This window comes from Candidatus Parakkermansia intestinigallinarum (genome assembly GCF_944389695.1).
Taxonomy (GTDB): domain Bacteria; phylum Verrucomicrobiota; class Verrucomicrobiia; order Verrucomicrobiales; family Akkermansiaceae; genus Akkermansia; species Akkermansia intestinigallinarum.
On sequence record NZ_CALXNG010000019.1, the window covers coordinates 1 to 44957 of the forward strand.

At 62.5% G+C, this 44957-nt stretch carries 36 protein-coding genes and 1 tRNA gene; 8 read left to right on the forward strand and 29 right to left on the reverse strand.

All coding sequences use genetic code 11. The features are described 5' to 3' along the window. Window positions 1-592 precede the first annotated feature (592 nt). A complete protein-coding gene (gene galB, locus AC6UAL_RS06445; RefSeq protein ID WP_500682553.1) occupies window positions 593-3538 on the forward strand; it encodes a beta-galactosidase GalB in 2946 nt (981 codons plus the stop codon). A gap of 313 nt (window positions 3539-3851) precedes the next feature. Here galB and AC6UAL_RS06450 read toward each other — a convergent pair whose 3' ends face one another. The 15 genes from AC6UAL_RS06450 to AC6UAL_RS06520 form a co-directional block, all read right to left on the reverse strand. Continuing rightward, the gene (locus AC6UAL_RS06450; RefSeq protein WP_500682554.1) at window positions 3852-4124 is read right to left on the reverse strand and encodes an HU family DNA-binding protein; all 273 of its coding nucleotides are present in this window, start codon (window positions 4122-4124) and stop codon (window positions 3852-3854) included. 96 nt (window positions 4125-4220) lie between these two features. After that, window positions 4221-5036: a metallophosphoesterase gene (locus AC6UAL_RS06455; protein ID WP_500682555.1), complete on the reverse strand. Its 816-nt coding sequence runs from the start codon at window positions 5034-5036 to the stop codon at window positions 4221-4223. Further along, a complete protein-coding gene (rlmB, locus tag AC6UAL_RS06460) occupies window positions 5033-5653 on the reverse strand; it encodes a 23S rRNA (guanosine(2251)-2'-O)-methyltransferase RlmB (RefSeq protein WP_500682556.1) in 621 nt (206 codons plus the stop codon). The genes AC6UAL_RS06455 and rlmB overlap by 4 nt, the downstream gene beginning before the upstream one ends. A 116-nt stretch (window positions 5654-5769) precedes the next feature. After that, on the reverse strand, window positions 5770-6585 hold the full coding sequence (locus AC6UAL_RS06465; RefSeq protein WP_500682557.1) for a tRNA threonylcarbamoyladenosine dehydratase: 816 nt from the start codon (window positions 6583-6585) through the stop codon (window positions 5770-5772). Beyond that, window positions 6582-7376 (reverse strand): TIGR00282 family metallophosphoesterase, encoded by a 795-nt coding sequence (locus AC6UAL_RS06470; RefSeq protein WP_500682558.1) that lies wholly within the window; start codon window positions 7374-7376, stop codon window positions 6582-6584. The genes AC6UAL_RS06465 and AC6UAL_RS06470 overlap by 4 nt, the downstream gene beginning before the upstream one ends. Next, the gene (locus tag AC6UAL_RS06475) at window positions 7376-7867 is read right to left on the reverse strand and encodes a universal stress protein (RefSeq protein ID WP_500682559.1); all 492 of its coding nucleotides are present in this window, start codon (window positions 7865-7867) and stop codon (window positions 7376-7378) included. Before AC6UAL_RS06475 ends, AC6UAL_RS06470 begins: the two co-directional genes overlap by 1 nt. A gap of 95 nt (window positions 7868-7962) precedes the next feature. After that, window positions 7963-8790: a hypothetical protein gene (locus AC6UAL_RS06480; RefSeq protein ID WP_500682560.1), complete on the reverse strand. Its 828-nt coding sequence runs from the start codon at window positions 8788-8790 to the stop codon at window positions 7963-7965. A 42-nt stretch (window positions 8791-8832) separates the two neighbouring features. Then, the gene (locus AC6UAL_RS06485; RefSeq protein WP_500682561.1) at window positions 8833-9504 is read right to left on the reverse strand and encodes a hypothetical protein; all 672 of its coding nucleotides are present in this window, start codon (window positions 9502-9504) and stop codon (window positions 8833-8835) included. A gap of 38 nt (window positions 9505-9542) precedes the next feature. After that, the gene (locus AC6UAL_RS06490) at window positions 9543-10649 is read right to left on the reverse strand and encodes an enolase C-terminal domain-like protein (protein WP_500682562.1); all 1107 of its coding nucleotides are present in this window, start codon (window positions 10647-10649) and stop codon (window positions 9543-9545) included. 36 nt (window positions 10650-10685) lie between these two features. Beyond that, the gene (gene menB, locus AC6UAL_RS06495) at window positions 10686-11504 is read right to left on the reverse strand and encodes a 1,4-dihydroxy-2-naphthoyl-CoA synthase (RefSeq protein ID WP_500682563.1); all 819 of its coding nucleotides are present in this window, start codon (window positions 11502-11504) and stop codon (window positions 10686-10688) included. 132 nt (window positions 11505-11636) lie between these two features. Beyond that, entirely contained in the window at window positions 11637-13316 is a 1680-nt protein-coding gene (gene menD / locus AC6UAL_RS06500; RefSeq protein ID WP_500682564.1) for a 2-succinyl-5-enolpyruvyl-6-hydroxy-3-cyclohexene-1-carboxylic-acid synthase, read from the reverse strand. A gap of 93 nt (window positions 13317-13409) precedes the next feature. After that, window positions 13410-14051 (reverse strand): FKBP-type peptidyl-prolyl cis-trans isomerase, encoded by a 642-nt coding sequence (locus AC6UAL_RS06505; RefSeq protein ID WP_500682565.1) that lies wholly within the window; start codon window positions 14049-14051, stop codon window positions 13410-13412. Between the two features lie 218 nt (window positions 14052-14269). Further along, window positions 14270-15556, reverse strand: coding sequence for an FKBP-type peptidyl-prolyl cis-trans isomerase N-terminal domain-containing protein (locus tag AC6UAL_RS06510; RefSeq protein WP_500682566.1), 1287 nt, complete (start codon window positions 15554-15556; stop codon window positions 14270-14272). Window positions 15557-15624: 68 nt separating this feature from the next. After that, entirely contained in the window at window positions 15625-16146 is a 522-nt protein-coding gene (locus tag AC6UAL_RS06515; RefSeq protein ID WP_500682567.1) for a hypothetical protein, read from the reverse strand. A 66-nt stretch (window positions 16147-16212) separates the two neighbouring features. Further along, a complete protein-coding gene (locus AC6UAL_RS06520) occupies window positions 16213-16956 on the reverse strand; it encodes a L,D-transpeptidase family protein (protein ID WP_500682568.1) in 744 nt (247 codons plus the stop codon). Between the two features lie 247 nt (window positions 16957-17203). Here AC6UAL_RS06520 and AC6UAL_RS06525 point away from each other — a divergent pair, with 247 nt between their 5' ends. Then, window positions 17204-20758, forward strand: coding sequence for a DEAD/DEAH box helicase (locus AC6UAL_RS06525; protein ID WP_500682569.1), 3555 nt, complete (start codon window positions 17204-17206; stop codon window positions 20756-20758). A gap of 408 nt (window positions 20759-21166) precedes the next feature. Here AC6UAL_RS06525 and AC6UAL_RS06530 read toward each other — a convergent pair whose 3' ends face one another. From AC6UAL_RS06530 to AC6UAL_RS06580, 11 genes are all read right to left on the reverse strand, one after another. After that, window positions 21167-21754, reverse strand: a complete 588-nt coding sequence (locus AC6UAL_RS06530) for a hypothetical protein (RefSeq protein WP_500682570.1) — start codon at window positions 21752-21754, stop codon at window positions 21167-21169. A 242-nt stretch (window positions 21755-21996) separates the two neighbouring features. Then, on the reverse strand, window positions 21997-23391 hold the full coding sequence (locus tag AC6UAL_RS06535) for a cation diffusion facilitator family transporter (RefSeq protein WP_500682571.1): 1395 nt from the start codon (window positions 23389-23391) through the stop codon (window positions 21997-21999). 56 nt (window positions 23392-23447) lie between these two features. Next, window positions 23448-27023, reverse strand: coding sequence for an ATP-binding cassette domain-containing protein (locus AC6UAL_RS06540; RefSeq protein ID WP_500682572.1), 3576 nt, complete (start codon window positions 27021-27023; stop codon window positions 23448-23450). A 24-nt stretch (window positions 27024-27047) separates the two neighbouring features. After that, the gene (locus tag AC6UAL_RS06545; protein WP_500682573.1) at window positions 27048-27398 is read right to left on the reverse strand and encodes a YkgJ family cysteine cluster protein; all 351 of its coding nucleotides are present in this window, start codon (window positions 27396-27398) and stop codon (window positions 27048-27050) included. 37 nt (window positions 27399-27435) lie between these two features. Next, window positions 27436-28071, reverse strand: coding sequence for a tRNA (adenosine(37)-N6)-threonylcarbamoyltransferase complex dimerization subunit type 1 TsaB (tsaB, locus tag AC6UAL_RS06550; RefSeq protein WP_500682574.1), 636 nt, complete (start codon window positions 28069-28071; stop codon window positions 27436-27438). Further along, window positions 28068-28925, reverse strand: a complete 858-nt coding sequence (locus AC6UAL_RS06555; RefSeq protein WP_500682575.1) for a 50S ribosomal protein L11 methyltransferase — start codon at window positions 28923-28925, stop codon at window positions 28068-28070. The genes tsaB and AC6UAL_RS06555 overlap by 4 nt, the downstream gene beginning before the upstream one ends. 26 nt (window positions 28926-28951) lie before the next feature. Continuing rightward, window positions 28952-31105, reverse strand: a complete 2154-nt coding sequence (locus AC6UAL_RS06560; RefSeq protein ID WP_500682576.1) for an alpha-L-fucosidase — start codon at window positions 31103-31105, stop codon at window positions 28952-28954. 76 nt (window positions 31106-31181) lie between these two features. Next, window positions 31182-33452, reverse strand: coding sequence for a hypothetical protein (locus AC6UAL_RS06565; protein ID WP_500682577.1), 2271 nt, complete (start codon window positions 33450-33452; stop codon window positions 31182-31184). A 34-nt stretch (window positions 33453-33486) separates the two neighbouring features. Then, window positions 33487-35013, reverse strand: coding sequence for a DUF7088 domain-containing protein (locus AC6UAL_RS06570; RefSeq protein WP_500682578.1), 1527 nt, complete (start codon window positions 35011-35013; stop codon window positions 33487-33489). A gap of 66 nt (window positions 35014-35079) precedes the next feature. Next, window positions 35080-35982 carry an ABC transporter permease gene (locus AC6UAL_RS06575; RefSeq protein WP_500682579.1) on the reverse strand — a complete coding sequence of 301 codons (903 nt, stop codon included), beginning with the start codon at window positions 35980-35982 and terminating at the stop codon, window positions 35080-35082. A 67-nt stretch (window positions 35983-36049) separates the two neighbouring features. Further along, the gene (locus AC6UAL_RS06580; RefSeq protein WP_500682580.1) at window positions 36050-36991 is read right to left on the reverse strand and encodes an ABC transporter ATP-binding protein; all 942 of its coding nucleotides are present in this window, start codon (window positions 36989-36991) and stop codon (window positions 36050-36052) included. A 450-nt stretch (window positions 36992-37441) separates the two neighbouring features. Between AC6UAL_RS06580 and AC6UAL_RS06585 the strand changes: the two genes are divergently transcribed. From AC6UAL_RS06585 to AC6UAL_RS06600, 4 genes are read left to right on the forward strand one after another with little or no spacing between them, the layout of a single operon-like run. Next, window positions 37442-37849 (forward strand): OsmC family protein, encoded by a 408-nt coding sequence (locus AC6UAL_RS06585; protein ID WP_500682581.1) that lies wholly within the window; start codon window positions 37442-37444, stop codon window positions 37847-37849. A gap of 8 nt (window positions 37850-37857) precedes the next feature. Next, window positions 37858-38334 carry a hypothetical protein gene (locus AC6UAL_RS06590; protein WP_500682582.1) on the forward strand — a complete coding sequence of 159 codons (477 nt, stop codon included), beginning with the start codon at window positions 37858-37860 and terminating at the stop codon, window positions 38332-38334. Window positions 38335-38362: 28 nt separating this feature from the next. Then, window positions 38363-38863, forward strand: a complete 501-nt coding sequence (locus AC6UAL_RS06595) for a hypothetical protein (RefSeq protein ID WP_500682583.1) — start codon at window positions 38363-38365, stop codon at window positions 38861-38863. Between the two features lie 24 nt (window positions 38864-38887). Then, a complete protein-coding gene (locus AC6UAL_RS06600) occupies window positions 38888-39616 on the forward strand; it encodes a TlyA family RNA methyltransferase (protein ID WP_500682584.1) in 729 nt (242 codons plus the stop codon). Between the two features lie 127 nt (window positions 39617-39743). Here AC6UAL_RS06600 and AC6UAL_RS06605 read toward each other — a convergent pair whose 3' ends face one another. Together AC6UAL_RS06605 and AC6UAL_RS06610 are read right to left on the reverse strand one after the other, a co-directional pair. Further along, complete coding sequence (locus tag AC6UAL_RS06605) at window positions 39744-40925, reverse strand: iron-containing alcohol dehydrogenase (protein WP_500682585.1); 1182 nt, start codon at window positions 40923-40925, stop codon at window positions 39744-39746. 58 nt (window positions 40926-40983) lie between these two features. Then, complete coding sequence (locus AC6UAL_RS06610; protein ID WP_500682586.1) at window positions 40984-41595, reverse strand: flavodoxin; 612 nt, start codon at window positions 41593-41595, stop codon at window positions 40984-40986. 454 nt (window positions 41596-42049) lie between these two features. On the opposite strand from AC6UAL_RS06610, the gene AC6UAL_RS06615 reads away from it, so the two are divergent. Further along, entirely contained in the window at window positions 42050-43168 is a 1119-nt protein-coding gene (locus tag AC6UAL_RS06615) for a DUF3592 domain-containing protein (RefSeq protein WP_500682587.1), read from the forward strand. A 169-nt stretch (window positions 43169-43337) separates the two neighbouring features. Here AC6UAL_RS06615 and AC6UAL_RS06620 read toward each other — a convergent pair whose 3' ends face one another. Next, window positions 43338-43856: a pyridoxamine 5'-phosphate oxidase family protein gene (locus tag AC6UAL_RS06620; RefSeq protein ID WP_500682588.1), complete on the reverse strand. Its 519-nt coding sequence runs from the start codon at window positions 43854-43856 to the stop codon at window positions 43338-43340. Between the two features lie 816 nt (window positions 43857-44672). On the opposite strand from AC6UAL_RS06620, the gene AC6UAL_RS06625 reads away from it, so the two are divergent. Further along, a tRNA-Ile gene (locus tag AC6UAL_RS06625) sits at window positions 44673-44745 on the forward strand. Window positions 44746-44957: the final 212 nt, after the last annotated feature.

Below are 44957 nucleotides of genomic sequence, written 5' to 3' on the forward strand. Positions count from 1 at the left end.
CTCAGAGTGAGGGTAAATAACGATATCGTGGCGCCGCTGGGGTGAATAACGGTTTCAACAAAACTGCTCGAGACCCTGAAGAGCCCCATTCTTGCGTCGCCACACGGTAATCGGTGGAGAATCCTTGCGAAAACCGCCCGACAATTCATGAGTCGTGCCGTCCTCGCTTGCTCGTTCACGCCCGGCAGCGGCCTTCTTCGTCTTAAACTGGGGCACATCCGGGCACAAACCAATATCCTCAACCCGGGCCACTCCCATGACAGAGCCGTCTGCCATCGCGGCAAAAGCCCCGTCCACCAGTCCGGCTTAGCTCCCGTGTCATTTTCGGAGCAGGCGGTCGCCGGTGAGTCGGTTGGTGCGGGGGCGCGGCGGCTGTGCGGCGCTCCCGTCCGGCGCGATCGCGCGGGTGTTTGATGCAGCGTGCGTTGGGGCGGCGTTTCTCTCCGGAGGGCTCTTTCGGTGCGTTTTATTTTGACGCAATGCAATGCGGGCAATTCACGGAGTGGTGTCACGTTTTTCTCTTGCCTTGCGCCGCCAATTCCGCTAGAGTAGTCCGGAACGGGGTTGCAGAACCCCACCATCCAGAACCCACATGAACTCCAAATACCTCCTCACTCTGATTGCGCTGGGTATGGCCACGGCCTATGCCGGCGACCGCCGGACTTTCGACTTTGACTGGCAATTCAAGTACTTCGGGAAGTTTGATCCGACCGAAGCCGGTACGCCCGTCGCCGCGGACAGTGCCCAGCCGAATAATCCGGCCGCTCACGCCATCGACGGCAAGATGGATACGCGCTGGTGCGCTGCTGACAAGAATCCGGGTCACATGCTGCTCATTCGCCTCGACGATGCGCGTGTTAAGTCGCTTGAGATTTTCTGGGAGAATGACCGCGTTAAGGAGCCGGTTATTACCTGCATGACCTCCGCGGGTAAGATGTTCACTAAGTCGCTCGGTGAGGTGAAGTCTGCGAAGTGCGTTGTCGATCTCGGCGGCAAGAAGCTTTCCGAGGTTCAGATTAAGGTGAACGGTACGACGCAGCAGGCTTGGGCGAGTATTCGCGAGGTGGTGCTCAGGGATGCCAACGGCAAGGTGATCAAGCCTAAGGCGGCTGCTCGCTCGCTTTCTCCCGCCAGTCCGGACTATGTGGCCAAGGGTTTCAAGAAGGTGCAGCTGCCGCACGACTGGGCCATTGAGAGCCCCTTCCTCAAGGATGAGCCCAATGAGACCGGCAAGCTGCCTTGGAACGGCTACGGCTGGTATCGCAAGACTTTCGAGGTCCCAGCCGATTTTGATGCCGACAAGGTGCGCTATTATCTCGATTTCGACGGTGTGATGGCCTGCCCGAAGGTGTACGTCAACGGCAAGCTGGCCGGTGAGTGGGCCTACGGCTATGCGTCGTTCCGGGTTGATATCACCCCCTTCCTCAAGGCGGGTGAGAATCTCGTGGCGGTTGAGGCGAGCAATAAGCCGCTCTCGACGCGCTGGTACCCGGGTGCGGGTATTTATCGCCACGTGTGGCTGGAGAAGACGGATCCCGTCCACATCGGTCACTGGGGTGTTTATGTGACGACTCCTGAGGTTTCCGCTGATGCCGCCAAGGTGCTGATTAAGACGACGGTTGACAACACGAGCTCGAAGCCGGCCAAGGTGACGGTGCAGCAGAGTATCGGCAAGCTGAGCTCCGAGCCGGTGACGGTTGAGCTGGCGGCCGGCGAGTCTCGCGAGGTGGAGCAGGAGGTGACGGTCAGCAATCCGAAGCTCTGGAGCTGTGAGAGTCCCGATCTCTACAGTGTCAAGACGGTTGTTTCGCGCGACGGTGAGACGATCGACACGAAGGACACGAGCTTCGGCATTCGCCATATCGAGTGGCGCCCCGAGGGCTTCTTCCTCAACGGTAAGAGAGTGCAGCTCAACGGTGTCTGCGAGCACCACGACTTGGGGCCGCTGGGGGCGGCTTTCCACGAGCGTGCTTACGAGCGCAAGATTGAGAAGCTCAAGGCGATGGGCTGCAATTCGATCCGCATGACGCACAACCCGCCCGCGCCCGAGGTGCTCGATCTCTGCGACAAGCACGGCATTCTTGTCATCGACGAGCTCTTCGATATCTGGAAGCATCAGAAGTACGACAAGGTGAATGGTTATCACGTCTTCTGGCCGAAGTGGTGGAAGAAGGATGTGCGCAATTTCGTGATGCGCGATCGCAACCACCCCTGCATTATTGCTTGGAGCGGCGGCAATGAGATTACGGAGATTACGTCGCCGGACGGTGCCGGTATTTCGCGCGATTTGCGTGCCGAGTTCCGCAAGTATGACGTGACGCGTCCTTATACCGTCGGCGTGAATGCCTACAACGGCGCCTACAACGGCTTCGGTGAGACGCTCGATGTGTTCGGCTACAACTACAAGCCGGCCAACTACAAGGAGTTCATCAACAAGCGCCCGAATCAGCCGATTTACGGTTCGGAGACGGCCTCCTGCGTGGCGACGCGAGACACCTATTTCTTCCCGGAGCCGCAGAACTTCTGGAAGATCGGCTCGGGCGCGAGTCTTTTCCAGGTGAGCGCCTACGGTCTCTACGCTCCGGGCTGGGCTTATTGCCCGGACGCCGAGTTCACTTCGCATGATCAGAATCCGAATGTGGCCGGTGAGTACGTCTGGACGGGTTTTGACTACATCGGTGAGCCGACGCCCTACAACCAGGATGCTTCGAACATCGGCAATTTCCAAGGGGCCTCCGAGGAGGAGAAAGCCAAGGCTATGGCCGAGCTCAAGGCGATGGGCAACAAGGCTCCGAGCCGCAGTTCGTACTTCGGTATTATCGACTTGGCCGGCTTCCCGAAGGATACCTATTACCTCTACCAGAGCCGCTGGGCTCCGGAGGTGAAGCAGGCGCACATTCTGCCGCATTGGAACTGGCCGGATCGCGTGGGCAAGAAGACGCCGGTGATGGTGTTCTCTTCCGGCGATGAGGCGGAGCTCTTCCTCAACGGCAAGAGTCAGGGCGTGCGCAAGAAGGGCGAGGGCGGGACCTTCGGCCAGGCGGGCATGAAGATCTCCAAGAACGGTCACCGCTTCTCTTGGGAGGATGTGGTCTACGAGCCCGGTGAGCTCAAGGTTGTCGTCAAGAAGGACGGCAAGCCTTGGGCGACGGCGACGCGCGTGACGACGGGCAAGGCCGTGAAGGTTCAGGCGGCGGTTGATCGCAGCAAGATTGCCGGTGATGCACGCGATCTGGCCTTCATCGAGCTGGCTCTCGTCGATGCCAAGGGCAACGTTGTGCCGACGGATTCCCGCAAGGTGAGCTTCTCGATTGAGGGGCCGGCGGATCTGGTGGGCTTCTGCAACGGCAATCCGGTTGACCAGACTTGCATGCAGGATACCAACCAGAGATTCTTCAACGGCCGCATTGTGGCCGTGGTGCGCGGTGAGCGCGGCAAGAGCGGCACGGCGACGGTGACGATTAAGGCGAAGGGCTTGCCTGAGGTTCAGGTGCCGGTGGCGGTTCTCAAGCCCACGCGCGAGCAGTTGCGCAAGTAAGGCTGCGCTTCCTGCGTTTATTCATCTGCGCCCCCGGCTCTCGAATGAGCCGGGGGCGTTTTGATTGTATGCTCGTGCTTGGAGGCATCGAGCTTTCAATTTGCGGATGTCGGCGTGCGGGCAGACTCCCGGGGGTGATTCCTGCGGGGAGTTTTAGCGACGGCTGCACTCCTGTCTTGCTTGCGGGCAGGAGCGGATGGGGGGGAGGCGCGCAAGATAGGTTCGGCTCGGACGAGGCGTCCGGCCATAAAAAAGCAGCGCCCGCCGATTGAGGGGGGCGCTGCTTTTGAGGTCTTGGAGAAGATGTCTTCGCTCAGGCTTCGCTCTTGAGGGAGGAAGAGGGCTTGAAGGAGACGTATTTGCAGGCGGGAATCTGCACAGGCTCCTTCGTGCGGGGGTTGAGGCCGGTGCGAGCGGGGCGCGTCTTGGTCTCAAAGGTGCCGAAGCCGACGAGCTGGACTTTCTCCGTGGCAACGGCCTTGGTGATAGCCTTGAGGGTGGCGTTGAGGGCATCAGCCGCGCACTTCTTGGTGGCATCTTCACCGAGCTCCTGCTGGATGAGGTCGATCAGTTGTGTTTTGTTCATAAGTCAGAGAGATTAAGGTTAACTGCAGGGGAAATTTAGCATACTACCGTCGCCTGCGCAAGGTGAAAAATGACTTTGAGGCTTAATTTTGCGTCATTACTGAGTGGCGCGTCGGTAGCTGATGACGCGGCCGTTTCTCACATCGACGAGATAGGGGCGGGCATGCCGAAAACAGGCTCCGGTGTTATATATGTTGAGCCGGCCGTAGTTCCAGTGACCGGAGCGGTGAAAGTGCCCCGTGATGAGGATGCGGCAGTCGGGCAGGAAGCGCTCGGCAAATTCACGAGCTCTTTTGCCGCAGGTTGTCCATGCCCGAATGATGTTCCAAGGGCGCGACGGGGGCCAGAAGCAGTGCATGAAGCCGCGCAGCCAGCGGTTGCGGATGCCGTCGCGCCGCATGATGGGTGTGGTGGCGAGGCTGACGGCTCTCGAGAGTTCGAGGCGCTCGGTGAGGTCGCTTTCGAGCTTGGGGTATTGAGCGATGAGGCGGCGACAGGCGTCGCGGTTGCGGAGGTATTCCCAGCTCCACGGGGCGACTTCTTTGAAGAGGGCGTGGCCGTGCATGGCGACGACTTCGCCGCCGTAGAAGCGGGCAAGCAGGGGGCGTACGTCGGGGTCGTGGTTGCCGGAGAGTTCGATGAGCCGGACGCCCATGCGGGCGCAGAGGGCGCGAAAGTCTTCCCTGAGTTCGAGGGCTCGTTGCCGCCAAGGGCAATTCCGCGTTTCGGCCAAGTCTCCGGCGACGACGAGGACGTCCGCCCCGCTGATGATCGGAGCCAAGGCGGCTACGGATTTCACTTCGCTGCGCTCGTGGCCGAGATGCAGATCCGAGATGAAGCGCAGCAGCGCCCCGGGCGGAACGTCCGGGGTGATGACGGCGTCGCTGCCGGGTTCTGGTGTCTGATTGCTCACGATGCGTCGTGTTCGCCGGCGCTCTCGCGCTGCCGGAGGGCTTCGTAGAGGCAGACGCCGGTGGCGACGGAGACGTTGAGGCAGGGCACGCTGCCGTGCATGGGGATGCGGACGAGGAAGTCGCAGTTCTCTTCCGTGAGCCGCCGCATGCCGTCACCCTCCGCTCCCATGACGATGGCGATGCCGCCGCGCAGGTCGGTCTCGTAGAGTGAGCGGTCGCCGTGGTCGGATGTGCCGACGAGCCAGAGCCCTGCTTCTTTGAGGGCTTTCATGGTGCGGGCGAGGTTGGTGACTTGCACGAAGGGGACTTTTTCCGCCGCGCCGACGGAGACGCGCAGGACGGTCTCGGTGATGCCGACGGATTTGTCTTTGGGCGCAATGACGGCGGCGACTCCGGCTCCGTCTGCGGTGCGGAGGATGGCGCCGAGGTTGTGCGGGTCTTGGATGCAGTCGAGCACGAGGTAGAGCCCCTGCGGTTGTCGGCTGAGGATGTCTGCCAAGGCGCCTTCGTCGAGCGATTTGACGACGGTGCGCGTGGGCGTTTTCTCAAAGCGGCTTTCGCTGCGGGCGGTGTGCTTGTTCGGGCGGGCTGTTCTGTCCTTGCCGTTGGGGTTCATGCCGAGGGGGAATAGAGGGGGACGGGGTGCGAGAGGTGCGAGAGGTGTGAGAGGTGCGAGAGGTGCGAGAGGTGCGAGAGGTGTGAGAGGTGCGAGAGGTGCGGGGGAGGGCTCTGTCAGGGCTTGGGTGTGCAGGTGCTGCAGGCCGAGCTGCTCAGGGAGTCGGGGCAGAGGATGTTGAGGGCGAGGCCGGCCATCATCAGGCCGAAGCTTCCGGTGATGTGCGCGGCGGATCCGAAGCCGGCATGGCAGCTGATGCGGCCGACGTGGCCTGCTTCACGCTCGAGGCTGACGCTGCCGTCGCAGCGGGCGAAGCGGGGTTTTTCGCTCGAGTAGACGCAGGGAATGCCGATTTCGGGGCAGCGGTCGTAGAGGGGAAAGTCATATTGCTGCCTGAGGATTTTTCGCAGTTGGGAGAGCATGTTGTCTCCGCAGGTGCGGGCGAGGTCGGCGACGGCGATTCGGGACGGATCAATGCGCCCGCCGGCGCCGCCGCAGGTGACGATGGGCACGCCGCGCGTCCGGCATTCGGCGATGAGGTGACACTTCGATTTCATCGAGTCGATGGCGTCGATGACGACGTCGGGCTTCTCGTCGAAAAGCCGTTCGGGGTGCCCGGGGGTGTAGAAGGCTTGGATGGGTATCGTGCGGACGGCGGGGTTGATGAGGCGAAGGCGCTCGGCCATGACGTCGACTTTCGGGCGCCCGTACTGACCTTCCAGAGCGTGGATTTGGCGGTTGGTGTTGGTCAGGCAGATGTCATCGAGATCGAGCAGGATGATGGTGCCCACGCCGCTGCGGGCCAGCGCTTCCGCAGCCCAGGAGCCGACGCCGCCGATGCCGACGACGGCGGCGCGTGAGTGCGCGATTTTGTCGGCGCCTTCTTCGCTGTAGAGGCGGGCGATGCCGCCGAATCTCTCGCGGTCCGTCATTTTTCGTAAATGCGGTTGAGGGGGGTGATCTCAAGGGCTTTCCCCGTTGTTTCGTCGATGCTGATGACGGCTCCGCTCAGGCGGGTCGGCCAGCTCGCGACGGGGAATTTTCTCGGCATGCAGGTGACGAAGCTGTTGACGACGGGCTCGACGCTGCGGCCAATGACGCTGTCCAGCGGCCCGCACATGCCCGCATCAGTCAGGTAGGCCGTGCCGCCCGGCAGAAGGCAGGCGTCGTTGGTTTGCACGTGCGTGTGTGTGCCGAGGACGGCGGAAACTTTCCCGTCGAGGAAGCGGCCCATGGCGATTTTCTCGCTCGTTGTTTCGGCGTGAAAGTCAACGACAATGGCCTGCGCTCCGGACGTCAGGCGCAGGGACTCCACCGCGGATTCGGCACACGAAAAGGGGTTTTCAACTCCCGTCTTCATAAAGGTGCGCCCTTGAAGGCAGAGCACACCCAAGCTTCCCGCGGGGGTGGCAATCACGCAGCTCCCGCAGCCCGGGGCGTTGCTTTGGTGGTTGTAGGGGCGCAGGACGGTGGGCAGTTCGTCGATTCGCGCGGCCAGTTCCGCTTGGTCCCATACGTGATCCCCCAGTGTAATGACATCGACGCCGTTGATGAAGAAATCGTGCGCGATGGCAGGCGTGATGCCGCGCCCGCCTGCCGCATTTTCTCCGTTGACGACGACGGCGTCGATGCTGTATTCCGATTTGAGCTCCGGCAAGGCCCGATAGAGGGTGAGCCTCCCGGGCTCTCCCACGACGTCTCCCACGAACAAGACCTTCATCATCAGACCTGTTTGGCTTTCGAGCCGCAGGGAACGACGGTGACGGGAATCTTGGCGGCGCGGACGAGTTTTTCAGCGGTGTTGCCGAGCAAAATGGAGGTGAGCAGGGAATGGTGACGGTTGCCGATCACCAGCACGTCGATGTGGTGTCTCTCGCAGAAGTCGTGCACGCACTCCACGATGTCATCGGCTTCTTCCGCCTTGCCGTAGATCGGGATGTCCCACTGCCGGCCGATGTCTTCCGCCATCTTCTTGGCGCGCTTGTCGGCCATCTCAAGCACCGTGTTGCAGTCGGACACGTCGGGCATGGAGACGGCAGAGAAGCCCCCGAGCAGGTCGCCGGAGGGGATGCTGCCGGCGGCGTCTATCATGCAGGGCTCTACGGCGTGGAGAAGGTACATCTTGCCGCCGCACTGCCTTACCAGATTGGCCGTGAAGTCGAGTACGGGTTTGCCTTCGTCAGAGAAATCTGTCGCTGCGAGAATTCTTACCATAGGGGTATTCTACCACGCTCTGCGGTGGCAATCCAGAAAAAAAGGCCGAACGGAGGGGGAGAAATGCAAGTTTTGCGCCTCCGCAGCGCTCGGTTTCAGGGTTTGGCGCGGCTGCCGCTGATGCTGACGGGGTTGCCGCCGGCCGAGGGGGTGAGGCGGCGGGTTTGAAGGCGCGTCGGTGTCGTCGGCTCGACGTCGCTTTCGTCCTCGGGCAGGATGTTCGCGGGCAGGGCATCGGAGCTGCTGCTCCCGGTGTCGGATTCGCGGCTCTCCTCAGCGGGATCAACGTGGTAGAGCTCGGGCGGGGGGATTTCTTCGCCGTTGATGTACTGTTTCTCGCGGATGCTGCCGTCGTCGGCCACTTCGTATTTGATGGTGCTGGTGTTTTGTTTGAAGACGGAGTTCGGCGTCGCCGTTGCCTGAGACCCGCCTTCGGATCCGGCGGCCGGTTGGTTGGCCGAGCTGTTCAGCGGCCGGAAGCGCGCGCAGACGAGGCGCTCGCCGTAGTCGGACGGGTCGAGCATGAAGAGGCGGTCGAGCCTCATGACGGCCAGCTGCCCGGGGCGAAGAGCCACCAAGCCCTGCATGATGCTCGCGGGCTGGCCGGGAACGTCGTTTCGCAGCAGGATGCTGAAGGTTTCGCCGACCTGCATGGCGTTGAGCTTGGCGTGGGGGCTTATCGGTTCATGGGCGAGTGCTTCGACGATCTCAAAGCGGGCGACGTAGTCGCCGCGGTCGGTCGAGGTGATGTCCAGAAAGACGGCTCGGACGGTGTCGGAGGCCAGCAGGTCGCAGTTGCCGACCTGCTGCACGGCCGACGGGAGCGGCGCGGGGTAGGCCGGTTGCTGGGCGGCGAGCGGAGCCGAGCCGATGAGGCTGAGCGCGACGAGGGAGGTCAGGTGTCGGGCGGAGGCGCTGAACATGATACCGAGAGGGAAGGAGGCGGGAGGGGACGTGAGGCGCAATCAAAAGCCGTCGCCTTCGGGGAGCAGCGGGCGATCGGGGGCAATCGGTTGCGGATTCCCGGTTTCGATGATGGTGTCATCACCGCCGGACGGTGCGGGAAGGGAGGGCGTGCGGTCGCTCCGATCATTGGGTGTTTTCCCGCCGACGGAGGGCAGGCCGGGTGTCTCTGTCTCCGGCAGCCCGGAGGTGGAGGGCTGCCCGGCGGACGAGGGAGGCTGTGCGCCCGTTGCCGCAGCTCCCGGGCGAATCGGGGCGATGCGCGTGCAGACGATTTGGTTGCCGTAGTAGTCATCGACGAAGAGGAAGACGTGGTCGATGAGCATGACGGCTTCTTCGCCGGGTTGCATGGAGGCGATGACGTTCAACACGCTGCCGGGCTGCCCCGGGCGACCGGAGTCGGCGTCGATATCGAGGGTCTGACCGTAGCGCAGGGGCCTGTTGGCATAGCGGTTGTATGCTTTGTAGGCCAGGGTGGTTGAGACGGTGAAGCGGTAGTAGTGGCGGCCGTCGATGTCGACGGGGCCGACGTAGACGGCACGCAGGGTCGTGGAGGCCATGAGGTCGCAGTTGCCGACGCGGGCGTCGGCCGGAGCCTGATCGTCAAACTCGGCAAGGGCGGGGTTGAGGCAGGCGAGGCTCGTGAGGAGAGCGAGGAGGCAGAGTTTCTTCATCGTGTCGGGGGATGGGTTGCTTGGTGTCCCCGCGTTTTCTATACCACAGACGCGCGGGGTTTTCCAGTATAAATTTTCCAGTGCAGGCGGTGCCCGCGAAGCTCGATGTCGCGGAGGGTGTCGTCGGTGAAGAGTTTGCCGGTTCCGAGGCCGTGGAGGCGCTCGGGTGCGGTCAGTCCGCACCATTGCGTCAGGAGGCTGTGGCCGATGTGGCTCTCGAGGGCCGAGTTGATCCACCATGAGATGCCGCGCTCGTCCGCGAGGCGCGCCCACTGCGCGGCTCCGCTCAGGCCGCCGTGCAGCGAGGGTTTGATGACGAGGGCCTGAGGGTGGATGAGGTCGAGCAGTTGTTCGCGCTCGGGCCGGGTGGTCGCGGCGATGAGCTCTTCGTCGAGGGCGATGGGCAGGGGCGAGCAGCGGCAGAGGGCGGACATGTCCTGCCGACGGCCGGGGGCGATGGGTTGCTCGATGCAGGCAACGCCGATGGCGGCGAGCTCGTGCAGCACGGGCAGGGCGACCGCCGGGCTGAAGGCTCCGTTGGCGTCGACGCGAATCTCGATGTCGGTGATCTCGGCGCGGATGTCCCGCAGCATGGCCAGCTCGTCAGCGAGAGGCAGGGCGCCGATTTTGAGTTTGAGGCAGCGCGCTCCCGCCCGCGCGCCCTCGCGCATGGCGGCGAGCATGGCGGGGGCCTTATCCATCCAGATGAGGTGATGGATGTCGATGTCTTGCTCTTGGCGCGTGAAGGGGGTGTCCCAGAGGGCGGCAGTGGGGCTGAGAAGGCTCAGCAGGGCGCCTTCGATGCCGAAGCGGAGGGCGGGGGTGCTGCTGAATTGCTCCGGCCGGAGGGCTTGCTGTGCTTCTACGGTGCGCAGGGCGGCTTCGAGCTTGGCGTCGTCAAGTGTGTCGGCTTCGGGGGAGAGGCCGGGCATGAGGCTGCATTCGCCGAGGCTCTCGCGCTCCCCGCTCTGCGCGCGGATGAGGATGACGGGGCGCTCGATGAGCTCTCCGCGCGAGGTTCGGGCGGGGCGGCGGAAGTGCAGCAAGCGCTTCTCAGCCTGCAGCCGGAAGGGCGGCAGGTGGCTGAGGGATTCACGCAGGGCGCTTTCGGCGGCGGCTGCCTTGGATATCTCGGTTGCGAGCAAGAGAGTTGCGGGCGAGAGCGGGTGAGGGGGATGGGCTCAGGGCAGGTTCGGATAGGAGGAGAAGTCCGGCGGTCTCTTCTCGAGGAAGGCGCGGGAGCCCTCATGCGCTTCGTCGCAGAAGTAGTAGAGCATGGTGGCGTCGCCGGCCAGCTCCTGAATGCCGGCCTGGCCGTCGAGCTCGGCGTTGAGGCCGGCTTTGATGAGGCGCAGGGCGATGGGGGAGAGCTGCATGATTTCTTCGGCCCACTGCACGTATTCGTCCTCCAGCTGCTCGAGGGGGACGACTTTGTTGACGAGGCCCATGTCGAGGGCTTCCTGTGCGCTGTACTTGCGGCAGAGGAACCATATTTCTCGCGTTTTTTTCTGCCCGATGCAACGCGCCATGTAGGAGGAGCCGAAGCCGGCATCGAAGCTGCCGACGCGCGGTCCGGTTTGCCCGAAGACGGCGTTTTGGGAGGCGATGCTCAGGTCGCAGACGACGTGCAGGACGTGGCCGCCGCCGATGGCGAAGCCGTTGACGGCGGCGATGACGGGTTTGGGCAGGGAGCGGATCTGTTTCTGCACGTCGAGCACGGAGAGGCGCGGCACGCCGTCGCGGTCGAGGTAGCCGCCGCGGCCCTTGACGTGCATGTCGCCGCCGGAGCAGAAGGCGACGTCGCCGGCTCCGGTGAGGACGACGACGCGCACGGAGGCCATTTCCCGCGCGAGGCGCAGGGCGTCGCTCATTTCTGCCGTTGTCAGGGGGGTGAAGGCGTTGCGGTAGCGTTCGCGGTTGATGGTGATGCGGGCGATGCCGCCGTATTGCTCGAAGAGGATTTCTTCGTACTGCTTGATGGGAAGCCAATCGCGTTTCATGGTGGATGAGGGGATGCGGATGGGTGGATGTGGGGGTGACTTGTGCGGTGGCGGCGGGGGACCGGGGGGCTGGGGGAGCGAGGGGGCTGCGGCAGAGGGGGGATGGGGAAAGGCGTGCGCGGGAGGGAGGCTTCAGCCGAGGAGTCTCGCCGACTCGGCGGCATCTCGGGCGGCGTCGGTGAAGGCTTCGAGCAGGACGGGGCCGTCGCTTTCCCGCTCCATGAGCCCGGCTATGGCTTCGGCGCTTTCTCCGGCTTGCCGCAGTTCTCGGTATCGGCAGCCGCAGCTGACTGCCCAGCCTTTCGCTCGGCTGCGGCAGATGCCGCTGACGAGGGGATTGCTCGGGCCGGGCAGGGTGGCGAAGATGCCGCCTCCGCCGTTGTTGAGCAGCAGGATGCGCAGAGAGGACGGCAGCTCGGGCAGCCCGAGGGCGTTCATGTCGTAAAAGAAGCTCAGGTCTCCGATAACAAGCAGTTGCAACCCTCGGGCTTCGGGGCTCAGGGCGTAGCCGAGGGCGGTGGAGAGGCTGCCTTCTATGCCGTTGGTGCCGCGGTTGCATTCAACTTGCACGCCGTCGGGCAAGTCGAAGAGCTGGGCGAATCGCACGGCTGAGCTGTTGGCCAGATGCAGGGTGTCGCCCGGGCGGAGTTTCGCCATAAGGGCTCCGACGAGGGCGGGGCCGGAGGGGGCGGAAGCGGAGGGCTCGGAAGAGCCGCCGGAGGGGGAGCTCGGCTCGCCCTTGCCGGCTGCGGCCGAGCCCGCGGGACGGGCGGGGCGCATCCAGCGCTCGGCATAGCGGCGGTCGGCGGCGGGCGCATCGGCGAGGAAGGCCATCCGTTCGGGGCTGCCGACGAGGCAGCGGCTCAGGCAGCAGAAGCTGTCGATAACTTCTCCGTCGGGGCTCACGTGCCAGTGTTCGCGCGGGGGACAGCGGCGCAGCAGTTGTTTGAGCCGCGGGGAGAAGAGGCAGCCGCCGCAGCTGATGAGCAGGTCCGGGCTCAGGGCGCAGGCTTCTTCGTCCGTCAGCTGCGCCGCCAGCAAACGTTCGGGGAGGGTTTGGGCGATGGCTCCGGCATTGCTGAGGTGTTCACCGATGACGGCCCAGCCGGCGCGGCGAAAGGCTTCGGCCCAGAGCGGACGCCGGGGGAGTTGCCCGAGCAGCAGCATGCGCCGAGGGGCCGCCGCGACGGCCGCGCGGAGAAGGTCACCGTCGGCCTCGTCGTCAAGCCTGCTGAGGCGTATCACGCGCGGCGGGGCGGGCTCTGCGGCACAGACGCCGCTGAGCGGGGGTGCCAGCGGGATGTTGAGGTGCACGGGTCCGCCGCCTCGGCGTTGCAGCGCCAGCAGGGCTTCGTTGATGAGTCGGTTGCGGTGCCAGGCGTCGCCGCTCTCGGGCAGGCTGAGGTTGCGTATGGTCAGTGTGCCGTAGACGCCGGGCTGGGGGAGGGTTTGGCCGTCCTGTTGGCCTATCCAAGCCCCCGGCCTGTCAGCCGAGAGGACGAGCAGCGGGAGGTGACGGTAATGGGCCTCGGCCACGGCAGGATGCAAGTTGAGCAGGGCGCTGCCGGAGGTGACGCAAACGGCGACGGGCGCACCGTGCGCCGCCGCGCTCCAGCCGAGCGCCACGTAGCCGGCACTCCGCTCATCGGTGACGGCTCGGCAGCTGAAGGCTGACGAGCTCGAGAGGCTCCGCACGATGGGGGCGTTGCGGCTCCCCGGGCAGAGAACGCAGCGGGTGACGCCGTGCGCCTGCATGAGAGCGACGAGCTCGCGCACGGCGGGAATGTCGCTGAGTTGTTCGCGGTCGTACACGCGGGAGAGGGGCGGATGCGGAAAGGGGCTGATGACGCGAAAAGACGACAGGCCCTGCCGGTGCGGGCAAGGCCTGTCGGCGTACGGAGCGGATTAGGCTCGAGTCAGACCGAGCAGCTCCATTTCAAAGATGAGGGTGCTGTTCGGGCCGATGCTGCCGGGGCCGTTTTCGCCGTAGGCGAGCTTGGCCGGAATGGTGACGCGCCATTTGGCACCGACGGGCATGAGCTTGAGCGCCTCGGTGAAGCCGGGGATGACCTGGCGGATGTTGAACTCGACGGGCTGCTGCGATTGGTCGAAGACGGTGCCGTCGACAAGGGTGCCCTTGTACATGACTTTGGCCGTGGGGGCGTCGCCGTGCTTGGCGGGGTCGTACTTCTCGCTGCCGCCGGGGGTGAGGACTTCGTACTGCAAGCCGCTGGCGGTCGTGGTGACGGTCTCGCGCTTGCCGTTCTCCTCCATATACTTGCGCCCGAGTTCGAGGTTGGCCTGAGCTTTCTGTTCGCCGCGACGGTGCAACATGGAGAGGAACTCATGCTGGTAGCGGTCGATTTTTTCGTTGACGATGCTCATGTCCATGTCGCCGTTGAGTCCGTCGACGAGGCCCTTGCCGAGCTTCTCGGCGCTGATGTCGGCGGCGGTGATGCCGGGGAGCATCTGGGGGAGGATTTGAGAGCCGAGGCGGTAACCGATGAGGTAGCTCATCACGTTCTGCATGTCCTGCTGTTCAGTCATGGCCCCATTGTAGCAGAAGCAGCCCGAAAGGCAAGCCGAGATGCGGCATCGCTCTCTGACAGGCGGAAGCCGATCTCGGCGCAGGGCGGCGGGAAGGCGAGACGGGCGCTCCGCAGGGCAGGTCGGCTCCCTCGCTAAAAGCAGACGAATCAGCAAAAAGGCAGGTCGGGTTGCCCCGACCTGCCGGAAAACGCGAATGATGGTGCAAGGTCTCGGCCTTACTCCGCGGGCTGGGTGCCCGTGCCGACTTCACTGCCGATGAGGCCCTGCTGGCGCAGCTGTGCTTCGAGCTCGGGCGTGAGCTCAATGGGGTTGCCGGCCGTGCCGCGCCCGGTCTTGAGGCCGTGGAGCTTCACCTTGAAGATGAGCACGGAGTTGCTGCCGATGATCGACGGACCCTGCACGCCGTAGCCGAGCTCGGCGGGGATGTAGATCTCCCACTCCGAGCCGACGGGCATCATCTTGAGAGCCTCGGAGAAGCCGGGAACGACGCCGTTGATGGGGAAGGAGACGGGAACCTCCGTGGCGTCAAAGACGGTACCGTCGATGAGGCGGCCTTCGTAGGTCACGCTGCATTCCGCATTCGCGCCGTGCTTCTTCTCATCGTACTTCTCGCCCGTGCTGACGGTGAGGACTTTGTACTGGAGACCCGAGGGGGTGGTGACGACGCCCTCCTTCTTGCCGTTTTCGGCGAGGAAGTCCAGCCCCTTCTTCAGGTTGACTTCGCCCTGAGCCATGAGGCGATCGCAGAGAATCTTATCGAGGGCAATCGCGTAGGGAGCGAGTTTCTCAGGGGAGTTGAACAGCTCGGGAACCTTGCCGCTATAGGCACTTTGGACACCCTGACTGATGCCGGAGAAGCGAATATCGCCGGCGGCCACGCCCGCGAAGTCGGCTCCGATACCCTGGCCCAGCTGGTAACCCATGAAGTAGTTGAAGAACTTGAGCGCATCGGCCTCGCTGATCTTGTCAGCCGCGGCGACGACTTCATTGTAGCTCTTCTGCTCCTCGGGGCTGAGATCGGTCGGCACGGGGAGCTCTTCGCCGGCACGCTTGGCCATGAGTTTCTGCACGGCGTAGAGGTAAGAGGTGACGTCGAGGTTGGCGATTTCGGGATCCGGTCGGTTGGAGAGGCCGTCGGCAACGCCTTGGAGGAGGGTCTGCTCATTGAGGTCCTCGGCCTTGGAGCCGGGCAGCCCCGTTGCCATGTCGCGCCCGAGCTGGTACCCGACGGCGACGGAGAGAAATTCAAAGGCCTGATCCTGCGTGATTTTGGCTGCGGCTTCCTCGGCCGCCCTGAAGAGGGCTTCTTCATCATCCTCTGCTGCGGCTGCGGCGGAAGCCGGAGCCGGAGCGGGGGCGGGGGCAGGAGCGGGAGTCTCGCCGGAAGTGGGCGTGGCGTCGGGTCCGCCGGGTTGATCGGTCGGGGATTCGGAGTTGGCGAAGGCCAGCGGCGAAAGAGCCGAGACGGCGAGCGCCAGCGTTGTCATGTGTGTTTTTTTCATATGGGGTATGTGATGAAAATGGTGAAAAGGCAGTTGAAAAACAAGCGGAAAATCTCGGGCCGGGCTTCTCAGGATCTGTAGACGCAGCCCTTGTTGTTCAACCAAGCTTTGAGGACGGATTCGTAGATTCTCTGAACTTCAGCGGCGCTGTCCACCTGAAATTCGATGTTGTGGCTGTACGTTCCCTCGGGGAACTTTTTGCCGGGGTAGCGCGAGGCGCCGCCGGTCTTGCCGTCGATGAGGTCGCGCGTGTTGCTCAGCTGTTCGCGGGTGCGCTGCACGCGGTCGGAGCCGGAGCCGTAGATGCGGATCGAGTTGTTGCCGAGGGTGTCGATGGTGCATTCGGTAATCTTGGTCGCGCCGTCCAGCATGTAAGTATGGATGTTGACCGAGACGATGGTCGAAAGCTTGATGCAGGTCTGCGCCGTTCCCTTGGCGTCGAAGACGCCGACCCAGAATTGCTTGTATTGAGAATTGTGCTCGCCCTGCTTGTCGGGGTCGAAGGTTTGATTGTTGTCGGCAGCGACGGCCGGAAGGCAGGTCAGCGCAAGGAGAGCGCTGAGTATGGCGGATGATGAGATTCTACGCATGGCTGGCTGTTTATCTACACGATTCTGTTGCCGGAGTCAAGCGGAAAGCACGTCTTGGTGCTCGGCTCAGGGGAGTCGCCACGCACGGCGTCGTTGCAGGTATTCCGCCTTCGGCAGCAGGATGTAAACGGGCTTGCGGGCGGGGTCGATGCGAGCAATGATGGCGCGCAGGTTTGACTCGGCCATGCTGGTGCAGCCCGCCGTGGGTTTGCTGCCGTTGTCGCGCCAGATGTGAAAGAAGATGGACGAGCCGCGCCCGACGACGGGGCAGCCGCGGATTTCCGGCGTGTTGTGACAGATGAGCAGCTTGATGCTGTGCGCGTAATCGCTCTGCCGCATCTGCTCGCGCTTTTCCCAGTCGCTTGAGGCCGGGTGGTCGAGCCGCACCCAGCGGTTGTAGAGTTGCGGCGTGGCGGGGTCTGAGACCCAGAGATCCGCCGGCCCGACGCGCACTTCCCGCAGGTTGCGATGGTGCCTCACCGGGGTTTTGTTGGTTGTCCAAATTCCCCCGATGGGGAAGATTCCGGCGGGTGACCGGCCGTCGCCCTCGACCTTCACGCGTGCGCCTTTCGGCAGTTGGTGAAGGCCTAGACCCCAGACGAGCCCGTTGCGACCCAGCCTCGCCGAAACGGGGCCGAGAACGCGCTGCCAGCGGCCGCTGCGGTCTTTCTCCAGCAGGTGGAGGGTGACGCGCGAGTTGTCCCATCCGTCGGCGATGCCCACGACAGCCTGTGTACAGTCTGCGGGCACGGCGGCACGTGCCGCGCTGAGGGCCAACAGCAGAAAAAGGGCGCAGAGCCAGGTTTTCATCGCGCCGTCTTTTAACACAGAGGCTCCGCTGATGCAAGAGTTCATCCTGTCATCATCCCCGCATCGGCATGCCGCAGGGCGATTGGACGGCGGTTTTTTGCCTTTTGTTTGGCCGAAATCGGTAAAAACAAAAAATACAATCTTGAAATCCTACGGATAACATGGTAAAGTAACATCATACCCGCTGCCTCTGCGTATTCGGAGCGGTATGCGGCGCGCATAACATCGCACACGTATCAGATAAAAAATGTTAAGTCCATCACTCAACCCCGATCGTGCTACCCTCAACTTTCTCAACTCGTATGCGGAGGAGGTTCGAAATGAGGGTGAAAAGTTGCAGAAGGAAGGGGCCGTGACGCAGATTTTCGGCAATCACCTCTTTATTCAGGGGCGTGTCGAGACGAAGAAGGGTGTCTTTCGCACCAGTCTGCGCTTGCAGGGCAACCGCTGGTTTGGCTCGTGCACGGCTGAGGATGCGGATTTGGCCGGGGCTTGCCTCATCGCCACCATGGTGGAGCGCATGTACCGCGGCGCCAACATGCCCGAGAGTCCGAATGAGCTCGATGACGTGCCGCTCTCGGATATTCTGGAGGAGAAGCTCGGGCGCGATCTCGAGGATCAGGAGTCGGATTTCGTGCTCAAACTCGAAAAGCGCTATCGCCGCTTCGTGATTGAGCAGGAGGTGCATGATCACGATTTGGTGCGCCTCAATTCCCGCTGGGAGATCACCGGCTATGACGCGCTCGACCTCTGGCCCGAGCCTCCGCGCAATATCGAGGAGTTCTGGAATTACATTGCCTACGCCTTTTCCAAGAAACGCATTCAGTATCCGGAGTTCATGAATGTGATCACGGATCTGGAGAAGGTGCAGCGCCGCATTCGCGCATGGGAGCGCGAGAAGGAGGTCAGCACGTGGTATGACCGCATTCAGAGCGTCAACGAACGCCCGCCGCAGCCGCCGCGCCACGCGCTGCACATGCGCCTGATTTCGACGATCAATGAGGCGCGTTTTGAGTATCGTTTGCAACAGACGGACGAGTGGACGACGATCCGTGAACGCAGCCAGTTGGATGCCATTGTGGAGGAGTACACGCGCGGCGCGCTCAAGATGGATCCGCAGTCCGATATCCTGCTCAACGTGCTCCGCGATTTCGCCGACCATGAGGACACGGTGATTCTCGATCTCGACCACGAGTCGTCCTGCTGCCTGATGAATCGCCTCTTCCACCAGCCGGCCCTCAAGGGCTATCTGGTCAATCTGGACGAGTGTTACTTCAAGGTGGTGCAGGAGCCGCTCAAGTGGATTTGCATCGACGATCCCATCGTGCCTGATTGCTACGGCTTGCAGCTGGTGACGGCTGCCGGCGTGCACGTGACGCACTCCGTCCGCCAGCTCCCCGGGCAGGTGGAGCTCTACCAGTCCGACGAGACGGTGTTCCCCGGGCCGCCGCGCTGGATGGAGAGTACGGAGGTGGAGCCGCGTTATTCGATTCCCAAGACGGTGATTGACAGTCTCGAGGGCGTGGAGTTCCTGCGCAAGATCGGTGCAACGCTGCCGCCCAGTCTCGAGGATCGCGTGGTGGACATCGAGATGAAGCCCACCTTCACGATGAAGATTGTGCGCGGGCTGACGAGTGCCGAGACGGAGCACGTGCTGCTGGATGTGACGGCTCAGGATGATCCCGGCCGCCGCAAGGAGCGCCTCGGCAAGGACGACTGGGAGGTGGTGGAGCAGGTGCCGGTGCACGACCGCACGCTGCTGCGCTTCATGCGCGATTACCTCTACCCGATCCCGGACCTGCTCGAGGAGATGAACTTCACCTACGATACGCCGCTGGCTTCATTCAAGAGCCGCATTACCAAGCAGTTCCCTGAGAAGTTTGCCGAATGGTGCAAGTCGATTCCCGAGACGATTAAGGTGGAGATGGACGACAATCTGAAGTCTCTGCTGGCAGACCCCGTGGCGGCGGCGATTCGCTTCGAGGTGGTGAATCAGGAGATTGACTGGTTCGACCTTCGCATTGTGATTGATGTGGAAGGCGTGACGCTCACCAAGGAGCAGATTCGCTCGCTGGTGTCAGCCCGAGGCGGCTACGTACGCATGGATGACGGCCGCTGGATGCGCCTTGAAATCAAGCTTGATGACGCGCAGCGCGACGCCGTGACGAAGCTCGGTCTCGACCCCTTCGACCTCTCCGGCGAGACGCACCGCATGCACGCGCTGCAGCTGGCAGATCCGCGTGCGGCCGAGGTGTTTGACCCGAAGGCTTGGCAACGCATCAAAGAGCGCACGGCGGAGATCAAGATCGACGTCAAACCCGACGTGCCGAGCACGCTTCACGCGACGCTGCGCCCCTACCAGATTGAGGGTTTCCACTTCCTTGCCTATTTGTCCGTCAACGGTTTCGGCGGTATTCTGGCCGACGATATGGGTCTCGGTAAGACGATTCAGTCCATCACCTATGTGCTCTGGCTGCGGGAGGATTACGTGCGGCGCAACAAGCAGGGGCGCCGCAAGGTGGTCATTCCGCCCGTTCTCATCGTCTGCCCGAAGTCGGTGCTCGATGTTTGGGCGAGTGAGACGGCCAAGTTCGCGCCCGATGTCCGCGTGCTGGTGATCCGCAACAAGGAGCAGGCCGGGGTGGATGATATCCTCGCCAACTACGACATGGTGGTGATCAACTACGCGCAGCTGCGCGTCTGCGGTGAGCAGATCAACGCCATCAAGTGGCTGACGGTCATCCTCGACGAAGGCCAGCAAATCAAAAATCCCGATTCGAAGGCTGCCAAGGCGGCGCGCGAGATCACGGCCTACAACCGCCTCGTGCTCTCGGGTACGCCGATTGAGAATCGCTTGCTGGATATGTGGTCTCTGATGGCCTTTGCGATGCCGGGCGTGCTGGGTAGCCGTGCGTATTTCAAGAAACGCTTTGACAAGCGCAAGGATTCGCAGAGCCAGAATCGTTTGGCGGCGCGACTCAAGCCCTTCCTGCTGCGCCGCACCAAGCAGCAGGTGGCCAAGGATCTGCCGCCCCGCACGGAAGAGGAGGTCTACGCGAAGATGGAGGGCGTGCAGCGCAAGCTCTACAAGGCTGAGCTGGCACGCATTCAGAAGGCGCTGCTCGGTGTCGATTCGGATGAGTCGGTGAAGAAGAACTCCTTCGCCATTCTGCAGGGCCTGATGCGCCTGCGTCAGATTTGCTGCCATCCCGGGCTCGTCGATCCGAAGTATGCTCACGAGGAGAGCGCCAAGCTCAACGCGCTCTTTTATCTGCTGGATCAGCTGCGCGAGGAGGGGCACAAGGTGCTGGTGTTCTCGCAGTTCGTTTCGATGCTCGAGATTATCAAGTCGCGACTCGAGGCCGAGCAGCGGCCCTACAATTACCTCACGGGCCAGACGAAGGATCGCAAGGCCGAGATCATGCACTTCCAGGAGTCGAAGGAGCCGAGCGTCTTCCTGCTCTCGCTCAAGGCGGGCGGCGCCGGTCTGAACCTGACGTCGGCTTCGTACGTGGTGCTCTACGATCCGTGGTGGAACCCTGCCGTGGAGAGTCAGGCTATCGACCGTACGCACCGAATCGGCCAGAAGAACAAGGTGATTGCCTACCGCCTGCTGACGCGCGATTCGGTCGAGGAGAAGATTCGCGTCCTGCAGCACCAAAAGAATCAGCTGGTCACCAACGTGCTGGGCGATGAGGGCTTCGCTTCGAGCCTCGACCTCAATGATCTCCAGTTCATTCTGGCCCACGGCGGCGACGATACGGAGGAGGACGAGCAGCTCAATATGCAGGTGAAGCTCTGACGGCAGCACCGCTGACGCATCTCGCAAGGGGTCTTCGGCTTGTCGGTCGAAGAGCCTTTGTTTGTCGGCGCTGCGTCCCTTGCGTTCAAACGGGCGTCATCCGGCCGCCCGTCGATGCGCTGCGATGGGGGCGCCCAAGGTGCGGGGACACCCAACGAACAGGGAGTTGCAAAACGAACAGGGAGTTGCAAAACGAACAGGGAGTTGCAAAACGAGCGGGGAGTCCGCAACAAACAGGGGCGCCGCCGCGGTCGGTGTCCTCTGACGAAGGCCGATGCCGAAGGGCGGAATTCCGAACGGAGTCCCTCGGCGGCCGCGTCAAGGGGTGCAGAGCCTCACCTCCGCACACCCGCGCCGACGCTCTGCGCCGCCCGCCGCAAGGGCGAGGCGCGGAGGCTCCGCCGTTGCTCAGCGCCGGAAGGAGCGGAGTTTCAGGATGTTCAGGGATAGGGGCAGGATGGCCTTGCCGAGGGAGAGCCCCCAGAGCAGGATGGCGGCCGGATAAACGCAGCCGTAAAAGGCGGGGCTGAGCGGCAGCCCGATGATGTCGGGGAGGTGACCGCCGAAGAGCATGTTGATCAGGGTGACGAGGGCAAAGATGCCGTGAGGAACGAGCAACAGCAACAGAGCCGTGAGCCTGTAGCTTTTCCGGTCGACGGAATCGGCAACGGAGTCCTTTCGGATCAGTCGCCAGCCTTCTCGGAACATCGCCAACAACACGGAGCCCCTTGTTTCACTCGGGGACTCGGCGGCTTCGCCGGACTCGGACGCTTCTGCAGCAGCCGCATCGGCGGCTCTGTTTCGGCGAAGGAGCTTCCGGCCGAATGACAGCCACTGAGCGAGCCACACGGCGTTGAACCAAGCGGCATTGCAAAGCCAGACGACGACGGTGACAAAGACGGCGGTCGGCAGCGCGGCGGCACCGGTCATGACCGTGGCGAGCGCCGTGCTCAGGGCGATGCAGCAGATGTTGATGAGGAGGGAGCGCAGGTACATGTTACGTTCCGCTCAGGCTATCACATCTTTCAGGCTCCGTCAAGCGTCAAGGCTTTTCAGCATCCGGGCGGCAGCGTTCATTTGGCACCGCCCTCAATGCGAATTCCTCCCTCACCGCCGGGGGGCTCAGCCGCAGCCTCGCGCGCGACGTGCGGCCAACCGTGCTCGGCGGGACGGGGCGCACGCAGCGGGGGATGGGGGATGCGGACGGGGCTCCGCTCGCGCCGTCGAGCGGCCGTCGCTCAGCTGTAGGCGACGATGAATCGCGCGGTGTCGGGCAGGCGGGCACTCAATTTCTCTTCAAGCTGCTTGAGGCGCAGGTGGCTTTCGCTGACGTTGAGGCGGGGCTCGGCGGGGATGGAGACGATGCAGAGGCGACGGTCGTCGCAGCAGTAGGTGTCGATGGTGTCGGGCAGGGGAGCGCCGATTTCAATCATGACCCGGCGCACACGCTCCTTCCAGACCTCCGACGGCGGCAGCTCGGCGGGATAATGCCGAAGCTCGCGCACATCCGGCTCGACGTGGACGACGACGCGCGCGGCTTGCAGGCGCCGCCGGACTTCGGAGCGGAAGGCTTGGATGGGGACGGACCACGCGCCCATGACGGCGTCGCCCGGCAGTTCGAGGTCCGTGAAGACGATCAGCCCCTCCGGGGTATCGTGCAGCACGAGGCCGTGCACGCCGAAGCGGTGGGCGAGGGCAATCTGGCGCACGAGCATGTTGGGCGTCAGGTTCTCGAGCTCCATGGGCTGGATGTGCACCATGGTTTCCAATCCGGGTATGGAGTCGGCGAGGAGGGCCTCGATGGCGTCGGCGATTTCATGCGCCGTGTCGACGTGGAGCTCCTTCGGGGCGCCGACGCACATGTCGGCATAGGCGCGGTTGCCGACTTCGCGGACGCGCAGGCTGATGAGGGGGTAGGCGGGCATGCGATCCTTCATGAGCTCGCGGATTTTGCCGGCGGCTTCTCCGTTGGCTTTATCCATGAGGTTGTTGATGGCCTGCATGCCCAGATCTTTGCAGATGTGCAGAATCAGCAGCGCGACGATGAGAGACGCAAAGACGTCGGCACGCATGAGCAGCCAGTGCAGCCAGCTGCCCTCGACGGTCATGCCGGCCAGAGCGGCGCCGGTGATGCCCAGCAGCACGGCGGCGCTGCTCCAGATGTCGGTCGCAAAGTGGGCGGCGTCTGCCTCGAGGGCCGCGCTCTTGGTCTCCTTGGCGACGCGGCGCAGCATGGCGGCGCGGTTGACGTCGACGACGAGAGAGACGGCGATGACAATGAAGGCCCAGACGGAAGTCTCAACGTGCAGGGATTCCGGATTCATCAGGCGCTCGATGGCTTCGGTAATCACCCAGCCCGCCGTCACGAGAAGGAGCAGCGTTTCGCCCAGCGCCGTGAGATTTTCGATTTTGCCGTGGCCGTACGGGTGGTCATCGTCGGCGGGGCGCGCCGCGATGCGCACGGCAAAGAGAGTGCCGAGGGCCGCCAAGAGGTCCAAGCCGCTGTGCAAGGCTTCGGAGAGCATACCCAGCGAGCCGGTGATCAGGCCGACGATGAACTTCATGACCGTCAGCAGGGCACTCCAGATGACGGATGAGATGGCTGCGAGCGATTTCTTCTTGTCTGCATCCATGCCGCGAGTGTAGCGAGCTCACGGGCATTTGTCAAGGCTAACAGGCGCTGCCGCACTCAGCGCCCTCGGCAGATGCTGCGCAGGCGCCAGCCGGCGAGCAGGATGGGGATGAAGCCCATGAGGAAGAGCCAGACGGCGTCGCGGTGAATGGTCGAGACGGTGCCGTCGTCCGTCTCGTGATTCTGCTCCCCGAAGAGACGGGGTTGGCGGGTAGAGAGGAAGAAGCCGCGCGATTCGTTCGCACGGGCGTCTTTGCGGACGGTTTTAACCCCCTGACTCATGGCGCTGAGTTTGCGGTTCGAGAAGAAGAATTCGACAGGCTGGTCGCCGGGCCGTTCTTGGCGCTTTTCGATGCGCTCCATGATGGTGTCGAAGAACTTTTCGTCGTGCCAGAGGGCGGCCTTGCGGACGTGGCGCAGGAGGGTTTTGGCTTCCTCGGCGGTGCTGACGGTTGCGTTGAGGGCCAAAACGGCGCGTCGCACGAATCGTATCTCTTCTTCCGAGCCGCTGGTTTTAAGTTCATTGAGTCGGTCGTTGATGCGGCGTGTCTCAAGCTCCCAGCGGTTGTTGTAGGTCTGTTCGACGAAGATCATTTCGAAGGCGTAGCGCAGGGGGCAGAACTCGGCGATGAGGGGGACGGGTTTGGACTGGATATCGTGGGTTTCTTCGTCTTGGTAGGCTACGCGATGGCGCAGGGAGGAGAGAGCCTTTTGTATGCTCGCCGGGAGGATTCCGTCGGGCAGCGAGGGGCTAAACTCATTCATTTCTTCAAACTTGATGAGGGCTCCTGCCAGCAGAATCTGCGGCACAAGCAGCAGGGGAACGATGTTGAGGGCCGTGCGTTCCGAGCGCACGAAGGCGGACACCATCAGCGACAGGGCAATGCCGACGAAGGCCGTGAGAAGCAGCACGACGAAGTGCCCCCAGAACATATCGTGAATCTCAAGGATGGCGTTGCCGACGAGGAGGTAGAGGGCGCATTGCAGGCCGGCGATGCCGGTGAGCACGAGGGTCTTGGCCAGCAGGTAGCCGCTGATGAACACTTTGCTGTTGCTCTCGCGCCGCAGAATGGGGCGATCTTTGAGGATTTCACAGGCGGCATCCGTCAGCCCGAAGAACATGGCCAGCACGAGCGACAGGAAGAGGTATTCGCCGATGTGAAGGGCTTTGTAGAAGGTGTAGGGCTCTTCGCTGGCGGCACGCAGGGTGCCCGCGATGAGCAGGGCGAGCACGGGGCCTTCGAGCAGCAGGGCATAGAGACCCATGCGGCTGCGCACGCGCGAGAGGAAGGTGCGCATGACCCAGATGAAGAAGAGGCGGAGCAGCTCGGCCGGGCTGCGCTTGGGCATCGGGGGGATGCGGTTGTGCGGCAGGCCTTCGTCGGCGTCTTGTCGGTTGATGCGCTGGCGGTAGGCGTAGCGCTCGTAGCGCTCTTGCCAGAGGCTCGTGCTCAGGGCGTGCTTCTTGAGCAGGTTGCGGAACGGCGCCTCGAGCACTTCGAAGACAAAGTCGGCTCCGCCGGCGCGGGAGGCTTCCGGCATGATGTGCAGGTTGAGCTCGCGCGCTGCCGACTGGAAATATTTGATCATCTCGTCGGGGCTTCCCCAGAAGGCCATGTGCCCGTGCGAGTCGAGCACCATGACTTTGCGGAAACGCTTGAGCAGGGAGAGCGAGGGGCGGTGCAGGCTGCAGATGAGGATGCGCCCGGCCGACATTTCTTCCAAGGTCTGAATGACGCGTTCGGCGTCGCCGGAGGCCAGACCGCTGATGGGTTCATCAATGAGGAAGACTTCGGCCGTTCCGGTCAAGTCGAGCGAGAGGTTGAGGCGCGTGCGTTCGCCGTCCGATATGGTGCGTTCGCCGGCGCGGCCCACGCGGCGTTTGTAGAGGTGGCCGAGGCCGGTGAAGCTCAACACGGCCAGCACGCGGCGCATGCGGTCGGCGTGGTTGAGGGCGGGGCGGCGGATGACGGAGGCTTGGTAGACATGCTCACCGACGGTCATGGCCTCGTCGAGGATGTCTTCGCGCGGGATGAAGGCGATGCGGCGCCGCAGATCGGTGGAGCCGGCGTGCAGCAGTTCGTCGTTGTAATGAACGGTGCCGAAGGAGGGTTCCAAGTGCCCGGCGAGCATGCTCAGCAGGGTGCTCTTGCCCGAGCCGCTCGGCCCGAGGATGCAGGCCATCTCGCCGCGTCGGAGCACGAAGTCGATGTTGTCGACGACGCGGCCGGCGCGGACGAAGTCGCGGGTGAGACCGCGCACGCGCAGCACGTCAATGGCGCAGGATTCTTCGTCGAGCAGGCCCGATGCAAAGCGGCAGCGCAGGTACTGCGCGGCACTCAGGCGGATGAGGTCGCCGTCTTTCAGCTCGGCGGTGCCGCGCACGGGGGTGTCTCCCACGGTGAGAGAGGAGGCGTCACCCTCGAGGATGCGCAGGGTTCCGGTGTTGCTGTTGCGCGAGTAGCTCACCTCCAGCACGATGCCGGGAGCCAGGCCCGGCGTGAGGCGCAGAACACCCGGGCGGTTCATGTACGGCAGGTTCGAGACGAGCACCTTGCGATTCGTCGGGTCGAGCAGGAAGCTGCCGCCCGGCTCGTCGGATTCGTTGAGATCCGAGAAGGTGTAGGGCCCCTGCTCGGCAATGAAGAAGGGGGTGAAGTACGAGGTGCAGAGGGTGCTGCCTTGGTAGAGCCGGTGACCGTCGATGCTGAAGCCGGGCGCCGCCTTGAGCACTTCGATTTCGACGTGTTGTCCGAAGCTGATGCGCGCGACGCTGTTGCGCTGGCGCAGGCGCGTGAAGGTGGCGCTGTCCCCGGAGAGGTGCAGGTAATTGACCATCTTGAGTCCGGTGTACTTCATCTGCAGGAAGAAGCGTATGGACTTATAGGTCAGGATGCTGTTTTTGAGCTCAATGGCGTGCCCGGAGGAGAGCGGGAGGACATCGCCGCAGTGCAGGATGCGCTCGCGGACTTTGAGCGGCACCTGACTGTCGTTGATAATGATGAGAAGGCGCGAGCAGCTCAGCGCGCGGAAGCTGACGCCTTCGTCCTCCGCGCCGAGCAGAATGTTGCCGGCACCGAAGGTCGTGGAGAAGCGAACGCTCTCCATCGGTTGAAGGGCCTCCGCACCGGGGGTTCGGACCAGCTTCTCGATCTGTGCGGCCAACCCCGGCAGGTTGAGGCCCGTTGTCACACGGTCGAAGAGATCCGGATTGGTGAGGTCTCCGCCGACGCGATGCAGCATCGTGAAGATTTCAAGCGATAGAGAAACGAGCTCGGCCTCCGTGCGGCCGACGGCGGCGACGCGGAGGGTGGCGTCGAGGGAATATCCTGATTCGTAGGCTTTGCGGAAGCGCTCGGCCAGCCAGATGTGCTCGACGTTCGGGAAGTCGTAGCGCAGGATATCCATCGTGGTATCCATATCATCGAGGCTCAGCCCCTGCACTTGGTGCATGATGGAGGCGAAGAGGTCGGTGATGGTGCCGGGATAGCTGTGGCGATCTTCTTCTTTCGGAGCGAGTCGCTGGGGAACGTGCGTGATGAGGCCGAAGAGGGCGCCGCGAGCCCACAGCCACAGGCGGCCGATGGCCAGACCGAGGCGTTTGAGCTGAGAGTGCTGCCGAGGCTCGTTCATGGGATTTGTGTCGACGGAGGCCGCTTATGCTTGAGGGGCGCTTTTGCCGGCGCCCGGGCAGAGTTTCTCCCAGCCGGGGAAGTTCCAGCGCTGCGGGAAGTCGATGCATTGCTGCGGCTTGACGGCTTGGATGCGGCAGCCTTCGGGGGTGAGCATGATGCAGGCGCCGTCTGCCGCATCGATGAGGGAGAGCCCGCGGCGGTCGCGGCGCAGACGGCAGTAGCGTTCGATGAAGTCTTGCTCCTCCATGCCGAGGTAGGCCGCGATGGCGCTGATCTCATCTGCGCTGACTTTGACGTCGCCCTCCCAACGGCAGCAGGCGCCGCAGCGCTGGCAGCAGTGAACGATGGGAGCGGATTCGGCAGTCTGCGGCATGGCGGGCTTCGGAAGGAGGAGGGGGGCGGCGGCGCCGTCAGGCGCGGATTTCCCAGGGTTTGTGTTTGGCGGCCGTAATGTGCGGCGGGCGCACGTAGATGGGCTCGGCGGGTTTGTCGGCGAAGTGTTGTCGGCGGTCGGGGCTGAGGGCGAGCCACGAGGCAACGAGGCCCTCGGCATCAGGCCGCAGAGAGCAGGGGACGGACGTCGGCAGCCCGAGCGCGGCAAGATGCTCCCGGGTCTCGACCGTGCCGAGTGATGCGCCGTCGGCCGCCAGCTGTCTGAGCTCATCGGCACCCACCACGCGCAGGTCGCCATCGGGTGGCTGAAGCGTCCAGCCCCCGCGCTTCGCGTCGGAGAAAATGCTCATGCCGTCCTTGGTCAACTGCAACCACGACGGCAAGGCAACGACGGGCGCCCCCCGCACCATGCTCAGGCCGACGGCTGCGGCCAGCGCGACGCGCACGCCGCCGTAGCTGCCCGGGCCGGCACCGACGAGGATGAGATCCAGCGATTCATCGCCCAGCAGGTTCAGCGCGTCGCGCAGCGCCGGGAACAAATACGCATCGTGGTTGCGCTCGGCATGCCACTGCCGCACGAAGGACACGCTGCCGCCCGAATGGAGGCAGAGCGAAGCGTCCGGCTGCGAGGTTTCAAGGGCGAGGATGTTCATGAGCGATGGAGTTGAGCCGTGGTCCACTTCCCGCGACGAACGACCTTGTCAACGCAGAGCCCCGCGTTTTCGGCCGCTCGCAGCGTCTCTTCCGCCTGACTGTTGAGGATGCCCGAGATGATGAGCACGCCGTCGGGCTTCATGGCCGCCGTCAGGCGCGGGAAGGCTTTCTGCAGGACGCCGGAAAAGAGGTTGGCCAGCACGAGGTCCGCCTCTTCTCCGGGCGCCGGAGCCCATTCAAAGACGTCGGCCTGAAAGAGCCTCAGCTGCTCGCCGCCGCCGTTGCGGGCGATGTTGCGCGTCGCCACCTCAACGGCTTTCGCATCAAAATCGAAGCTGATGGCGCTGCGTGCGCCGAGCCGCAGCCCGGCCAGGGCCAGCACGCCGGTGCCGCAGCCGATGTCGGTGAGCGTCCAAGGCTTTTGCTTGTGTGCTCGGGCGTAGTCACAGAGCAGGCGAAGGCAGCTTGAGGTCGTGGCATGATTGCCCGTGCCGAAGGCCATTTCGGGCGGAAAGCTCAGCACGATGCGACCGGGATACTGCTCGCGCAGACGCGCCAGCTCATCGGGGTCTTCGCTGCTTGTTATGAGCAGTCGATTGCGAATGCGCAGCGGGGGCAGGTGGCGCGGAGCCGAGGCCGCGACCCAGTCCGTCTCTTCAAGGAGCTCGCTCTTGCCGCCGTAGCAGGCCTCAAGCACGAGAGCCTCCTCGAGGTTGTCCGTGTAAACGCTGATGCTCAGTCGGCTTGCGTTGAATCCCTCAGAGAAGACAAGCCCCGGCAGGGCGGCGAGGCGCTCCTGCCAGAGGCTTTCATGCTCGCGGGATACGCTCTTCTGCCAAAGCCAGGTAGCCATGGGATGGGGTATCCGAGCTGCGATGTTTACTTGTTGCGGCGGCTTTTCTTGCTCTTCTTGGCCTTCTTGGCCTTCTTGCCGCTCGAGGCTTTCCCCTCCGGCGAGAAGACGTTGATTTCCGCCGCCGTCACGCCCTGGCCCTCAAGGGCTCGTTTGCCCGTGAAGCGCACGTAGCGAGCCTTGACTCTCTTGTCGAGGTCGACCTTGAGTTCGATGGGATTGGCCCGCAGGTTGGAGAACTCGCCCTCGGCCACCTTCCGCCAACTCTCGCCGTCGGCGCTGACGGCAAAGACGTACTGATCGGTCATACCCTCGAACTTGCCGTCCTGACGCGGCAGGTAAGAGAAGGCGTTAATCGTGGTCGTGCGACCGAGATCAATGACCATGCTGTCTCCGGCCTTCTCGCCCTTCCAGAAAGTGTTGGGATTATCGTCAATGGCGTCTTCGCCCGTCTTGGACTTCCAACCGACCTTGGCTTCGCCGAAGCTGACAGCACCGGTCGAGCCGATTTCACCGTCCTTGGTGTCGCGATAAGCCGCCTTGATGGTGCAGGTGCGCGGAGCCTTGAGGCTGCCGTCAAAGACCTTGGACTTGACGGTGGGTTCCGAGCCGTCCGTGGTGTAGATGATCTCATAGCCCTCGAGAGATTCGATGCTGACCTCCGCCCCCTTGCGGCTGATGGTCGGGGCCTTGATTTCCCGCGGCATGCGCAACAGGGAGAGCTCCGAGATGCAGGGGCAGGCGCGGGCATCCGTGATGACGAGTTTGACGCGATCGGTCGTCACGGGTGCGTCGAGGCGGCGCAGCGCCTGATTGCCGATGGTCTTTTGCGGCGCCGTCAGCTTGTCCTTGTCGGGCTTGCCTTGCTGATTCGCCATGAGCTCCTTGGCGCCGGGGTCAACGACCTTCCACTCGCCGTCGACGAAGGCTTCGATGCGGTAGTCCTTCACGCGCTGGCCGAGGCGAATCTGCTCGCGGATGCGCACGACGTCGAAGGTCACGGGCTTATCGAGCGTGACGACAAGCTCGCCGCTCGTCGTGCCGTCGTTCGGGCACCAGTAGGATTCGATGTCGCCGTCGGTGAGCTTGTCCCCGCCGAAGCGCTTGTCATTGCCGCGAACCTCGCTGGCCTCGACCTTGCCGCCGAGGGCATAGTCATTGGAAATCAGACGACGACGATTTTCGCCGAACTTCAGCAGCGAGGCGACGTCCGCCGGGTCAAGCCGACCGTCGCGGTCGGGTGCCACGTTGAGAATGAGGTTGGCGCCGCGCCCCACGCTGTCGAGGTAGACCTGCATGAGCACCTCAGGCGACTTCACCTTGCTGGACTGGCCGGGATGCCAGAACCAGCCGGCGTGGTTGATGGGTGTATCACCTTCGAGGGAAATCCACTTCTCGTTCTTTTTGCCCATGTTGGTGGGGTTCCAGAGAGGCAGGCGCACGTGGCCCTTCTCCGAACCGCCCCACGTGACGTCGCCGTGGCCGCCGGCACCCCAGATGATGCAATCCGGCTGGATGGAGCGAATGATGCGCACGACTTCCTCAAAGTTGTAATACTTGTCCGCATTGCCGATGTTGCGCTTCTCGCGTGCGCCGCCGTAGAAGCCGTCACCCCCGTTGGCGCCGTCAAACCAGATCTCGAAGATGGGACCATAATTGGTCAGCAGCTCGCGAATCTGCGCGTAGTAAACCTTCAGGTAGCCTTTGCGTCCGTACTCCGCGCAGTTGCGATCCCAAGGCGAGAGATACGTGCCGAATTTAATGCCGTGCTTCTTGCAGGCCTGAGCAAACTCTTTGACAACATCGCCCTTGCCGTCCTTCCACGGGGATTTGGTAATGTTGTGCTCCGTGGTTTTAGTGGGCCAGGCGCACCAACCGTCGTGGTGTTTGGCCGTATAAATCATGCCCGTCATACCGGCCTTTTTGAAGGTCGAAACAATGGCATCGGCATCAAAATGGCCGGGTTTGAAGAGGTCGGGCTTCTCATCACCGTAGCCCCACTCGCGGTTGGTGTAGGTGTTGAGCCCGAAGTGCACGAAGGCATACCACTCCATGCGCAACCAGTCTACTTGCTGCTTCGTCGGGACGGCTCCGCAGGGCTTGGGAGGCTCTGCGGCGTTGAGAGGAAGGGAGCAGACAGCGGTGGCGGCTGCTGCCAGAGTCAGGATTTCTTTTATCATAGATGCTCGGATTGATGTTAGTGTTATCGGTGTTCGGAATTATTCAGGGAAGGCGGTGAAGGGAGGGGCGAATGTGTCACGGGTCAAGCAGACCGGCACTCAGCAGGGCATTGCCGATTTTGCTGTTGAGGATGAAGAGTTCTCCCGTCTCGCGGATGCGCCCGTAGAAGAAGTCGGCACCTGAGGGGGCGATCTCCAGAGTATACGTTTTTTTGATGACGGGCAGCTCATCCATGGCGAGGCGCCGCATGGCTTCGTCCGTCTCGCCCTTCTCGGTGAGCATCTCTTGCGCCAGCTCTTTGTTGGTCATTGTCCCCGCGTCAAGCGGCATGCCGGAACTGCTCACGTCGTCCGCCTGCTCGATGACGACGGCCTCGGCCGACGAATAGTCGGTCATCTCCAGATCCAGCGTCACGGTGAAAGCCGGCTTCAGGAGCGCTTTGATGGCATCGGGGTCCCCTCGCTCCAGCCAGCTATCGACCTGAAGATGTTGAACTTGGCGCAGGTAAAAGGTCGAGCGGTGGGGGTTGATCTGAGGCGAGACGTCTTGCCCGTTCACGTTGCCGCTCCACGAATCGCCGATGTAATCATACTGCAGCTCGAGGGTGGCCGTGCCGTCGCTGAGCGTGAGATGTTGCAGAGCCGAGATGGGGAAGTGGAAGAGGCTTCGACTCGCCCAGTACGTGCTGCGCGTCGAAAGCTGGCGGGTGAGAGCCGTGCTGAGCTCGCAGATTTTGTTGCCGCCTTCCTCCATGCCGACCCACATGCTGCGCTGCGTCTCCGGGTCGATGCGGCGTTTGATGAGGAAGGTGCGGGGGGAGCGATCGCGAAGCAGCGGCATGTCCTGCCCGAAGAGCGTGGCGCGCAGCGCACAGGGCGTCGGAACCATGACGAGTGTGTAATCGGGCCTGTCGAGCTCAAAGCTTCTCATGGCGGCGCCCGCATCTTCGCCGGGGCCGATGTCTTTGAGCACGCGTTCGACCGGAATCGAGCTCAATCCGATCGCCAGTTGTTTGACCTTGGTCGGATCCGCCTCAGCCTCGCGCTGCCCTTCGGCCGAGTACAGCCAGACGTCCTGCACGCCGCTCTCGGCATTGCCGGGTATCTGCCTGAGGAAGAGCGGGGCGCTGCTGAAGCCGGAGATCAGCATGATGCGGCTGATGTCTTTGACGTCGACCTTGTCCGCAAAGAGCAGGGAGCGCAGACTGTCCAGCTGTAGAGGCAGCTCGTCGATGTAGACTATGCCGCTTCCGGAAAGCAGCCCCGCCATCTCCTGCTCCGGCAGGACGGGCACGCTGGTCACCGCCGTGATGATGTCGGCGTAGGCCGGCACCTTCTTGATGGCGCGCCTCGCCTGCAGCGTAAAGACGACCGGACGGTCTGTCACTTTCGCGTAGCAGAGCTGGCGCTCATCGGAGGGCGAGGTGAAAGAGGGATAAATCAAGAGCTTCGGGCTCTCTTCGGAGCCCTCGGATTCAAGCTCGATGCAGTACTCCGGCGTTTCGGGGAGCTCGACGGCGCTCTCGTCATCGACCTTCAGCGCCGTGAGAGAGGCCAAGCTGCTGATGAGCTTGTCCACCTTGGGCTGATCGGCGGCCGCACGGATGGGGCCGGTGATGCGCCATGCGGCCTTGGCATCCGAGCGCTCCAAGCTCAGAGGGGCTTCGCCGGGGTGAGACGGGCGTGCAATCGTCAACCTCCGCAGTTGCTGCGGATGAAAGTGCAGGGGTTTGGGATCCCGCAGCGCGTACAGGCCGTTCTGAAAGACGGAGCGCAGGTTGCCGGTGACGACGTGGATGCGCTTGTCATCACTGTAAAAATCCGTGCTGAGGTAGTTCGTTCGCACGACGGTCTGACCGTCGCCGACGCTTTCATACCACGGGGACTCGTTGCCGAGGGTGTAACGCGCCACGGTGGTGTGGTGGCTCTCGTCGGTGGGGACTTTGAGCGTGACGTGGATGGGCGATGTCTCAACGCCGAACTCGCGGGCGCGCTCCTTATCCGTGCTGACGGAAAGGGGCAGGGTATCGACGAGCCGAGCCTGCGCGGTGAAGTTCAGGATGCCGTAGGCCGCCTGCTCGGACATGCGGTCGCGGAAGGGATAGATGATCCACCAGACGCCGTTTTTGTCTCGCTCGCATTCAATGCGATCGTGCAGGTCGGAGATGCGCATCCAGTTCACCTCGTCGATGCGCTCCATGTTGGCATCCGAGAAGAGCGGGCGCCCGGGCTCAAAGCGATACCAACCGAGAATGCGCGCCAGATTCCCGTCGATCGTCAGCACAACCGCGCAGGCAAGCATGAAGGCTGCCAGCACGGAGAGGAAGATGGTCGAGAGGGCTTTCATAGACGGATGCGGAGTGGTGGTGAAGCGACAGGTGTCAATGGCGGCGCGTGTTCCAGATGAAGAAGGCGATGAGGAGCGCGGCGCCGGGCATGAAGATGAGCGTCAGGAACTCGATGGCGCTGCGCGAATGGCGATTGAGGTCAATTTTGATGCTCAGATCCTGATTCGAGCTCTTGCCGGCGTACTCGGGGCGATCACTCATCCAAGCCCAGATGGTGCGCAGGTAATCGCGCTGCTCGGCGCGGGCATTTTCAAGCTTGAGCATGTCCGTGTTGCCGATGACGATGAGGGTATTGAGGTTGTTCGGATCCTGCGGACGGCCTTTGGTGACGGCAGCTGCGATGCAGAGGGGACCCTCGATGTCCTCGCTCGGGTCGAAAGCAGCCTCGCGGCCCGTCCGCGTTTCGCCGTAGTATTCGGGCGTCGTCATCAGCAGCGGGTAGATGCTCAATCGGCGCAGAGCGGCCAGATCTTCATCGCCGTGCTCGAGCGAGAGGGACATCGTCAGGCCGTCGACGTGCGTCGTCCCGTTCCAGAAGCTGCGGGCGCAGTTGAGGCTTTTCGGGAAAACGGCCGAGATGTCATACTGCGGCCGATTGCTTTCGCGCAGCATGACGTTGTCCGCATTCGGGCGGATGCCCTGTTCGCGGATGAAGCGGTAGAGGTGGGGCAGGTTCGTCTGAAGAGGGTTCAGCGCGATGAAGATCGAGTTGCGGCCGCCGCGATTGTTCCAGTAGTCCTTGAGCAGGTTGATCTCATCCTCGGTGAAATCAGTCTGCGGCGAGACGATGAGGAGACCCTCGGCATCCTCGGGTATGGCGCTCAGGTTGTGCAGCGAGAGCGGTTTCAGGCCGATGTTGAGCGAGCCGTTGATCTGCCCGAGCAGCTCGAGCAATGCCGTATCGTCGCGCGAAACACCGCCCTTGCCCTCGATGACATACATGGTTCGCATGTCGCCCTCAATGGCCTTGGTCAGCGATGAGCAGACAACTTCATCCATCATCAGCGCGACCGCGCGGCGCGAGCCGTCGGGGAGAACCTCGTAGCGAATGAAGGTGGCCCCGGGGCAGATGCGCACGTGCCGACTCTCGCTCGCTTCGGTCGAGAAGGTCATGAGCGGTTCGCTGGGGTTGGGACGCGCGTCAATGACGCAGAGATCCTGCTTGAATTGCGTGTTGTAGATCTGAGAGATTTCTCGGGCGCGGTTGGGCTGGCGGATGGGGTCGAAGTACTCGACCTCGATCTTGCCCTTTCCGTAGCGCTCGTATTCCTCCAGCAGCGCGCGCATCCGCGCATAGTTGGGCGTCGATTGCTTGAAGGCGAAAATGATGCGAACCGGGGTTTCCCGCGACTGGACGCGCTCGCTGGAAAGCGTGTTGATCGTTCGCTCCGAGATCGTGAAGCGCTCGTCCTCCGTCAGGTCGTGGCGCACGTACTCGCGCTCGCTGATGTAATTGCAGGCGATGACGATGATGACTAGCAGAACGAGGTTGATCCACGCGAGAGGGCTTCTTCTGACGCGCCGAGCTTCGGGATGGCCTTTGAAATCGCTGTTGCTCATGTTGTATGTTCGGGGAGGGAAGGGGGGTATGATGAACCGAAGGGCTCAGGGGCGATGCGTGTCATCTCATCGCCGCCAGCGGCGGTAGTCGACGATGCGCCGGGTGACGGAGAGCGTCAGAAGGGCCAAGGTGACATAGAGGACGACGGGGCGCGTATCCACCAAGCCTCTCGAGAAGTCGCCGACATGCTCCGTGCACGAGAGGTAGTGGAAAATCGGCGCCGCGGGGAACTCTCCCCAGAGCTCGGTGAAGCGGCCGAGGAAGTAATAGCTGATCATCATGCAGGAGCAAAGGATGCCTGCAATGATCTGGCTGCGCGTCATCGCCGAGCAGGCCATGCCCAATGCCGTAAAGAAGAGACCGGTGAGTGCGAGAATCGAGAAACCGCCGAACCAGTCGGAGAGGCGGTACTCGATGACGCCTTCGGGGGTGATGCCGTACTTGATGCTGGTGTAGACGTTGCCGAGGTGGCTCATCCAGGGGTAGAGCATCATGGGCACCCAGAGGATGAGGTAGAAGGTGTATGCAGCTAAATATTTGCCGAGAACAATTTGCGTCGTCGTCACCGGCGCGGTCAGCAGGCCCTCCAGCGTGCCCATGCGCTCCTCTTCGGCAAAGCTCCGCATGGTGATGAGCGCGAAGATGAAGATGAAGTAAAACCAGAAGTAGACGCTGTTGAGCATGTAATACATCACGCTGTCACCGGTCGCATTGCTCATGATTTGCAGCACGGTTTGCAGCCAGAAGCCCTGAAGACCCATCGTGCAGGCGAGGATGACCCAGCCGAAGGGCGTGCAGAGAAAACTCTTGAGCTCTTTGCCGTAAATCACGCGCAGGGTTCGCAGATAACTGAAGGCGGAGCCGGCGGTGTTGCCGAGGGCGGCGCGCACGCAGGAGCGGCATCTCGCCGCAAAAGACGGCGAGGAATCAGTGGCGGTTGTTTGGCGAGGGTTCTCTTCGGTTGCCATGTGATTGTTGCGGAGAAGGGGGGAGAGAAGGGGAAGGGATAGGGCAGGAGTTTCTGCCGGACAAGGCTCAGTCGTGTCGCGTCATTTCAACGAAGACGTCTTCGAGGCTGGGGATGTGGCGGTAGACGTGGCGTATCGGATATCCGAGGCCCGTGACAATGGCCGCTGCCTTTTCGCGCGTGTCCGTGCCGGGTTCGGCCCTGACGAGCAGGCGCTCCCAGCCGCCGGGAAGCGTCGATTCGTGGATTACTTTCTTGACCGGGGGCAGGGACTCCAGCGCTTTGACCACCGGCTCAAGCGCTCCCTTGAACTCGATGGAAACGCGTCCGGCCGCCCGGAGATTCGCCGTCAGATTGGCGGGTGTGTCAGCAGCTTTGATGCGGCCTTGTTCGATGATGATGACTTTGTTGCAAATCATCTCAACCTCGCTGAGGATGTGAGTGGAGAGGATGACGGTGTGCTCATTGGCCAAGGAGCGAATCAGCTCGCGTATCTGGCGAATCTGGTTCGGGTCCAGTCCGTTCGTCGGTTCATCGAGAATGAGCAGATCCGGCTTGCCGAGCAGCGCATCCGCCAAGCCGACGCGCTGCCTGTAGCCCTTGGAGAGGGTGCTGATCATGCTGCGGCGCTTCGGCTCAAGCCCGCAGCGATCAATAGCGTTGCCGACCTGCTGCCACACGTCCGCCGAGTGAATACCCTTGAGCCGTGCGCGGTAGTCGAGATAGTCGTAGACGCGCATATCGTCGTAGAGCGGAACGCTTTCCGGCATGTAGCCCATGTGCCGCCGCGCGTCGAGGGGGTGGTCCAGAATGTCGTAGCCGGCAATGCTGGCCGTGCCGGCCGTCGGGGGCATGTAGCCGGTGAGCATTTTCATGGTCGTGGTCTTGCCGGCTCCGTTCGGTCCGAGAAAGCCGACAATCTCGCCTTTCTCAATGCTAAACGAGGCATCACAGACGGCGACAAAGCGCCCGAACACTTTGTGCAAATGCTCTGCGGTTACCATACTCATACGCGGGGCTATTCTACCATACCCCCGAAGCAAATCAAGGTAAAAGTCCGACACCGTATGAATTGACGGCTATTTTGCATTACATGCATTATGCGAAGTCAGAACAAAGCGTCTTTCCGCTTCCCTATGGCGAGGCAATGGGCTGCCGAACCATCGCCGTATGGCGGCGGAGGGGTTCGGCGCGCCTGAGAGTATTCTTGTGCACCTCAGGAAGCGCTGCGGCACGCGCCCCGTGCGTCTGCGCGACGTGGTCACGTCACGGCGCCGCACCGAACGGTCGCGCGCAAGGCGCACGAGATTGAAAACACGACGCAGCGACCGCCGTCGCAGCGGTAGGCGCGGTACAAAGAGTTCGAATCGCAGTGCGATCGGCAGCTGTTCATTCACCGTGACGCAGATCGGCGCGAATCGCGTCTTGACGCGCGGGCATTGCTGCGCTATGATGAACTCATGGTCAAGTGTAAGATAACATATCAGGGCGGGCTGCACTGCGCCTTGCAGCATGAACCTTCCGGCACAACGATTTTCACCGACGCTCCCGTCGACAATCACGGCAAAGGCGAGTCTTTTTCACCAACGGATTTGATGTGCTCCGCCATGGCAGCCTGCATGACGACCATCATGGGCATCTACGCTGAACAAAAGGGGCTCGACCTCTCCGGGCTGAGCATTGAAGTCAGCAAGGTCATGAGCGCCAATCCTCGCCGCATCGCCCGCATCGAGACGGAAATCTGCGTGCCGCTGCCGGCCGACACGCCCCACCGCCAAGCTCTTGAGGACTGCGCTCTGGGCAGCCCCGCGATGCGAAGCCTGCATCCGGATATCGAGGTGCCCATCACCTGGAAATGGCTCGGCTGATCGCTCGCATGAATCGACGCCTGTACCTCTACCTGCTGCTGCCGGTGGTCATGCTGCTCAACGCCGGCACGACCATCAGCGGCTTTTTCGGCTCGTCTGCCGCCCTCGCCATCGGCTCCGTGTTGGCTCTTGCCTGCTGGACCCTCGTCTGGCTGCGGCTTTACACCATGCGGGGCTGCGGCGGACTGCGGCCCGAATTTGCCATTCTGGCCATTGTTCCGCAGGTCGCCTTCTACGTCCTCAACAACCTCGGCCCCGAGTACTCCGAGCCCTTTTTGGGCGCCGCGTATCAAACCTTCAATCTGCTGCTCTGGATGGCCTCGCTCTGGATCCTCATGGCAAGCTTGGCTCCGGCGCCGAATGAAGAACAAACGCGGCTCGGCCGCGATGCCGTGCGCCTCGTCTCGGGCGCCTTTCTCATCTTTTCGACCCTCTCGGGCTGGACGTCTTGCACCGCCCTGCTCTTTCCGTCCCTGATACAATAACACATAACCCCCATTCCCCTCCCTCCTCATGAAAATCCTCAGCCTTTCCTTGCTTTCTCTGTTGGCGCTGACGGCCTGCGATACAACGCAGATGGACGTCAGCACGGGCAATGCCCGCGTCAGCTACATCAACAGGCCCGCCCCCCAAGCGGCAAAGCCTGCGGCACCCGCCGCCAAACCCGCAGCTCGCGACGTCGCTCCGGAGCGCATCGCCCCTCGCCCGACATCCGCGCCTGCGACCACCGGCCAGAATCAACCTCAAATCACCCCCGCGCCGCAGCCTGCGCAGCCCCAACAGCCGGCCCTCACCAAGAAGCCCACCCCCTCATCGGTGAGCCAGAATCAGACAAAAGCCGAGAACCCCGTGCGCCCCGCCGCTTCAACGGTCACGACACAGCCGAAGCCGAGCACCAACACGCGCTATGCCACGGTGAGCAGCCGCTCGGGCGCCACCACGAGGCCGCAGCAGAGCACCCCCCGCAAGCGCGTCCTCATGCCCGGGCAGAACCGCGGCCTTAGAACGCGCTGACGCAGCACTGCATTCGGAACCGATATGCCCAAGCAGAGACTGGACCTTTTGCTCGTCTCTCGCGGTCTGGTGGACTCGCGGGAGCAGGCGCAGCGGCTCATTCTGGCCGGTGAAGTGCTGGTCAAGGACCAGCCCGTCACGAAGCCCGGAACAAAAGTCGATGACGCCCTGCCCCTCACCGTCAAGAATCGACCCAAGTACGTCAGCCGCGGCGGACTCAAGCTCGAGGGAGCCCTCCAAGCCTTTCCCGTCAAGGCCGAGGGGAAAATTTGCCTCGACATCGGCTCGTCGACGGGCGGCTTCACCGACTGCCTGTTGCAGAACGGCGCCCTGCGCGTACACGCCGTCGACGTAGGGACGAACCAGCTGGTCTGGAAGCTGCGGAGCGATCCGCGCGTCATCGTCAAGGAGCAATTCAACGCGCGGTACATGACCCCGGCCGATCTGGGTGAAAAAGTGCAGCTCATCGTCAGCGATGTCTCCTTCATCTCGCTGACCAAAATCCTGCCCGCTGCCTACGACTGTCTGGAGGAGGGCGGCGACATGCTGGTGCTCATCAAGCCGCAGTTTGAACTACAGCCCGAAGACATCGGCCCCGGCGGCATCGTCCGCGACCCCGCCCTCCATCGGCGAGCCGTCGAGAAAATACGCCTCTTCGTCACCGAAGAACTCCACCGCGAATGGATGGGCGTGGCCGATTCCCCCATCAAGGGCATGGAAGGCAACAAGGAATTTCTCGCTTGGCTGCGCTGAGGCCTCCTTCTCAGGCCGCCTTCACGCGCAGCCCTCAACACCGTTCCCTCACGGCCCCTGCCCCACAACGAAAAGCGGCACGCAGCCGGGTTACCCCCGCCGCGTGCCGCTCTGAAATTCGGGCGGCTTACTTCCAAGACTTCTCGTACACCTCAAGCACGTCCTCATCGCTCATCGCGACGCGGTCGCTGGTGAACATCACACCCATGACCTCCCGCGCATTGTGCACGAAGTTCGGGAACTCGCTGCGGCAAATCCCGTAGTCGGACATCTTCAAATCGGCCACACCGCAGGCCTCTTGCAGACGCACCAACGCCGTGATGAAGTCCTCCGCCTTGTCCGCCTCCGGCATGCCCAGGGCCTGCGCGAGGCGCACGAAGCGATCGTCGCAGGCGTGATGGCTCACGAAGAACTCATAATAAGCCTTGCTGATCATGATCAAGCCCGCGCCGTGCGGAAGATTCGGGTGATAGGCAGAAAGAGCGTGCTCCATACCGTGCTCGCTGGTAATCAGCGTCAGGCACATGACAAAGCCCGACAGCGTATTGCCCAGAGCAACGCGCGTGCGAGCCTCAAGGTCGCTGCCGTCCTTCACCGCGCGCGGCAGGCAAGCCGCGAGGTGCCGCACGGCCTCCAGCGCAAACATATCACTCATGAGGTTCGCTCCCTTGGCGATGTACCCCTCCACACTGTGGAAGAGCGCGTCAAAGCCCTGAAAAGCCGTCAAATGCGGCGGGACACTGGTCATCAACTCCGGATCAATAATCGAGAGCCGGGGGAAAAGCGACGGATGGCTGATAAAGGCCTTTTCAAAGGTATCAAGCTTCGTGATGACGCCGGATGCATCAGCCTCCGAGCCGGTGCCCGCCGTCGTCGTCACCGCGATCATGGGCAATGGCGCCACGCGCGGCGCCTGCGCCTTGCCGGATCCCACGGGCACGTAGTCCCACAGCTCGCCGGAATTGGTCGCCATCAGCGCAATCCCCTTGCCGGCATCCATCACACTGCCGCCCCCGAGAGCCACGAGGAAATCGCAGCCCTCGCGCTTCGCGACGGCCGCACCGCCGTTCACATTCTCCACCGTGGGGTTCGGCTCAATGCCGTCATAGACCACGGATTCCACACCGGCGCGCTTCAACTCAGCCAGCGTGCGATCGAGATACCCGTAGGCTCGCGTCGAACGGCCGTTTGATATAACCACAAGAGCCTTGCGACCGGGCATGCTCTGATCGCCGAGTGCGCCAAGCTTGCCCGCCCCGAACAGAAAACGGGTGGGAACAAAATGATCGAAACTGTAATAAGAGTCCATAATAATTCAAATATGTTTAAGATGAGATGATTCTGAAAGAGAGAACAAACGCGGGTGCTCAGCGCTGCGCGGCAGGCAGCTCCAACCCCTCAATCCACAGCTTGAGCGCGCGAAGCGATTCGTGCGCGCTGAGCCGCTTGCCGGGCTTCCATTGGGCGTCGGGCGCCAGCGCGTGCAAATGCACATCGCTTTCCCCCAGCGGACTTGAGCCCGACGTGCAGAAAGGCACGACGATTTTACCGCCGAGATCATGCTGCTCCAAAAAGGTCGAGATGACGCGCGGAGCTTCACCCCACCAAATCGGATAGCCGATGAAAACGACTTGCGCCGCAGCCAGGTCTTTGCAATGCCCCTTGATGGCGGGGCGCGAGGCTGCATCCTGCTGCTCGCGATTCGCTCGAGAATCGGCCACCTCGTAGTCGAGGTCTGCCGCCGTGTACGGCTGTTCGGCCTCGATGCGCCAAGTACGGCCTCCCGTCACCTCGGCGATGCGCTCAGCGAGCTTCGCCGTGTTGCCCGAGCAAGAGAAATACACAACAACGGTTCGCGGCTCGCCGCTCGCCGTGAACGGAGCGGATGCAGCCGACGCGGCACCGCCGTCTTCGGGACTGCAGGCGGCGCTCAGGCATCCGAGCCCGAGACACAAAAAAGACGATTTTATCAGATTCATATGCAGATCACAGTAATCACGTTTTTTAGGGCGGATCACCGAGATGCACAACCCGAACAGCTCAAGCGCCGTCCCGTCGACAGCGATCGACGGCGGCAGCTGCGCGAGAGCACCTCTCAGCGTCCTGTAAGCAGGCGAAGGCGTAACCCCTCCCCTGCCCTGATGTCATTCTACACCCGACGGCCGCACATTGCCAATACTTCTTCCGTATCATCAGCCATGCCCAAAAGGCATGCAACAAGGCGGGAGCGAACATGGGGGGGAGCAGGCCATTCCCCGCACCGCATTACCCCGGCTCGGCGAAAAAGCCGAGCCCCGCCGCCGCACCGCATTTGACACCCGGAACGAAACCTGCTACACTCCCTCGCGGAAAAACAAAAGCTTCCCTTTTTCCCTGCCGCCTCTCTCCCCCCGTTTGGCCTCGGAAACCACGCCCCTCTCCCTCGGAACAACCATGAACGAGCCCGAAATCGAAGAAAGCCTCAGCCGCGACGAGCGCGAGCAGCTGCAACAAAGCCTCGCACAAGACGAGACCCTTCTCTGGGCCGGCAAACCCCTTCCTCGCCTCAACCTCCTCGGCAACGCGCAGTGCCTCATCAAAGGCCTCGTCATCCTCGCCTTCTGTCTGGCATTCGCCTACAAAGCAGGTCTGCTGGACTTCTCGGAGTCAGGCATGCCCGCCTCGGTCAAAGGCATCTTCAGCCTGTTTCTGCTCCCCTTTGTCGCCATCGGACTCGGCATGTTCCTCCGCCCTTGGCTCCTGCGCAGGCGGCGGGCACGCCTCACCGCCGCCGTCACCAACCGTCGCTGTCTGCTCATCTCCCCGCGCCGCCTCCGTGAATGGCCCCTGCCCTACCTCTCCGTTGACGAAAATCCCGACGGCAGCGGCGACATCATCTTCCCTGCGAGCGAACGGGGCGCCCGCCTCTTCAAGCGACGGGAAGAGAACATCTTCCCCGATATCGCCCGCGTGCGCCGCGTGCAAAGCATCATCGACGCCGCGAGCCTGCAAAGCCGGGAAGAAATCAGCAAAACCATCGCTGCCGCGCAAGGCACCGCCGCTAACTCAGGCAAAACCCGGATGATCGCTCCGGCAGTCGCTCTGGTTTTACTCGTCATCGCCGTCGTCACCGGCATCCTCGGCACCCAATCCCTCATCGACCTCCGGCACATCTGCCTGCATTACCACGCGACCACCGGAACCGTCACCGGCATCGAGTGGAGTCGGAGCAACAGCGGCAGAGGCACGGGGCGGGTGGCGCGAGCGCACTACCGCTTCACCGTCGACGGCAAAACCTACACCGGACAAGAACGCACCGCCTCCAATGTCAGCGTCAAAAGCGTCGGCGAAGAAATCCCCGTCCTCTATGCCCCGGAGAACCCGGACGACAACCTCTGCGACAGCTTCTCCGATCTCTGGCTGCCGACGGTGATCACGATGGTCTTTTTTCTCTTCTCCTCCGTCATGTCCGTCGTCATCCTGCGTTCCGTCGTGAAAAATCGCCCAAAAACGCTCCCCAACACCAAGACTCAAGACCCGGAAAGCCCCGACAACAACGCAGAGGCGTCCTGAGGCGCCACCCTCTCAGGCCCCCCACTGCCCCGACGCTGCGCGACTCTTGCCGACGATTGCGACGGCTTCCGTACCGGCCTCTTCCCCACCGCATCGCGACGGCTTCCATGCCCCTGCCAAGCGGCAAAAGCCTCGAGAGCCTCGAGAGCCTCGAGAGCGCGGCAGCCTCCTAAGCTCTTGAACCCGAGCCCGGCGAAGCCCCGACCGCCGCAGACGACGCATGCTCCTTGCAACTGATGCGCTCAACACACAAACAACCGACAGCGACGCGAGCCAACGCCGCCTCCGGGAACTCGAAAACACGCCCGGGAGCGTAATGCGCCATAATCCGGCTCAAGCCGCGACGCTTCTCATCATCGGACTCGGCAAAGTGCACCGTCCCCACGCCAATCACACTGGCATAGCGATAACTATAGCGGCAGGCCACCGCCCCCTCGACCAACTCGTGAGAGCAATCCGCCTCAAAGCCCACGTGGGGATTCCGCCCCAGAAGCTCCGCCTTGCGCCCCTCGCGTGCGCCGTGAAAATAAAGCCATAACTGCCCCTCGCGCTCCTCCCAGCCGAAATTCACCGGCACAATATAGGGAGCATCAACATCAGCCATCGCCAATCTCAGGCAATCGCATGCCTCCAGCACCTCCAGCAGGCGCTGCCGATCGCGCACCTCACGTTCACCGCGTCTCATCATCTGACTCCAACTCTTTTATCGACACCCCGCACCGCAACTGCGCACCCGCGCCGCAGCGAGCAGAGAACACAAAAAACTACCACAACATCACCCGCCCATGCAAGCCCATTCCGCGGAATAACACTACAGTTCATGAACTCGCTCCCATTATCCGTGTTGACCGCCAATACTTTAAACGGCGCCATGATCATACAGAATAGAATGGCGCGTCTAACGACTTCAAAGCAATAGTTCCGCATGGCAACATGGATCGAAAAACCGCTGTATATGTCCGTCCGTGTCCACGTGCACACAAACGAGCCGACCCTTGTTGACCCACCGTGCATGACAGCAACGCATCCATACACATGTAGCCCGGCTCAGCCACCTGTCGTACGGATTTCGACAACGGCATGTTGACAAGCTTCACGAAACGGCTGACCCTGTTCACATCTTTCTGAAGCTGAGTTGGATATGGCTTCGGAACTCTCTCCATGATTCTGTACGAAACACCGCATACTCGCTCCGCGCCCTGCGCTGAACATGAGTTCCCGCACATCTCGCCACACTCACCGAGCAGTTTCGGAAACATTCCGTGGAGACATTCCGCACGCGTTCGATTTAGAAATGACCGAAACTCCTTGAGTATGATCTGCATTAGTTCTTGCCTACTCATCCTCAATGCTATGAACGAATTATAGTGCGCATTTTTGTCCGCTCAACGGCGCATGCCCCTTTCTCGTCTGATTTATGGTGCGGATTTTTGTCCGTGCGCGGGCCCATTATCCGAAACACTTTCTTCTTTACATAGCCGAACAACTCTGCTACACTCTGCGCGGGGCTGTAGCTCAGCGGTTAGAGCAGAGGACTCATAATCCTTTGGTCGTGGGTTCGAACCCCACCGGCCCTAGTCCGATAACCCGCCTTCCGACACCATCTCGGAAGGCGGGCTTTTTTGTCGCTAGTAGCTTCATCTGAAAGAGTTGCGAAGTAATCGACTCATAGCGAAAAAGCGCCGTTTTTGCCCTGAAAAGCCCCATTTTTGGGGGTCAAGCGCAAAGTGTGTGGAAACCGCATATCAGACCACCGAGTGAGCCACCGCTGCACTCCACGAGCACGCGT

What these genes read in the sequence shown, in the direction of transcription:
- AC6UAL_RS06515 (WP_500682567.1), bottom strand. Translation starts at nt 16,146, where the DNA reads ATGCGTAGAATCTCATCATCCGCCATACTCAGCGCTCTCCTTGCGCTG.
- AC6UAL_RS06525 (WP_500682569.1), top strand. Translation starts at nt 17,204, where the DNA reads ATGTTAAGTCCATCACTCAACCCCGATCGTGCTACCCTCAACTTTCTC.
- AC6UAL_RS06505 (WP_500682565.1), bottom strand. Translation starts at nt 14,051, where the DNA reads ATGACTGAACAGCAGGACATGCAGAACGTGATGAGCTACCTCATCGGT.
- AC6UAL_RS06480 (WP_500682560.1), bottom strand. Translation starts at nt 8,790, where the DNA reads ATGTTCAGCGCCTCCGCCCGACACCTGACCTCCCTCGTCGCGCTCAGC.
- AC6UAL_RS06575 (WP_500682579.1), bottom strand. Translation starts at nt 35,982, where the DNA reads ATGGCAACCGAAGAGAACCCTCGCCAAACAACCGCCACTGATTCCTCG.
- AC6UAL_RS06605 (WP_500682585.1), bottom strand. Translation starts at nt 40,925, where the DNA reads ATGGACTCTTATTACAGTTTCGATCATTTTGTTCCCACCCGTTTTCTG.
- AC6UAL_RS06560 (WP_500682576.1), bottom strand. Translation starts at nt 31,105, where the DNA reads ATGATAAAAGAAATCCTGACTCTGGCAGCAGCCGCCACCGCTGTCTGC.
- AC6UAL_RS06555 (WP_500682575.1), bottom strand. Translation starts at nt 28,925, where the DNA reads ATGGCTACCTGGCTTTGGCAGAAGAGCGTATCCCGCGAGCATGAAAGC.
- rlmB (WP_500682556.1), bottom strand. Translation starts at nt 5,653, where the DNA reads ATGAACCCCAACGGCAAGGACAGAACAGCCCGCCCGAACAAGCACACC.
- AC6UAL_RS06530 (WP_500682570.1), bottom strand. Translation starts at nt 21,754, where the DNA reads ATGTACCTGCGCTCCCTCCTCATCAACATCTGCTGCATCGCCCTGAGC.
- AC6UAL_RS06565 (WP_500682577.1), bottom strand. Translation starts at nt 33,452, where the DNA reads ATGAAAGCCCTCTCGACCATCTTCCTCTCCGTGCTGGCAGCCTTCATG.
- AC6UAL_RS06540 (WP_500682572.1), bottom strand. Translation starts at nt 27,023, where the DNA reads ATGAACGAGCCTCGGCAGCACTCTCAGCTCAAACGCCTCGGTCTGGCC.
- tsaB (WP_500682574.1), bottom strand. Translation starts at nt 28,071, where the DNA reads ATGAACATCCTCGCCCTTGAAACCTCGCAGCCGGACGCTTCGCTCTGC.
- galB (WP_500682553.1), top strand. Translation starts at nt 593, where the DNA reads ATGAACTCCAAATACCTCCTCACTCTGATTGCGCTGGGTATGGCCACG.
- AC6UAL_RS06475 (WP_500682559.1), bottom strand. Translation starts at nt 7,867, where the DNA reads ATGGTAAGAATTCTCGCAGCGACAGATTTCTCTGACGAAGGCAAACCC.
- AC6UAL_RS06585 (WP_500682581.1), top strand. Translation starts at nt 37,442, where the DNA reads ATGGTCAAGTGTAAGATAACATATCAGGGCGGGCTGCACTGCGCCTTG.
- AC6UAL_RS06580 (WP_500682580.1), bottom strand. Translation starts at nt 36,991, where the DNA reads ATGAGTATGGTAACCGCAGAGCATTTGCACAAAGTGTTCGGGCGCTTT.
- AC6UAL_RS06570 (WP_500682578.1), bottom strand. Translation starts at nt 35,013, where the DNA reads ATGAGCAACAGCGATTTCAAAGGCCATCCCGAAGCTCGGCGCGTCAGA.
- menB (WP_500682563.1), bottom strand. Translation starts at nt 11,504, where the DNA reads ATGAAACGCGATTGGCTTCCCATCAAGCAGTACGAAGAAATCCTCTTC.
- AC6UAL_RS06545 (WP_500682573.1), bottom strand. Translation starts at nt 27,398, where the DNA reads ATGCCGCAGACTGCCGAATCCGCTCCCATCGTTCACTGCTGCCAGCGC.
- AC6UAL_RS06465 (WP_500682557.1), bottom strand. Translation starts at nt 6,585, where the DNA reads ATGACGGACCGCGAGAGATTCGGCGGCATCGCCCGCCTCTACAGCGAA.
- AC6UAL_RS06590 (WP_500682582.1), top strand. Translation starts at nt 37,858, where the DNA reads ATGAATCGACGCCTGTACCTCTACCTGCTGCTGCCGGTGGTCATGCTG.
- AC6UAL_RS06485 (WP_500682561.1), bottom strand. Translation starts at nt 9,504, where the DNA reads ATGAAGAAACTCTGCCTCCTCGCTCTCCTCACGAGCCTCGCCTGCCTC.
- AC6UAL_RS06610 (WP_500682586.1), bottom strand. Translation starts at nt 41,595, where the DNA reads ATGAATCTGATAAAATCGTCTTTTTTGTGTCTCGGGCTCGGATGCCTG.
- AC6UAL_RS06450 (WP_500682554.1), bottom strand. Translation starts at nt 4,124, where the DNA reads ATGAACAAAACACAACTGATCGACCTCATCCAGCAGGAGCTCGGTGAA.
- AC6UAL_RS06470 (WP_500682558.1), bottom strand. Translation starts at nt 7,376, where the DNA reads ATGATGAAGGTCTTGTTCGTGGGAGACGTCGTGGGAGAGCCCGGGAGG.
- AC6UAL_RS06520 (WP_500682568.1), bottom strand. Translation starts at nt 16,956, where the DNA reads ATGAAAACCTGGCTCTGCGCCCTTTTTCTGCTGTTGGCCCTCAGCGCG.
- AC6UAL_RS06595 (WP_500682583.1), top strand. Translation starts at nt 38,363, where the DNA reads ATGAAAATCCTCAGCCTTTCCTTGCTTTCTCTGTTGGCGCTGACGGCC.
- AC6UAL_RS06600 (WP_500682584.1), top strand. Translation starts at nt 38,888, where the DNA reads ATGCCCAAGCAGAGACTGGACCTTTTGCTCGTCTCTCGCGGTCTGGTG.
- AC6UAL_RS06535 (WP_500682571.1), bottom strand. Translation starts at nt 23,391, where the DNA reads ATGGATGCAGACAAGAAGAAATCGCTCGCAGCCATCTCATCCGTCATC.
- AC6UAL_RS06510 (WP_500682566.1), bottom strand. Translation starts at nt 15,556, where the DNA reads ATGAAAAAAACACACATGACAACGCTGGCGCTCGCCGTCTCGGCTCTT.
- AC6UAL_RS06615 (WP_500682587.1), top strand. Translation starts at nt 42,050, where the DNA reads ATGAACGAGCCCGAAATCGAAGAAAGCCTCAGCCGCGACGAGCGCGAG.
- AC6UAL_RS06620 (WP_500682588.1), bottom strand. Translation starts at nt 43,856, where the DNA reads ATGATGAGACGCGGTGAACGTGAGGTGCGCGATCGGCAGCGCCTGCTG.